At 73.4% G+C, this 56976-nt stretch carries 50 protein-coding genes and 1 pseudogene (2 of these 51 only partly in view); 35 read left to right on the forward strand and 16 right to left on the reverse strand.

The genetic code is table 11. The annotated features are described in order from the left end of the window. From D1J60_RS21065 to D1J60_RS21095, 6 genes are all read left to right on the forward strand, one after another. Positions 1 to 151 carry the 3' portion of a holo-ACP synthase gene (locus D1J60_RS21065; RefSeq protein WP_125604279.1) on the forward strand. 218 nt of this gene lie to the left of the window's left edge, so 151 of the gene's 369 nt are visible here — the last part of the coding sequence; its start codon lies beyond the left edge, outside the window; its stop codon occupies positions 149 to 151. A gap of 3 nt (positions 152 to 154) precedes the next feature. Further along, the gene (locus D1J60_RS21070) at positions 155 to 1591 is read left to right on the forward strand and encodes an NAD(P)H-hydrate dehydratase (RefSeq protein WP_125822128.1); all 1437 of its coding nucleotides are present in this window, start codon (positions 155 to 157) and stop codon (positions 1589 to 1591) included. Positions 1592 to 1836: 245 nt separating this feature from the next. Further along, entirely contained in the window at positions 1837 to 2973 is a 1137-nt protein-coding gene (gene alr, locus D1J60_RS21080; RefSeq protein ID WP_125822130.1) for an alanine racemase, read from the forward strand. A 38-nt stretch (positions 2974 to 3011) separates the two neighbouring features. Next, a complete protein-coding gene (locus tag D1J60_RS21085; RefSeq protein WP_206436551.1) occupies positions 3012 to 4187 on the forward strand; it encodes an alpha/beta hydrolase in 1176 nt (391 codons plus the stop codon). Further along, positions 4144 to 4698: a tRNA (adenosine(37)-N6)-threonylcarbamoyltransferase complex ATPase subunit type 1 TsaE gene (gene tsaE / locus D1J60_RS21090; protein WP_125603566.1), complete on the forward strand. Its 555-nt coding sequence runs from the start codon at positions 4144 to 4146 to the stop codon at positions 4696 to 4698. The genes D1J60_RS21085 and tsaE overlap by 44 nt, the downstream gene beginning before the upstream one ends. A 155-nt stretch (positions 4699 to 4853) precedes the next feature. Continuing rightward, a complete protein-coding gene (locus D1J60_RS21095; protein WP_125822132.1) occupies positions 4854 to 5093 on the forward strand; it encodes a hypothetical protein in 240 nt (79 codons plus the stop codon). A 66-nt stretch (positions 5094 to 5159) separates the two neighbouring features. On the opposite strand, the gene D1J60_RS21100 is transcribed toward D1J60_RS21095, so the two are convergent. Continuing rightward, entirely contained in the window at positions 5160 to 5717 is a 558-nt protein-coding gene (locus D1J60_RS21100; protein WP_125822133.1) for a hypothetical protein, read from the reverse strand. A 136-nt stretch (positions 5718 to 5853) separates the two neighbouring features. On the opposite strand from D1J60_RS21100, the gene tsaB reads away from it, so the two are divergent. The 5 genes from tsaB to D1J60_RS21125 all read left to right on the forward strand — a co-directional run bounded on the left by tsaB (position 5854) and on the right by D1J60_RS21125 (position 9171). Further along, positions 5854 to 6516, forward strand: coding sequence for a tRNA (adenosine(37)-N6)-threonylcarbamoyltransferase complex dimerization subunit type 1 TsaB (gene tsaB, locus D1J60_RS21105; protein ID WP_125603563.1), 663 nt, complete (start codon positions 5854 to 5856; stop codon positions 6514 to 6516). After that, positions 6513 to 7034 (forward strand): ribosomal protein S18-alanine N-acetyltransferase, encoded by a 522-nt coding sequence (gene rimI, locus D1J60_RS21110; protein WP_125603562.1) that lies wholly within the window; start codon positions 6513 to 6515, stop codon positions 7032 to 7034. Before tsaB ends, rimI begins: the two co-directional genes overlap by 4 nt. Next, the gene (gene tsaD, locus D1J60_RS21115) at positions 7027 to 8172 is read left to right on the forward strand and encodes a tRNA (adenosine(37)-N6)-threonylcarbamoyltransferase complex transferase subunit TsaD (RefSeq protein WP_125822134.1); all 1146 of its coding nucleotides are present in this window, start codon (positions 7027 to 7029) and stop codon (positions 8170 to 8172) included. Before rimI ends, tsaD begins: the two co-directional genes overlap by 8 nt. Beyond that, the gene (locus D1J60_RS21120) at positions 8169 to 8444 is read left to right on the forward strand and encodes a hypothetical protein (protein WP_185899691.1); all 276 of its coding nucleotides are present in this window, start codon (positions 8169 to 8171) and stop codon (positions 8442 to 8444) included. Before tsaD ends, D1J60_RS21120 begins: the two co-directional genes overlap by 4 nt. Positions 8445 to 8514: 70 nt before the next feature. Continuing rightward, complete coding sequence (locus D1J60_RS21125; RefSeq protein WP_241253345.1) at positions 8515 to 9171, forward strand: hypothetical protein; 657 nt, start codon at positions 8515 to 8517, stop codon at positions 9169 to 9171. A 58-nt stretch (positions 9172 to 9229) separates the two neighbouring features. On the opposite strand, the gene D1J60_RS21130 is transcribed toward D1J60_RS21125, so the two are convergent. Further along, complete coding sequence (locus tag D1J60_RS21130; protein WP_241253587.1) at positions 9230 to 10435, reverse strand: methyltransferase domain-containing protein; 1206 nt, start codon at positions 10433 to 10435, stop codon at positions 9230 to 9232. A gap of 150 nt (positions 10436 to 10585) precedes the next feature. On the opposite strand from D1J60_RS21130, the gene D1J60_RS21135 reads away from it, so the two are divergent. Beyond that, positions 10586 to 11455 (forward strand): polysaccharide deacetylase family protein, encoded by an 870-nt coding sequence (locus D1J60_RS21135; RefSeq protein ID WP_125822137.1) that lies wholly within the window; start codon positions 10586 to 10588, stop codon positions 11453 to 11455. 14 nt (positions 11456 to 11469) lie between these two features. Next, positions 11470 to 12339 carry a polysaccharide deacetylase family protein gene (locus D1J60_RS21140; protein ID WP_125824125.1) on the forward strand — a complete coding sequence of 290 codons (870 nt, stop codon included), beginning with the start codon at positions 11470 to 11472 and terminating at the stop codon, positions 12337 to 12339. A 1387-nt stretch (positions 12340 to 13726) separates the two neighbouring features. Here the strand turns inward: D1J60_RS21140 and D1J60_RS21145 are convergent. Continuing rightward, on the reverse strand, positions 13727 to 14623 hold the full coding sequence (locus D1J60_RS21145) for an RNA polymerase sigma-70 factor (protein ID WP_125822138.1): 897 nt from the start codon (positions 14621 to 14623) through the stop codon (positions 13727 to 13729). A 179-nt stretch (positions 14624 to 14802) separates the two neighbouring features. Between D1J60_RS21145 and D1J60_RS21150 the strand changes: the two genes are divergently transcribed. After that, positions 14803 to 15861: an FAD-dependent oxidoreductase gene (locus D1J60_RS21150; RefSeq protein WP_125822139.1), complete on the forward strand. Its 1059-nt coding sequence runs from the start codon at positions 14803 to 14805 to the stop codon at positions 15859 to 15861. Positions 15862 to 15921: 60 nt separating this feature from the next. Here D1J60_RS21150 and D1J60_RS21155 read toward each other — a convergent pair whose 3' ends face one another. Next, on the reverse strand, positions 15922 to 16236 hold the full coding sequence (locus D1J60_RS21155) for a helix-turn-helix domain-containing protein (RefSeq protein WP_125822140.1): 315 nt from the start codon (positions 16234 to 16236) through the stop codon (positions 15922 to 15924). Positions 16237 to 16341: 105 nt separating this feature from the next. Here D1J60_RS21155 and D1J60_RS21160 point away from each other — a divergent pair, with 105 nt between their 5' ends. Continuing rightward, positions 16342 to 16650, forward strand: a complete 309-nt coding sequence (locus D1J60_RS21160) for a putative quinol monooxygenase (protein ID WP_125822141.1) — start codon at positions 16342 to 16344, stop codon at positions 16648 to 16650. Positions 16651 to 16723: 73 nt separating this feature from the next. Here the strand turns inward: D1J60_RS21160 and D1J60_RS21165 are convergent, their stop codons facing one another. From D1J60_RS21165 to D1J60_RS21180, 4 genes are read right to left on the reverse strand one after another with little or no spacing between them, the layout of a single operon-like run. After that, positions 16724 to 18136, reverse strand: coding sequence for an FtsW/RodA/SpoVE family cell cycle protein (locus tag D1J60_RS21165; RefSeq protein WP_241253346.1), 1413 nt, complete (start codon positions 18134 to 18136; stop codon positions 16724 to 16726). Further along, positions 18124 to 19377: an LCP family protein gene (locus D1J60_RS21170; RefSeq protein WP_125822142.1), complete on the reverse strand. Its 1254-nt coding sequence runs from the start codon at positions 19375 to 19377 to the stop codon at positions 18124 to 18126. The genes D1J60_RS21165 and D1J60_RS21170 overlap by 13 nt, the downstream gene beginning before the upstream one ends. A 53-nt stretch (positions 19378 to 19430) precedes the next feature. Further along, the gene (locus tag D1J60_RS21175; RefSeq protein ID WP_164720935.1) at positions 19431 to 20828 is read right to left on the reverse strand and encodes a HAMP domain-containing sensor histidine kinase; all 1398 of its coding nucleotides are present in this window, start codon (positions 20826 to 20828) and stop codon (positions 19431 to 19433) included. Between the two features lie 52 nt (positions 20829 to 20880). Next, positions 20881 to 21561, reverse strand: coding sequence for a response regulator transcription factor (locus D1J60_RS21180; protein ID WP_125822144.1), 681 nt, complete (start codon positions 21559 to 21561; stop codon positions 20881 to 20883). Between the two features lie 298 nt (positions 21562 to 21859). On the opposite strand from D1J60_RS21180, the gene groES reads away from it, so the two are divergent. Both groES and groL read left to right on the forward strand, forming a co-directional pair. Beyond that, a complete protein-coding gene (gene groES / locus D1J60_RS21185; RefSeq protein WP_007265952.1) occupies positions 21860 to 22168 on the forward strand; it encodes a co-chaperone GroES in 309 nt (102 codons plus the stop codon). Between the two features lie 111 nt (positions 22169 to 22279). Then, positions 22280 to 23908: a chaperonin GroEL gene (groL, locus tag D1J60_RS21190; protein ID WP_125600861.1), complete on the forward strand. Its 1629-nt coding sequence runs from the start codon at positions 22280 to 22282 to the stop codon at positions 23906 to 23908. Positions 23909 to 24003: 95 nt separating this feature from the next. On the opposite strand, the gene D1J60_RS21195 is transcribed toward groL, so the two are convergent. Together D1J60_RS21195 and D1J60_RS21200 are read right to left on the reverse strand one after the other, a co-directional pair. Then, positions 24004 to 24696, reverse strand: a complete 693-nt coding sequence (locus D1J60_RS21195; protein ID WP_125822145.1) for an ester cyclase — start codon at positions 24694 to 24696, stop codon at positions 24004 to 24006. A 74-nt stretch (positions 24697 to 24770) separates the two neighbouring features. Continuing rightward, positions 24771 to 25544, reverse strand: coding sequence for an SDR family oxidoreductase (locus tag D1J60_RS21200; RefSeq protein ID WP_125600855.1), 774 nt, complete (start codon positions 25542 to 25544; stop codon positions 24771 to 24773). A gap of 175 nt (positions 25545 to 25719) precedes the next feature. Between D1J60_RS21200 and D1J60_RS21205 the strand changes: the two genes are divergently transcribed. Further along, positions 25720 to 26616, forward strand: a complete 897-nt coding sequence (locus D1J60_RS21205) for a LysR family transcriptional regulator (RefSeq protein ID WP_125600852.1) — start codon at positions 25720 to 25722, stop codon at positions 26614 to 26616. 12 nt (positions 26617 to 26628) lie between these two features. Here D1J60_RS21205 and D1J60_RS21210 read toward each other — a convergent pair whose 3' ends face one another. Further along, positions 26629 to 26955: a WhiB family transcriptional regulator gene (locus D1J60_RS21210; RefSeq protein WP_030298281.1), complete on the reverse strand. Its 327-nt coding sequence runs from the start codon at positions 26953 to 26955 to the stop codon at positions 26629 to 26631. A 379-nt stretch (positions 26956 to 27334) separates the two neighbouring features. Between D1J60_RS21210 and D1J60_RS21215 the strand changes: the two genes are divergently transcribed. The 4 genes from D1J60_RS21215 to D1J60_RS21230 all read left to right on the forward strand — a co-directional run bounded on the left by D1J60_RS21215 (position 27335) and on the right by D1J60_RS21230 (position 31848). After that, complete coding sequence (locus D1J60_RS21215) at positions 27335 to 27946, forward strand: response regulator transcription factor (protein ID WP_003948568.1); 612 nt, start codon at positions 27335 to 27337, stop codon at positions 27944 to 27946. A gap of 351 nt (positions 27947 to 28297) precedes the next feature. Then, positions 28298 to 28927, forward strand: a complete 630-nt coding sequence (locus tag D1J60_RS21220; protein WP_125600849.1) for a sigma-70 family RNA polymerase sigma factor — start codon at positions 28298 to 28300, stop codon at positions 28925 to 28927. Positions 28928 to 29075: 148 nt separating this feature from the next. Then, positions 29076 to 30575, forward strand: coding sequence for an IMP dehydrogenase (gene guaB, locus D1J60_RS21225; protein WP_125600846.1), 1500 nt, complete (start codon positions 29076 to 29078; stop codon positions 30573 to 30575). 148 nt (positions 30576 to 30723) lie between these two features. Continuing rightward, entirely contained in the window at positions 30724 to 31848 is a 1125-nt protein-coding gene (locus D1J60_RS21230; protein WP_125600843.1) for a GuaB3 family IMP dehydrogenase-related protein, read from the forward strand. Positions 31849 to 31924: 76 nt separating this feature from the next. Here D1J60_RS21230 and D1J60_RS21235 read toward each other — a convergent pair whose 3' ends face one another. Together D1J60_RS21235 and D1J60_RS21240 are read right to left on the reverse strand one after the other, a co-directional pair. Beyond that, positions 31925 to 32398 (reverse strand): hypothetical protein, encoded by a 474-nt coding sequence (locus D1J60_RS21235; protein ID WP_125822146.1) that lies wholly within the window; start codon positions 32396 to 32398, stop codon positions 31925 to 31927. Positions 32399 to 32559: 161 nt separating this feature from the next. Then, a complete protein-coding gene (locus D1J60_RS21240) occupies positions 32560 to 33789 on the reverse strand; it encodes a nucleotide sugar dehydrogenase (protein WP_125822147.1) in 1230 nt (409 codons plus the stop codon). Positions 33790 to 34043: 254 nt separating this feature from the next. Here D1J60_RS21240 and D1J60_RS21245 point away from each other — a divergent pair, with 254 nt between their 5' ends. From D1J60_RS21245 to D1J60_RS21275, 7 genes are all read left to right on the forward strand, one after another. Next, entirely contained in the window at positions 34044 to 35750 is a 1707-nt protein-coding gene (locus tag D1J60_RS21245) for a glycerol-3-phosphate dehydrogenase/oxidase (protein WP_125822148.1), read from the forward strand. Positions 35751 to 35900: 150 nt separating this feature from the next. Next, on the forward strand, positions 35901 to 38630 hold the full coding sequence (locus tag D1J60_RS21250; protein WP_241253347.1) for a serine/threonine-protein kinase: 2730 nt from the start codon (positions 35901 to 35903) through the stop codon (positions 38628 to 38630). A gap of 87 nt (positions 38631 to 38717) precedes the next feature. Continuing rightward, positions 38718 to 41357 (forward strand): protein kinase, encoded by a 2640-nt coding sequence (locus D1J60_RS21255; protein WP_125822149.1) that lies wholly within the window; start codon positions 38718 to 38720, stop codon positions 41355 to 41357. Positions 41358 to 41471: 114 nt separating this feature from the next. Continuing rightward, the gene (locus D1J60_RS21260) at positions 41472 to 43118 is read left to right on the forward strand and encodes a serine/threonine-protein kinase (RefSeq protein WP_125822150.1); all 1647 of its coding nucleotides are present in this window, start codon (positions 41472 to 41474) and stop codon (positions 43116 to 43118) included. A 103-nt stretch (positions 43119 to 43221) separates the two neighbouring features. Then, positions 43222 to 44853 (forward strand): succinic semialdehyde dehydrogenase, encoded by a 1632-nt coding sequence (locus tag D1J60_RS21265; RefSeq protein WP_125822151.1) that lies wholly within the window; start codon positions 43222 to 43224, stop codon positions 44851 to 44853. Positions 44854 to 44862: 9 nt separating this feature from the next. Beyond that, a complete protein-coding gene (locus D1J60_RS21270) occupies positions 44863 to 46662 on the forward strand; it encodes a GMC family oxidoreductase (RefSeq protein ID WP_125822152.1) in 1800 nt (599 codons plus the stop codon). 181 nt (positions 46663 to 46843) lie between these two features. Continuing rightward, the gene (locus tag D1J60_RS21275; RefSeq protein ID WP_125822153.1) at positions 46844 to 48460 is read left to right on the forward strand and encodes a hypothetical protein; all 1617 of its coding nucleotides are present in this window, start codon (positions 46844 to 46846) and stop codon (positions 48458 to 48460) included. A gap of 274 nt (positions 48461 to 48734) precedes the next feature. On the opposite strand, the pseudogene D1J60_RS21280 reads toward D1J60_RS21275, so the two are convergent. Further along, a pseudogene (locus tag D1J60_RS21280) lies at positions 48735 to 49001 on the reverse strand (chorismate mutase); the annotation flags it as partial. Between the two features lie 379 nt (positions 49002 to 49380). Here D1J60_RS21280 and guaA point away from each other — a divergent pair. The 4 genes from guaA to D1J60_RS21300 all read left to right on the forward strand — a co-directional run bounded on the left by guaA (position 49381) and on the right by D1J60_RS21300 (position 53751). Beyond that, positions 49381 to 50973, forward strand: a complete 1593-nt coding sequence (gene guaA / locus D1J60_RS21285; RefSeq protein ID WP_125595849.1) for a glutamine-hydrolyzing GMP synthase — start codon at positions 49381 to 49383, stop codon at positions 50971 to 50973. Between the two features lie 107 nt (positions 50974 to 51080). Further along, complete coding sequence (locus tag D1J60_RS21290; protein WP_125822155.1) at positions 51081 to 51881, forward strand: class II aldolase/adducin family protein; 801 nt, start codon at positions 51081 to 51083, stop codon at positions 51879 to 51881. 102 nt (positions 51882 to 51983) lie between these two features. Continuing rightward, entirely contained in the window at positions 51984 to 53240 is a 1257-nt protein-coding gene (locus tag D1J60_RS21295; protein WP_206436552.1) for a hypothetical protein, read from the forward strand. A 19-nt stretch (positions 53241 to 53259) separates the two neighbouring features. Continuing rightward, entirely contained in the window at positions 53260 to 53751 is a 492-nt protein-coding gene (locus D1J60_RS21300; protein ID WP_125595858.1) for a DoxX family protein, read from the forward strand. On the opposite strand, the gene D1J60_RS21305 is transcribed toward D1J60_RS21300, so the two are convergent. Beyond that, complete coding sequence (locus D1J60_RS21305; protein ID WP_125595861.1) at positions 53715 to 53939, reverse strand: hypothetical protein; 225 nt, start codon at positions 53937 to 53939, stop codon at positions 53715 to 53717. The genes D1J60_RS21300 and D1J60_RS21305 overlap by 37 nt on opposite strands. Beyond that, positions 53926 to 55221 carry a PspC domain-containing protein gene (locus D1J60_RS21310; RefSeq protein ID WP_125822157.1) on the reverse strand — a complete coding sequence of 432 codons (1296 nt, stop codon included), beginning with the start codon at positions 55219 to 55221 and terminating at the stop codon, positions 53926 to 53928. Before D1J60_RS21310 ends, D1J60_RS21305 begins: the two co-directional genes overlap by 14 nt. 131 nt (positions 55222 to 55352) lie before the next feature. Between D1J60_RS21310 and D1J60_RS21315 the strand changes: the two genes are divergently transcribed. Together D1J60_RS21315 and D1J60_RS21320 are read left to right on the forward strand one after the other, a co-directional pair. Further along, positions 55353 to 56645: an ATP-binding protein gene (locus D1J60_RS21315; protein WP_125595867.1), complete on the forward strand. Its 1293-nt coding sequence runs from the start codon at positions 55353 to 55355 to the stop codon at positions 56643 to 56645. Continuing rightward, positions 56642 to 56976 carry the beginning of a response regulator transcription factor gene (locus tag D1J60_RS21320; protein ID WP_125595870.1) on the forward strand. Its footprint extends 361 nt past the window's final position, so the window shows 335 of its 696 coding nt (coding positions 1-335); the start codon lies at positions 56642 to 56644; its stop codon lies beyond the right edge, outside the window. The genes D1J60_RS21315 and D1J60_RS21320 overlap by 4 nt, the downstream gene beginning before the upstream one ends.

Consider the following 56976-nt stretch of genomic DNA (forward strand, 5'->3'; position numbering starts at 1 on the left):
CGAGGTGTACGTCGAGGACACCGGACAGCCCCGGCTGCGGGTGTCCGGCACGGTCGAGGCACGGGCGCGGGCGCTCGGGGTGAAGTCCTGGCACATCTCCCTCAGCCACGACGCCGGCGTCGCGTCGGCGGTGGTGATCGCCGAAGGTTAGTGCATGCGTACTGCCTACAGCGTGGAGACCGTACGGGCCGCCGAGCGCGAGCTCATGGCACGGCTGCCGGAGGGCGCCCTGATGGCCCGGGCGGCGGCCGGACTGGCCGCCGTGTGCGCGCAGTTGCTGGCGCGGCGCCGGGGCCGGGTCTACGGGTCCCGGGTCGTGCTGCTCGCCGGCCCCGGGGACAACGGCGGCGACGCGCTGTACGCGGGTGCCCGGCTGGCGCGCCGCGGGGCAGCGGTGACGGCGGTGCCGATGGACCCGGCGCGGATCCACCCCGGCGGGCTGGCCGCGCTGCGGGCCGCCGGGGGACGCGTCGCGGAGGCGGTGCCCGCGCGGGCGGACCTCGTACTGGACGGGCTCACCGGGATCGGCGGCCGGGGCGGGCTGCGGCCGACGGCGGCCGCGCTGGCGGAGCGGATCCCGGCGGGGGCGCTCGTGGTCGCCGTGGACCTGCCGAGCGGCGTCGACGCGGACACCGGGGAGGTCGCCGGCCCGGCGGTGTCGGCCGACGTGACGGTCACCTTCGGCGCCTGCAAGCCCGGGCTGCTGATCGACCCCGGGGCCTCGCGGGCGGGCGCGGTGCGGCTCGTCCCGATCGGGCTGGAACTGCCGGACCGGGCGGAACTGGAGGCGCTCCAGCACGCCGACGTGGCGCGGCTGCTCCCGCTGCCGGGGGCGTCGAGCGACAAGTACCGGCGGGGCGTCGTCGGGGTCGTCGCCGGATCGGAGCAGTACCCGGGCGCGGCCGTGCTCGCCGTGGCGGGGGCGCTGCGGGGCGGCGCGGGCGCGGTGCGGTACGTGGGCCCGGCGGCGGACGCGGTGCTGGCCCGGTACCCGGAGGTGCTGGTCGGGCCGGGGCGGGTGCAGGCCTGGGTGGTCGGCCCCGGGCTGGGCTCAGGGCGGGCCGCCGAGGTCGAACGGGCCCTGGCGGACCGGGACGTACCGGTGCTGGTCGACGCGGACGGGCTGCGCGGGCTGGACCCGGAGGTGGTGCGCGCACGCCGGGCGGCGACCCTGCTGACCCCGCACGCGGGGGAGGCGGCGGCGCTGCTGGGGGTGGCGCGGGAGGAGGTCGAGGCGGGGCGGCTGGCCGCCGTGCGGGGGCTCGCGGGGCGGTACGGGGCGGCGGTGCTGCTGAAGGGGTCGACGACGCTGGTCGCCTCCGGCGGGGTGGTGAGGGTGAACCCGACGGGGACGCCCTGGCTGGCGACCGCCGGGAGCGGGGACGTGCTGTCCGGGCTGGCGGGGGCGCTGCTCGCCGGTGGGCTGTCGGGGGGTGACGCGGGGGCGGTGGCCGCGTATCTGCACGGGCTGGCGGGCCGGTTCGCCGCCGGGGCGCCGGCCGCTGGTGGGGCGGCCGGCCGGGGTGCGCCGGTGGTGGCGCAGGAGGTCGCCGCCGCGCTGCCGGAGGCGTGGCGGTCGGTGCGGGGCTGACCCGGCCGGGGGGCAGGCCCTGCGGGGCTGGTCCCCTACCCGCCCTTCGCCCGTTCCCCGGGGCTGCGCCCCGGACCCCCCGGGGGGCTCCGTCCCCGGACCCCCGCGCCTCAAACGCCGGCGGGGCTGGGGGTGGCCGACGGGGCTGGGAGTGGGCGGGTCGGGCCGATTGGGTGGTTCGGTCGTGAAGGGGGGCGCAGCATGCCCGATCATCGGTCCGTACGGGTTCTGAGAGACTGTGGGCGATGAACGAGACACCGATGCGCGTGTACGCCGAGATCGATCTTGACGCGGTACGGGACAACGTGCGCGCTCTGCGCGCGCGGGCGCCCCGGGCCGAGCTGATGGCCGTCGTCAAGTCGAATGCCTACGGGCACGGTGCCGTCCAGTGCGCCCGCGCAGCCCAGGAGGCCGGTGCCACCTGGCTCGGCACCGCCACCCCCGAGGAGGCGCTCGCCCTGCGCGAGGCCGGGATCCGGGGGCGGATCATGTGCTGGCTCTGGACCCCCGGCGGGCCCTGGCGGGAGGCCGTCGAGGCCGACCTCGACGTGTCCGTCAGCGGGATGTGGGCCCTGGACGAGGTCCGCGCCGCCGCCCGCGCGGCCGGCCGTCCCGCCCGCATCCAGCTCAAGGCCGACACCGGCCTCGGCCGCAACGGCTGCCAGCCCGCCGACTGGGCCGAGCTCGTCGGCGCGGCCGTCGCCGCGCAGGCCGAGGGCACCGTCCAGGTCACCGGCGTCTGGTCCCACTTCGCCTGCGCCGACGAGCCCGGCCACCCCTCCATCCGGCTCCAGCTCGACGCCTTCCGCGACATGCTGGCCTACGCCGAGAAGGAGGGCGTCGACCCCGAGGTCCGGCACATCGCCAACTCGCCCGCGACGCTGACCCTCCCCGAGACCCACTTCGACCTCGTCCGCACCGGGATCGCCGTCTACGGCGTCTCCCCCTCGCCCGAACTCGGCACCCCCGCCCAGCTCGGGCTGCGCCCCGCCATGACCCTCAAGGCCTCCCTCGCGCTGGTCAAGACGGTCCCCGCCGGGCACGGCGTCAGCTACGGCCACCACTACGTCACCGAGTCCGAGACGCACCTCGCCCTCGTCCCCGCCGGCTACGCCGACGGCATCCCGCGCAACGCCTCCGGCCGCGGCCCGGTGCTCGTGGCCGGCAAGGTCCGCCACGCCGCGGGCCGGATCGCCATGGACCAGTTCGTCGTGGACCTCGGCGAGGACCTGGCCGAAGCGGGCGACGAGGCCGTGGTCTTCGGCGACGCCGAGCGCGGCGAACCGACCGCCGAGGACTGGGCCCAGGCCGCCGGCACCATCGCGTATGAGATCGTCACCCGTATCGGAGGCAGGGTGCCGCGGGTCTACCTCGGCGGCTGAGCGGGCCGGACGGGCCCGGCGGGGAGGACGGCGACGCCGTGAGCGAGAACTGGCGCAAGGCCGGCTGGGCCGGCGCCGCCATCGGTGTGCTGGCGGCGGGCGCCGCGGCCGGTGTCGCGGTCGAACGGATCACCGTGGGGCGCGGCATCAGGATGAAGGCGCGCCTCGCCCTCGACGCCGCCGGGGACTTCGGCTCGCTGCGCGGGACCGAGGGCGGCTGCCGCGCCGAGGACGGCACCGAGCTCTACTACGAGGTCGACGAACCGCCCGCGGACGGCAAGAAGCGCCGCCTGCGGCGCAAGAACCCGGCGGAGGGCGCCACCGTCGTCTTCTGCCACGGCTACTGCCTCTCCCAGGACTCCTGGCACTTCCAGCGCGCCGCCCTGCGCGGCGTCGTCCGCTCCGTGTACTGGGACCAGCGCAGCCACGGCCGCAGCGCCCGGGGCCTGGCCCAGGCCGACGGCGTGCCGGTGACCATCGACCAGCTCGGCCGCGACCTGAAGGCCGTCATCGACGCGGCCGCGCCCGAGGGCCCGCTCGTCCTCGTCGGCCACTCCATGGGCGGCATGACCGTCATGGCGCTGGCCGAGCAGTTCCCGGAGCTGGTACGCGACCGGGTGCTGGGCGTGGCCTTCGTCGGCACCTCCGGCGGCCGGCTCGACGAGGTGACGTACGGGCTGCCGTCCATGGGGCTGGGTGCGGTGCGCCGCATCCTGCCCGGGGTGCTCAAGGCGCTCGGTTCCCAGGTCGAGCTGGTGGAGAAGGGCCGCCGGGCCACCGCCGACCTCTTCGCCGGCATGATCAAGATGTACTCGTTCGGCTCCCGCGACGTCGACCCCGGTGTCGCGCGCTTCGCCGAGCGGCTCATCGAGGCGACCCCGATCGACGTGGTCGCGGAGTTCTACCCGGCCTTCCAGACGCACGACAAGAGCGCCGCCCTCCAGCGGTTCGCGGACGTCCCCGTCACCGTCGTCGCCGGGGACCGGGACATGATCACCCCGGCCGAGCACAGCGTGGCCATCAAGGAGCAGCTCCCGGCCGCCGAGCTGGTGGTGCTGGAGGACACCGGGCACCTGATGATGCTGGAGCGCCCCGACCTCGTGACGGGGCTGCTGACCGGCCTGCTCGCGCGCACCGGAGCCGTCCCCGCAGCGGCTAACGTTGGGGGACATGGAAGAAGTACCGCGGGAAGCGCCACGCAGCCCGGCCGCTGAGGCCCTGGCCGAGGCCGCCGCAGAAACCCTGATCACCGTCGACTCGCCCGCCTCCATGCAGGACCTGGGCCGCAGGATCGCCGGCCTGCTCCGCCCCGGCGACCTGGTCCTGCTGACCGGCGAACTCGGCGCGGGCAAGACCACGCTGACCCGCGGGCTGGGCGAGGGCCTGGGCGTGCGGGGGGCCGTGACCTCGCCTACCTTCGTGATCGCCCGGGTGCACCCGTCGCTGGGCGACGGTCCGCCGCTGGTGCACGTGGACGCGTACCGCCTCGGCGGCGGGCTCGACGAGATGGAGGACCTGGACCTCGACGTCTCCCTGCCCGAGTCCGTGGTCGTCGTGGAGTGGGGCGACGGCAAGGTCGAGGAGCTCTCCGACGACCGGCTGCACGTGGTGATCGGCCGCGCCGTCGGGCACGAGGAGGTCCTGGACGACGTGCGCGAGGTCGCGCTGCGCGGCGTCGGCGAGCGCTGGGCCGGCGCGGAGCTGGCGGGGCTGGCGGCGCGGTAGCCCGCCGGGACGCCGTGGTTCCGGCCACCGCCGCGACAACGTACCGACAACTCGTCGGGAAAATATTGCGTTGGCGCGGGCTCGCGTGATGACATGGTACCGAGCGCTGGTTAGGTGTGCCTAAGTACGGCGTCCCGGGGTCTCAGGAGGCAGCCATGTCGGCAGCAGGAGCAGAGCGAGCGCCCGTCGTGTCCATGCGGGCCCTGCTCGCGGCGGGCGTGGCCGCCACGGCGGTCTCCACGCCGCCCGCGCGCGCCGGGGCCGGACCCGAGGCGGAACCCGGAGCGGAACCCGGAGCCGAGACCGGGCCGGGAGCGGGGGCCGGGGCCGGAACGGGGGCCGCCGGGACCGGGATCGACGCCGGACGGGCCGCCCCGGAGCCCGAGGCGGCCTGATACCCACGTTCGGGTGAACCGCGCCGCGCGTCCCCGCGCGGGGACGCCGGGGAGGGGGGCCGGCCGTCAGGCGACGACGACGACCTTCGTGTCGCGCGTCGCGAACGCCCACATCGCGTCGCCGTCCGCGCGCGCCATGCGGATCCCGCCCGTCTTCTTCGCCGCGTCCGGCTCCGGCATCGTGCCGTCCACGCGGGCGCTGAAGCCGATCGCGATCCCGTCGGTGGTGGTGAACCGCACGACGTGCTCGATCGGCACCCCGTCCGTGCCGGTGACCGTCGCCGAACGCGAGACGACCATGTAGCTGCCGGGCACCGGGTGCACCGTGCTCGGCATCACCGCGAACGTCTTCGGCTCCTTGCCGTCCTCCGGGACCAGCCACACCCGCTTCTGCGACACCGAGTACACCACCCGCGTGCCCGTACCCGACTCGGCCGGCAGCGCCGTCGGCTTCGCCGGCTCCTGCTTGGCCGGGGGCTGGTTCTGCGCCCCGGCCGGGGCCTGCCCGGCGGGCTTCGCGGGATGCGCCGGCGCGGTCGCGGAAGCCTGGTAGCCCAGGAAGCCGATCGCGGCGAGCGCCGCCGCGGTGAGCCCGGCCACGATTCCCGAGCTGCTGCGTGCCACCTTGCTCCACCTCTCCGCGCCTCGGGCCGTCGAACTGTCGGGCGACCCGCGTGTGTACCCGGTCGAAAGGTAGCAGCCGGGCCCCCGCACCGACCGGCCGCAAGGCCCGGGGGCCGGGGAGTCGTAGGCTGTTCGCGTGCTCTTGCTCGCCGTAGATACCGCCACGCCCGCCGTCACCGTCGCCCTGCACGACGGGGAATCCGTCCTCGCCGAGTCGAACCAGGTCGACGCCCGCCGCCACGGGGAGCTCCTGCTGCCCTCCGTCGACCAGGTCCTCGCCGAGGCCGGGGTCAAGCTCGAAGCCGTCACCGGCATCGTCGTCGGCGTCGGCCCCGGCCCCTACACCGGGCTCCGCGTCGGCCTCGTCACCGCCTCCACCTTCGCCGCCGTCCTCGGCGTCCCCGTGCACGGCCTGTGCACCCTCGACGGCCTCGCCCACGCGGCCGGCGCCGCCGGGATCGAGGGCCCCTTCACCGTCGCCACCGACGCGCGGCGCAAGGAGGTCTACTGGGCGCGCTACGAAGACCCGCGCACCCGCGTCGGCGAGCCCGCCGTCGACCGCCCGGCCGACATCGCCGAGCAGGTCGCCGGCCTCCCCGCCGTCGGGCAGGGCGCCACCCTCTACCCGGACGTCTTCCCGGACGCCCGCGGGCCCGTCCACCAGTCGGCCGCCTCCCTCGCCGCCCTCGCCGCCGAACGCCTCGCGGCGGGGGAGGCGTTCCTGCCCCCGACGCCGCTCTACCTGCGCCGCCCCGACGCGCAGGTGCCCAAGAACTACAAGGTGGTCACCCCGCAGTGACGGCCCCGACCGCGGTGCTCCGCGAGATGCGCTGGTGGGACATCGAGCCGGTGCTGGAGCTGGAACACGAGCTGTTCCCCGACGACGCCTGGTCGGCCGGGATGTTCTGGTCCGAGCTCGCCCACGCGCGGGGCCCGCAGGCCACCCGCCACTACGTCGTCGCCGAAGAGCCGGGCACCGGCCGCGTCGTCGGCTACGCCGGACTGGCCGCCGCCGGCGACCTGGGCGACGTACAGACCATCGCGGCCGCCAAGGACCAGTGGGGCACGGGCCTCGGCGCCCGGCTCCTCACCGACCTGCTGCGCGCCGCCACCGCCTTCGAGTGCGCCGAGGTGCTGCTGGAGGTACGGGTGGACAACACCCGCGCCCAGCGGCTCTACGAGCGGTTCGGCTTCGAGCCGATCGGCTTCCGGCGCGGCTACTACCAGCCCGGCAACGTCGACGCGCTCGTGATGCGCCTGACCGACCCGGCACAGACCCGAAACGAAAACCCTGAGAGCAGTGAGAGCAATGGCTGACGAACCGCTCGTCCTCGGCATCGAGACCTCCTGCGACGAGACCGGCGTCGGCGTCGTCCGCGGCACCACCCTGCTGGCCGACGCGGTCGCGTCGAGCGTCGACGAGCACGCCCGCTTCGGCGGGGTCGTGCCCGAAGTGGCCTCCCGCGCCCACCTGGAGGCGATGGTCCCCACCATCGAGCGCGCCCTGAAGGAAGCCGGGGTCAGCGCCCGCGACCTCGACGGCATCGCCGTCACGGCCGGCCCCGGCCTCGCGGGGGCGCTGCTGGTGGGCGTCTCGGCGGCGAAGGCGTACGCGTACGCGCTCGGCAAGCCGCTGTACGGGGTCAACCACCTCGCCTCCCACATCTGCGTCGACCAGCTGGAGCACGGGCCGCTGCCCGAGCCCACCATGGCGCTGCTGGTCTCCGGCGGGCACTCCTCGCTGCTCCTCGCCCCGGACATCACCAGCGACGTACGGCCGCTGGGCGCGACCATCGACGACGCGGCGGGCGAGGCCTTCGACAAGATCGCGCGCGTGCTGCAGCTCGGCTTTCCCGGCGGTCCCGTCATCGACCGGCTGGCGAAGGAGGGCGACCCGAAGGCCATCAGCTTCCCGCGCGGCCTGACGGGCCCGCGCGACCCGGCGTACGACTTCTCCTTCTCCGGCCTGAAGACGGCGGTCGCCCGCTGGATCGAGGCCAAGCGCAACGCGGGCGAGGAGGTGCCGGTGCGCGACGTGGCGGCGTCCTTCCAGGAGGCCGTGGTGGACGTGCTGACGCGCAAGGCGATCCGCGCCTGCAAGGACGAGGGCGTCGACCACCTGATGATCGGCGGCGGCGTGGCGGCCAACTCGCGGCTGCGCTCGCTCGCGCAGGAGCGCTGCGACGACGCGGGGATCATCCTGCGCGTGCCGCGGCCGAAGCTGTGCACCGACAACGGCGCGATGGTGGCGGCGCTGGGCGCGGAGATGGTCAAGCGCAACCGGCCGGCCTCCGACTGGGACCTGTCGGCGGACTCCTCGCTGCCGGTGACGGACCCGCACGTCCCGGGCACGTCGCACGGCGGCGACGGCGGCGACGGCCATGGCCACGGCGATGGCCACAGCCACTCCCACGACCACGTGCACGAACTCAGCAAGGACAACCTCTACTCGTGAGCACCGTCGCGCTGATGTGGGAGGCCCGGGCCGTCGACGGCCGGGGCAACGAACTCCTGGAGTGGGCCCGGGCGCAGGTACTGGCCCGGGAGCCGGTGCGCCGGGAGGTGCTGCGGGCCGCGCAGGAACGGGTGCTCGTGATCACCTGGTGGGAGGCCCCCGAGGGCCTGGCGGCGGACCTGCCCGAGCTGCCCGAGCCGGCCGCGGACCTGATCACCCGGGCGGTGCACCGCTGGCGGTTCGAGTCCGTGGAGGCCACGGGCGCCGGCTGAGCCCCTGGTCGGGGCGGTGGTCGAGGAGGGCTGCGGCGAAGCTCGAACGGCCGCCGTTAGGGTCATGCCCATGCCGAGACTTCCCGCGCGTGAGCTACCGCCCCCGCCGCCGCCCGCGCACCTGCGCGAGTGGCTGGACGAGGGCGCCGTACGGGCCGACCGCGCGCGCTTCCTCGCGGACCTGAGCCGGCGCAGCCTGGGCCTGGGGCGGCTGCTGTCGCTCTGGTGCGTCGCGGGGGCCTTCGCGCTGGGCTGGACCCTGGCCGGCCTGGCCGTGACGGCCTTCGCCGCGGGCGGCGGGCTCGGCGGTGTCGCGTGCTCCGCGGCGGCGGTGGCGGTCCTGCTGTACGCCGGGCTCTGCCTCGCGCGGGGCGCCCGGCAGGAGCGGCGGGTACGCCGGCTGCTGTGTGCCTGGGTCCTGGCGGGCCACGACCCCGAGGCCGACGCCCGCCTGCGCGCCCCGGCGCGCAGCGCGGTGTGGCTGACGGCCTCCCTGGCCCTGGGCGGCTTCGGCCTCTGGCTGGCGTTCGCGTCGGCCTCCGGAGCCAGGCCGGGCACGGACACGTACGGGGAGGTCGCCTACTTCACCGGCTTCGGCATGATCCTGTGGATCACCGCCCTCCTGGGCCTGGCCAAAGCCACGGCCTACCACCGCTGGACCCACACCCCCGCCCCACCCAACCCCGCGCGGCCCGTGACGGCCACATCCAGCCTCGCCGGCGTTTGAGGCGCGGGGGTCTGGGGGCGGAGCCCCCCAGGTAGCCCGGGCGCGGCACGGCCCCCCGTCACCCCCGGCCAGGGGCATCGGCAGGGTGACCGATCAGCATCGACGGCGCCCCCGCCACCCGCGTCAGGAACACCGTCGCCGAGTTCGGCCCCTGCGGCTTGACCTTCCTGCGCAGCTCCTCCGGCTCGATCGCGGACCCCCGCTTCTTCACCGTCAGGATCCCGACCCCCCGCTCCCGCAGCAGCGCCTTCAGCTTCTTCAGCCCGAACGGCAGCACGTCCGTGATCTCGTACGCCGTCGCGTACGGCGTCTCCCGCAGCTCGTCGGCCGTGACGTACGCGATGGTCGGGTCGATGAGCCGCCCGTCCAGCCGCGCCGCGACCTCCGCGACGAGGTGCGCCCGGATCACCGCCCCGTCGGGCTCGTACAGCCAGCGCCCCACCGGCCCCGCCTCCGGGTCCGGCAGCGGTTCGGCGGTCTCCAGCGCGGCCGGTCCCGGCAGCAGGGTGGCCCGTACCGTGCCGGGGGCGGTGCCGAACCACAGCACGGCCTCCTTCACGTCCCCGTGGTCGGAGATCCACTCGGCCTCGGCCTCCGCCGGCACCGCCTCGTGCGGGATACCGGGCGCGATCTTGATGGCGGCGAACTTCGCCGCCCGTGCCGCCCCCACCGCCCACGACAGCGGCGGCGAGTACGACTCGGGGTCGAAGATCCGCCCCCGGCCGCCGCGCCGGGCGGGGTCGAGGAAGACGGCGTCGTACGCGGACACGTCGACCGCCGTCACGTCCGCCTCCCGGACCTCGATCAGGTCCGCGAGCCCGAGCGCCTCGGCGTTGGCCCGCGCGACGGCCACCGTCAGCGGGTCGAGGTCCACCGCCAGCACCCGGATCCCGCGCCGCGCGAGCGCCAGCGCGTCCCCGCCGATCCCGCAGCACAGGTCCGCGACGCTCCGCACGCCCAGCCCGTGGAGCCGTTCCGCCCGGTACGCGGCGACCGACGCGCGGGTGGCCATCTCCCCGCCGCCGGGCGTGAAGTACATCCGGAAGGCGTCCTCGGCCCCGAACTTGGCCACCGCCCGCTGCCTCAGCCGGGCCTGCCCCAGCGCGGCCGACACCAGCCCGGCGGGGTGCTCGCGGCGCAGCCGGGTGGCCACGGCCAGCTCCTGTGCGGGGTCGTAGTCGCGGAGGGAGTCGAGGAGGGCGCGGCCCTCGGGGGTGAGGAGCGCGGCGAAGTCTTCGGGGGTCACCGGTTCATTGTGGGCCAGCCGGTGGAAGGCGGGCGTCCGGCCGTGGTGTCGCCCGGGACGCGGAGTCGTATGGTGAAAACATCCGCTGCTATGCAGCTTGTACGACAAAAGGGAAATAGTTCGCAGTTTGGTCACCGGCCCGCGCGCCACCCGCGCGGCCGGTACGGGGTGGCCCTGGCCGCACTGCTGGTCGCCGCCCTGGGTACGGGGTGCGGGACCACGGAGGCCGAGAAGCCGGCCAAGGGCAAGCCCGGCCAGGGGTCGGAGGCGGGCGGCGCGGCCGGCGCGCTCGCCAACTCCGCGGAGAAGCGCAAGGCCGCCCAGCAGGCCCGGATCGCGGCCGCGAAGAAGTGGCGGCTGGCCAAGACGCCGCTGTCGGCCCCCGCCGCGCCGAAGACGAAGCCCGAGATCACCACGCGCGAGGGCTTCGAGGTCGAGGACCAGGAGGAACTGCCCCCGGTCTTCACCACCATCCCGACCGAGGACAAGGTCGTCTTCCTGACGGTGGACGACGGGGCCGAGAAGGACCCCGAGTTCATCAGGATGATGAGCGAGCTGAAGATCCCCTACACGGCGTTCCTCAGCGACTACCTCGTGCGCGACAACTACCCCTACTTCAAGGAGATGCAGGCCGCGGGCGTCACCCTGAACAACCACACCCTCAACCACCGCTACATGCCCGGCCTCTCCTACGAGCAGCAGCGCGAGGAGATCTGCGGCCAGCAGGACACCATCCAGAAGCAGTTCGGCAAGCGGCCCACGCTCTTCCGGCCGCCCTACGGCAACTACAACCAGGACACGCTGAAGGCCGCCAAGTCCTGCGGCATCAAGGCGGTTCCGCTGTGGAACGCCGAGGCGTTCGTGAACCGGATGGACTACCGCGAATGGGACCGCGACCTCCACCCCGGTGACATCATCCTCACGCACTTCCGGGGCCGGGAGGACTGGAAGGGCACGATGCCTGACATGATCCGTCATGTCATGAAGACCGTCACGGACAAGGGGTACGCCGTGGCCCGCCTGGAGGACTACTTGTGAGGTACGCGCGCCGGCTGGTGGCCGGGACGCTGACGGCCGGCGCGCTCGCGCTGTCCCTGACGGGATGCGGGAACAGCGTGGATCCCATCGAACGGCTGGGCCGCAAGACCGCGCCGGACAGCGCGTCCCCTTCGGCCTCCCCGTCCGCGCCGGCCCCCGCGGCGAGCTCCGCGCAGGCCGGTGCGGCGGGGGACGAGGCGTACCGGAAGTGGGGCCTCAAGGCCCCCCTCCAGTACGCCCCCAAGCCGGCGCAGAAGCCCCAACTCCCCAAGGCCGCCCCGGGCAAGGCGGCCGTGCTGGACCGAATACCCGTCGCGCCGACGGAGAAGGTCGTCTTCCTGACCTTCGACGACGGTGCGGAGAAGGACCCCGAGTTCCTGAAGATGGCGGCCGACCTGAAGCTGCCGATCAGCATGTTCCTGACGGACAACGTGGCCTCCTCGGACTACGGCCACTTCGAGAAGCTCCGCGACAACGGCTCCGGCAGCACGGTCAACAACCACACCCTGACCCACCCGAACCTCCGCACCCTGCCCTTCGCGGCGCAGAAGAAGGAGATATGCGGGCAGCAGGACCACCTGGAGAAGCGCTTCGGCAAGCGGCCGCCGCTCTTCCGCCCGCCGTTCGGGAACTACAACGACGACACCCTCAAGGCCGCCGCCGAATGCGGCGTCCAGACGGTGGTCCTGTGGCGGGCGTCGATGCAGATAAACGACTTCCAGTACGCGGAGGGCTCCGCCCTCAAGCCGGGCGACATCATCCTGGCCCACTTCCGCGGCCCGTCGGAGCTCAAGGGCTCGACGGAAACCCAGATGACGACCCGCATGCTCCAGCGCATACAGGACCAGGGCTACAGGATCGCCCGCCTGGAGGACTACCTGTAGGGGCCCGCTATCTCCCCCTCGAGGGGTGGGGGTCGGGCGGTGTTTGCCCACCCGCCTCCCCGTCAGCGGGCCGGTGGGCCGGACGGGCGGTAGCCCCTCGGACGGCCTCAGGGAGGGTTGGGGGTTTCCCGTCAGTCCCATCGTCCTTCCGGTTCGGGCCGGTCCCTCAAGGGCGCTCCCTTCGGTCGCGTCGCTACGCGATGGCCTTCGGCCACCCTTGACCGACCGACCCGAACCGGAAAGCCGAAAGACTGCCGGGAAACCCCCAAAGAAACGGGACGGTTCAGAGGAGGGCGGACGGGTCTCTCAGGGATGTGGCGAGGGGCCGGGCGCCGGCCCGCCCGACATCCGGCCCCCACACCCGCGATCCGGACCAGGGGCGCGACTACCCGCACCAAAGGTCGATCCGGGCGACCTGGGAAGCCCCAGACGCGACAGATCGCTACGCGCTCCTCCCGTCTCAGCGTCCGACGACCGCCTTGGGCTGATACCCGCACGAGAAGCCGATCAGAGCGGCTCATGGGGCACCCAGGCGCGTCAGTTCGCTACGCGCTTCTCTGATCTCGGCGGCCGGCCGCCGTCTTGAGCCGGTCGTCGGCCATACAGAAGACTCACGCGCCCCTTTTGACCCCGTATGGGGGCCTGTTGTGGGGTCGGATGGCTCTCTGTCGGAGTCTGCGGGTGAAAAGGACATCCGCAGACTCCGGCAAGCCGCCAAAGGCCCTGCGAGAGGGCGGATTCGACCTCCAAAGGGCTTCGTCCGCCCCTCTCGCGGCCCATCCCAGCCCCAGACGGCCGCCGGACGCCAAGCCGGGAGGAGCGCGTAGCGATCTCTCGCGCCCGTCCGCTGCCTGGGCTGACCTGGTCGTCCTCTGGCGCGGGTATCAGCCACAGGCGGTCGTCGGACGCTGAGAAACGGGGAGCGCGTAGCGATCTGTCGCGCCTGTCGGCTCCCTGGGCTGCTCTGGTCGTCTTCTCGTGCGGGTGGTCGCGCCCCTGGCCCGGGATCACGGACGTGGGGGGCGGATGTCGGGCGGGCCGGCGCCCGGCCCCTCGCCTGGTCCCTGAGGGACCCGCCCCTCCAAGGATCGTCCGTGCCGTTTCTTTGGGGGTTTCCCGGCAGTCTTTCGGCTTTCCGGGGCGGGTCGGCCTGTCAAGGGTGGCCGAAGGCCATCGCGTAGCGACGCGACGAAGGAGCGCCCTTGACAGGCCGGCACGACACGGAAGGACGATGGGACTGACGGGAAACCCCCAGACTTCTCTGGTCCGGTCCAGGGGGCTACCGCCCCCGAACCACCGCCCGCACCCGGGGAGGCGGGTGGGCAAACACCGCCCGACCCCACGGGGTCGAGGGGGAGATAGCGGGCCCGCGCCCCGCCCCCCAGGGTCAGCGCCCCAGCGCCGTTTCGTGTTCCATGCGGGTCAGTTTCTGGGGGTTGCGGACGGTGTAGAGGCCGGTGATGAGGCCGTCGTCGATGCGCAGCGCCACGACCATGTCGACCTCGCCGTCCATCCGGATGAGGAGTGCCGGGTGGCCGTTCACGCGGGTCGGCTCCGTGGTCACCAGCCGGCCGAAGACGACGACGCCGGCCGCCAGGGCACGGGCCACCTTGTCCGCGCCGATCACGGGTCGGGGCATGGCCCGCTTGATGCCGCCGCCGTCGCCCAGGGCCACGACGTCCGGGGCGAGGAGGTCGAGCAGGCCCTGGAGGTCGCCCGTCTCCAGGGCCCGCCGGAAGGCGTCGAGGGCGGCCCGGGTCTCGGTCGCGGAGACGACCCCGCGCGGCCGGCGCGCGGCGACGTGCGAGCGGGCCCGGTGCGCGATCTGGCGGACCGCCGCCGGGCTCTTCTCGACGGCCTCCGCGATCTCCTCGTACCCCAGGTCGAACACCTCGCGCAGGACGAACACCGCACGCTCGGTCGGCGCCAGCGTCTCCAGCACCAGCATCATCGCCATCGAGACGCTGTCGGCCAGCTCGACGTCCTCGGCCACGTCCGGCGCGGTCAGCAGCGGCTCCGGAAGCCAGGGGCCGACGTACGTCTCCTTGCGGCGGCTCAGTGCGCGCAGCCGGCCGAGGGCCTGCCGGGTGGCGATCCGGACCAGGTACGCGCGCGGCTCCCGCACCGTTTCGAGGTCGACGCCCGACCAGCGCAGCCAGGTCTCCTGGAGGACGTCCTCCGCGTCCGCGGCCGAGCCGAGCATCTCGTAGGCGGCCGTGAACAGCAGCTTGCGGTGCCTGACGAACGCCTCGGTGGCGGGGTCGGGACGGTCGTCCTCGCTCATGTGCGGGTCTCCTCTGCCTCCGTACGTGACCGGTCGCCCATACGACGCCGGACCCCGGTGCTTTGTGACAGGCCGGACGGCCCCGCGGTCCGTGACGCGCGTCACAGCGGTCCACCTGTCACGGGCGCCGTCCGGCCGGCATCTCATGTCCGACCAGTCGCGTTGACGAGGAGGACGACATGAAGGTCGTGGTGGTGGGCGCCGGCTACGCGGGGATGCTCGCGGCGAACCGGATCGCCAAGAAGGTCAGGGGCGCCGAGATCACGGTGGTCAACCCGCGCGCCGAGTTCGTGGAACGCGTACGGCTCCACCAGCAGGTCGCCGGGACCGCTGCCGTGGCGACGCCCCTCACCTCGATGCTGCGCCCCGGGATCACCGTCCGCGTCGCCACCGTGGAGGAGGTGGGCGACGGCCGCGTCACCCTCGCGGGCGGGGAGACCCTCGACTTCGACCACGCGTTCCTGGCGGTCGGCAGCACGGTCCGGGCCATGGAGGGAACGGTCCCGGTCGGGACCTGGGAGGGCGCCGAACGGGCCCGGGCGCAGCTCGACGCCCTGCCCGCGGGCAGCACGGTCACCGTGGTCGGCGGCGGCGCGACCGGGATCGAGACGGCGGCCGAGATCGCCGAGGCCCGGCCCGGCCTGCGCGTGCGCATCATCGGCCCGTCGGTCGCCGACGGCTTCTCCGACCGGGCGCGGACCAAGGCGCGCGCCGGACTGGAGCGTCTGGGGGTCGAGGTGGTGGACGACACCGTCACGGGCGTCGTCGACGGCACGGTGCGCCTGGGTTCCGGGGTGGAGGCGGTCTCCGACCTGACCCTGTGGGCGATCGTGTCCGACGTACCCGACCTGGCCGCGCGCAGCGGTCTGACGGTCGACGCGCGCGGCCGGGCGCTCGTGGACGAGTGCCTGCGCAGCGTCGACGACGGACGGATCTTCGTCGTGGGCGACTGCGCGGCGGTGCCCGGTGCCCGCTTCGCCTGCGCCCTCGCCACGCCGCAGGCCGCCCACGCCGCCGACACCCTGGTCCGCCTGATCGGCGGCCGCGAGCCCGAACCGTACGCACTCCGTTACGTGGCCCGGGCCGTCACGCTCGGGCGCAAGGGCGCGGTGGCCCAGTTCACCCACCGCGATGACACCCTGCGCCGCGCCTGCCTCACCGGGCGCACCGCCGTGGTGCTCAAGGAACTGGCCGCCCGGGGAGGCAGGTACGGCGCCCGCACGGGCGTCGGGGGCTGAACGCCCCGGCGCGTACGGGCCCGGCGCACCGCGCCCCACACCCTCCGCCGGTTCGGGCCGCTACGCGGTCTCGGCCTCCAGGATGGCCAGGAGTCCGGGGAAGCGTGCCTCGATGTCGGCTCGACGCAGGCCCGCCATCCGGCTGTTGCCCCGGTCGACCTGGTGGATCAGGCCGGCTTCCCGCAGGGTGCGGAAGTGGTGGGTGACCGTCGCTTTGGAGACCGGCAGCGAGAAGGAGGCGCAGGTGCGCGCGGTGCCTTCCGGGGCAAGGGCCAGCTCGCGCACCACACGGCGGCGCAGAGGATCGGCGAGCGCGGAAAGCACTCTGCCGAGCTCGATCTCCTCGACGGTCGGGTGACCCTCGTCGTCGGGCATGGTGGCGATCTCCCCCCTCAGGTAAGGATTGGATCTTACCTCTGGCGACTGCTAGCGTCCCACAGGTACGAACTCAGTCGTACCTATCTGTGGGGGAGAACCCTGATGGACCAGCTCGTCTCACTCGTCGGCATAGCCCGCTCCAAGCCGGAACGCGCCCAGGAGCTCATGGAGCTCCTGCTCTCCTTCGTCGAGCCCACCCGGCAGGAGCCGGGCTGCCTGGAGTACCACTTCCACGAGGACGGCGAGGAGCCCGGTGTCTTCGTGTTCTACGAGGTGTGGCGCAGCCAGGCCGACCTGGACGCCCATCTGGCGCTCCCGCACCTGCGGGACTTCTGGGAGCGTCGGATGGACTACCTGACCACGGACGTGGAGCTCCGCTTCGTGAACATGCGAAGCCCTTACGGCCACTAGGCCACCAGGCCGCGAGGCCACTGGGCCGCCAGGGTCTGTCGCGCCCGGCGGCTCCCGGGGGCGGGGCGAGGGGCTACCGCAGCCCCGCCCCCGCCCCCGCCACCACCGGGGTGATCGTCGTTTCCGCCGGGCCCATGGCGTCGGCTTCGCGCTGGCGTTCCGCGCTGTCGCTGATGCGCAGCAGCAGGGCGATCATGATCCAGTTGGCCAGCAGTGACGAGCCGCCCTTCGCCAGGAAGGGGAGGGCCTTGCCGGTCAGGGGGATCAGGCCCGTCACGCCGCCGGCGACCACGAAGACCTGGAGCGCCAGCGCCGCCGCCAGGCCCACCGCCAGCAGCTTGCCGAACGGGTCCCGCGCGGCCAGCGCCATGCGCAGGCCCCGCTGTACGAGCAGGGCGTAGATGATCAGTACGGCCATCACCCCGGCCAGGCCGAGCTCCTCGCCCACCGTCGTCAGGATGAAGTCGCTGCGCCCCGCGAACTTGATCAGCTCGGGGTGTCCCATCCCGAGACCGGTGCCCGAGACGCCGCCGGTGCCGAAGCTGAACAGCGCCTGCGCGGACTGCTCGGAGTTGAGGCCCTGCGGGGGGTTCGGGGAGTAGATGGCCAGGGGGTTCAGCCAGGCGGCGACGCGGGCCTTGACGTGGGGTTCCGTCGAGCCGACCACGAACGCGCCCACGGCGGCCATCAGCAGGCCGCAGACGATCCAGCTGGTGCGCTCGGTGGCCACGTACAGCATCACCACGAAGACGCCGAAGAAGATCAGGGACGTGCCGAGGTCGCGCTCGAAGACGAGGACGAGCAGCGAGATGATCCACACCGTGATGATCGGCCCGAGCTGCCGCATCGGCGGCAGCCGCATGCCCAGGAACCTGCGCCCCGTCAGGGCCAGCGAATCGCGGTGGATGACCAGGTAGCCCGCGAAGAAGATCGCGATCATGATCTTCACGAACTCGCCGGGCTGGAGCGAGAAGCCGAACAGGATGATCCAGCGCTTGGCGCCGTACGTGTCCGCACCGAAGAACGCCGGCGCGATCAGCAGCACCAGCGCGACGGCCATCGTGATGTAGATGAAGCGCTGGAGCAGCCGGTGGTCGCGCAGCAGCGCCACGACCAGGATGCAGGCGGCGACCCCGACCACCGTCCACATCAGCTGGTCGGGCGCGTTGGCCGTGGAGTTCCACCGCTCGATGTAGCCCTGGTCGAGCCGGTGGATGAGCACTAGCCCCAGCCCGGTGAGCAGCATCGCGAGCGGGAAGATCAACGGGTCCGCGTACGCAGCGAACCGGCGGATGCCCAGGTGACCCACCAGGGACAGCAGCGTCATGCTGATGACGAAGCTGGTGAGGTGCTGCGGCAGCTCGCCGTTCATGGCCAGCCCGGCGCTGACGTGGCCGAAGACGGCGATGCCGATGACCAGGAGCAGCAGCAGCGCTTCGGTGCGACGGCGGGCGCCCGCCATCGTCAGGGGCCTCAGTCCACGCACGGGATGCCGCCGCCGTCGATCTCACCCTTCTCCGGCCGGGGCGGCGGGGGAGCGGATGACGGGGGTGACGCGGGTGACGCGGGGGAAGAAGGAGAGGGAGAAGAGGGCGGCGCGACGGCCGGCGCGCTCGGGGTCGTCGCAGTGGTCGACCGGGGACCGATCTGCTCGGCAATGAGGCGCTTTATCTTCATATCATCTACGACGTTGATGTCCTCCCCATGGTTCCTTCCGAAGCCCTCTACGGGGAGTGTCGTGAACCGCACTCTGCCCCCGGACAGGTTCTTCGCCTGCTTCACGAACGACAGCAGGTCCCATCCCTCGTCCGTCACGACGTCCTCCTTCGCCGTGTCGATCAGCTTGAGGAGCTTCACCGGGTCCGTGAAGGTCCCGGCCGAGTTCAGTTTCTGCGTCGCCCCCGCGAGGAAGGCCTGCTGCCGCTTCGTCCGGTCCAGGTCGCCCATCGCCAGCCCGTGCCGCTGCCGTACGAAGGCCAGGGACTGCCGGCCGTTCAGGGTCTGCCGGCCCGCCGGGAAGTCGGCGCCCGAGTACGGGTCCTTCACCGGCTTCTTCAGGCACACCGGTACGCCGCCCAGCGCGTCCGCGAGGTGGTGGAAGCCGGCCAGGCTGAGCTCGGCGAAGTGGTCGACCGGGACGCCCAGGAAGTCGCGCACCGTCTCGATCTGCGCCCGGCGACCCGCCTCGCGCCCCTCCCGCTCCAGGCGGCGCCGGTCCCGCACGCCGGCCCGGGAGAGCTGTTCCTCCCTGGCGGCCTTCGCCAGGCCGTACGCCTTCTTGATCTTGTCCTTGCGGCCCTGCCCCTGCCCCGCCCCCTGCCCGGCGATCTCCACGAAGTCGTCGCGCGGTATCGAGAAGGCCTTCGCCTCGCCGCCGTCGCCCGGGACGTGCAGCAGGATGAGGGTGTTCGCGTTGTAGCCGCCGATGTCCGAGCTTCCCGCGTGCAGCGCGTCGAGGATCTCGGCGGGCAGCGGGTCGCCGTTTCGGTCGCGCCGGCTGTCCAGGCCCATGAGCAGGATGTTCACATCACCGTGCGCCGACCTCTCGGCGCCGTCCAGGGCCTTCGAGCCGGCGATGCCGGAGGCGAGGTCGCGGTAGAGGTACCAGGCGCCGCCGCCCGCCGTCACCGTCAGCACGCAGCCCGTGATCAGCAGCGTGCGCGCGAGCCTCCGGCGCCGTGAGGGCCTGCGGTGGCCGGTCTTGGTCCGTGTCCGTGCAGCGCTCATGCCGCTCGATCCTGGCGCAGGGGCGCTGAAGGAATCCTGAGGAGGCGGCCCCCTCAGCGCTCGCCCCGCCCCGACGGAACCCACAGTTCCAGCCGCGCGCCCCGGCCGCCCGGCGCGCCGAGCGCGCGTACCTCGCCCCCGTGGGCCCGCGCGATCTCCCGGGCGATGGCCAGGCCCAGGCCGGTGCCGCCGCCGGCCCGGCCGCGGTCCGCGTCGAGGCGTACGAACCGCTCGAAGACGCGGTCGCGGTCCGCCTCCGGGATCCCCGGACCGTCGTCGGCCACTTCCAGCACCGCCCGCCCGTCCCGCGCGGCGGCCCGCACCACGACCCCGGCGTCCGCGTACCGCAGGGCGTTGTCCACCAGGTTGGCCAGGGCCCGCTCCAGCCGCGCCGGGTCCCCGTACGCCGGCACCGGCGCGGGCGCCTCCAGCCGCAGCGGCACCCGGGGCGCGGGCCGCCGCGCCGCGTCCTCGGCGGCCAGCAGCGCGAGGTCCACCGGCTCGGGGCGGGGCGCGGGCCCGCCGTCCAGGCGGGCCAGGAGCAGCAGGTCGGCGGCGATCCGCTGGAGCCGCCCGGTGTCGGCCAGCGCGGCGGCCACCGACGCCCGGTCGGGCCGCTCCATGGCCAGGGCCACCTCCAGCCGCGAGCGGACTGCGGCGAGCGGGTTGCGCAGCTCGTGCGAGGCGTCGGCGGTGAACTGGCGCTGGCGGGCGTCGGAGCGCTCCAGCCGGTCGAGGGTGTCGTTGACGGTCCGGGCCAGCTGGGCGATCTCGTCGCCGCCGCCGGGGTCGGGGACGCGCCGGTCGAGCTCGCTCGCGGTGACGGCGGCGAGCGAGGTGCGGATGGCGGTGACGGGGCGCAGCGCGCGGCCGGTGGCCCACCAGGCCAGGGCCGCCGCGAAGGCGGTCAGCGGGGGAGCGCCGGCGAGGAGGCCGGTGGCGATGGCGCGGGTGGCGTCGTCGACGTCGCCGAGCACGGTCACCGCGTACACGGTGTGCGGATCGTGCGCGCCGGGCGGGCCGGGGGCCTCGACCGCGACGACCACGCGCCGCTGCGCGCCGGGGCGGGCGGGCGGCAGTACGGCCGAGCGGGAGTCCTGGCCGGGGCCGGGGCGCAGTGCGTCGAGGCGCGGGGGGTCCTTGGGCGCTCCGGCGGCGGTGCTGGCGACGTCGCGGCCGTGGGCGTCGCGTACGAGGACCAGGTCGACCCCGCCGTCGGGCGCGGGCAGCCGGCCGCCGGGCGGGAGGGTCCGGGTGTCGAGCTGGGCGGCGACCTTGCGCGCGGCGAGCTCGGTGCGGCCGGTGGTGTTGTCGAGGAGGTTGCTGCGCATGAGGCTGTGGAGCCAGAGCCCGCCGGTGGTGAGGACCGCGGCCATCGCGAGGGCGGCGGCGAGGGCGGTCCGCGCGCGCAGGTTGCCCACGAGGCGGATCCGCGGACGCAGGTCGCCCACGAGGCGGCCGCGCGGTCTCCTGCCCTCCGGCCCCGCCCCCGGCCCCGCGCCCTCACCCACCGTCGGGAGCCATGCGGTAGCCGGTGCCGTGGACGGTGAGGATCGAGCGGCGGCCGAAGGGGGCGTCGATCTTCTTGCGCAGGGAGGAGACGTAGACCTCGACGATGTTCGGGTCGATGCCGTGCGGGGCGTCCCAGACCTCGTCGAGGACGTCCTGCTTGGCGACGGCCCGGCCGGGGCGCCGCATCAGGCAGGCGAGGACGCCGACTTCGCGGGCGGTGAGTTCGATGTCGTGGCTCCCGCGGCGGCAGCGGCGGTCGAGCGGGTCGAGGCAGAGGTCCCCGGCCCGGAGCTCGGCGGGTTCGGGGGCGGCGGCGCGGCGGGCGAGGGCGCGCAGCCGGGCGGCCAGCACCAGGAAGGAGAAGGGCTTGGTGAGGTAGTCGTCGGCGCCGGCGTCGAGCCCCTCGGCCTCGTCGTGCTCGCCGTCCCTGGCGGTCAGCATCAGGACGGGCGTGGGATCGCCGTGCGCCCGCATCCGGGCGCAGATCTCGGCGCCGCCGGGGCCGGGGAGCATCAGGTCGAGCAGGACGGCGTCGTACGGTCCGCCGGTGAGGGCCAGTTCGAGGCCGCGGTGGCCGTCGTGGGCGACCTCGACGCGGTGGCCTTCGGCGGACAGGCCCTGGCGGAGGGATTCGGCCAGGTTCTCTTCGTCTTCGACCACGAGGATGCGCACGCCCCAAGCCTCACATACCGGGCAGCGGCTCCTCGGGCCCCGGGGCGCCCCGGTCCGGTTCCCGAGGGGTCGGGGTTCAGCCGAACGGGGTGTTCGGCGGCCGGAATACGTGGAACCAGCGGACCGTGTTGGCACTCCGCTTGACCGAGTGCTAATCGCCGGAATAGTGTCACACCTGGCACTCGCCCCCGGTGAGTGCCAACACAGCGACAGGCTGGTCCGGCACCCGCGACGACGGATCGACCTGGTCGCCACCTCAGACAGTTAACCCCGGATCTCCGAAGGGGGAGGTCGGATCGTGACGACCGCCAGCTCCAAGGTTGCCATCAAGCCGCTTGAGGACCGCATCGTGGTCCAGCCGCTCGACGCCGAGCAGACCACGGCCTCCGGCCTGGTCATCCCGGACACCGCGAAGGAGAAGCCCCAGGAGGGCGTCGTCCTCGCGGTCGGCCCGGGCCGCTTCGAGGACGGCCAGCGTCTCCCGCTGGACGTCAACGTCGGCGACATCGTGCTGTACAGCAAGTACGGCGGCACCGAAGTGAAGTACAGCGGCGAGGAGTACCTCGTCCTCTCGGCCCGCGACGTGCTCGCGATCGTCGAGAAGTAATTCGCTTCAAGAAGTTTGCTTGAGCTGCGCCCCTGGTCACCCCGCTGATTGCCGGGCGGCGAGGGGCGCGGTTCGTTAAACCCGAGTTTTCGAGAGGGCTGAACCGCTCCCATGGCGAAGATCCTGAAGTTCGACGAGGACGCCCGTCGCGCCCTCGAGCGCGGCGTCAACAAGCTTGCCGACACGGTGAAGGTGACGATCGGCCCCAAGGGCCGCAACGTCGTCATCGACAAGAAGTTCGGCGCCCCCACCATCACCAACGACGGTGTCACCATCGCCCGCGAGGTCGAGCTGGACGACCCGTACGAGAACCTCGGCGCGCAGCTGGTGAAGGAGGTGGCGACCAAGACCAACGACATCGCGGGTGACGGCACCACCACCGCCACCGTGCTGGCCCAGGCGCTCGTCCGCGAGGGCCTGCGCAACGTCGCCGCCGGCGCCTCCCCGGCCGCCCTGAAGAAGGGCATCGACGCCGCGGTCAAGGCCGTGTCCGAGGACCTCCTCGCGACCGCCCGCCCGATCGAGGACAAGTCGGACATCGCCGCCGTGGCCGCGCTCTCCGCGCAGGACGCCCAGGTCGGCGAGCTCATCGCCGAGGCGATGGACAAGGTCGGCAAGGACGGTGTCATCACCGTCGAGGAGTCCAACGCCTTCGGCCTGGAGCTCGAGTTCACCGAGGGCATGGCCTTCGACAAGGGCTACCTGTCCCCCTACATGGTCACCGACCAGGAGCGTATGGAGGCCGTCCTCGACGACCCGTACATCCTGATCAACCAGGGCAAGATCTCCTCCATCCAGGACCTCCTGCCGCTGCTGGAGAAGGTCATCCAGGCGGGTGGCTCCAAGCCGCTGCTGATCATCGCCGAGGACGTCGAGGGCGAGGCCCTCTCCACCCTCGTCGTCAACAAGATCCGCGGCACCTTCAACGCGGTGGCCGTCAAGGCCCCGGGCTTCGGCGACCGCCGCAAGGCGATGCTCCAGGACATGGCCACCCTCACCGGTGCCACCGTCATCGCCGAGGAGGTCGGCCTCAAGCTCGACCAGGCCGGTCTGGACGTCCTCGGTTCCGCGCGCCGCGTGACCATCTCCAAGGACGACACGACCATCGTCGACGGTGGCGGCAACGCCGCTGACGTCGCGGGCCGCGTCAACCAGATCAAGGCCGAGATCGAGGCCACGGACTCCGACTGGGACCGCGAGAAGCTGCAGGAGCGCCTGGCGAAGCTCGCCGGCGGCGTCTGCGTCATCAAGGTCGGCGCCGCCACCGAGGTGGAGCTCAAGGAGAAGAAGCACCGTCTCGAGGACGCCATCTCCGCGACCCGCGCCGCGGTCGAGGAGGGCATCGTCTCCGGCGGTGGCTCCGCGCTCGTCCACGCCGTCAAGGTCCTGGAGGGCAACCTCGGCCTGACCGGCGACGAGGGCACCGGCGTCTCCGTCGTCCGCCGCGCCGCCGTCGAGCCGCTGCGCTGGATCGCCGAGAACGCGGGCCTCGAGGGCTACGTCATCACCTCGAAGGTCTCCGAGCTCGACAAGGGCCAGGGCTTCAACGCCGCCACCGGCGAGTACGGCGACCTGGTCAAGGCCGGCGTCATCGACCCGGTCAAGGTCACCCGCTCCGCCCTGGAGAACGCCGCCTCCATCGCCTCCCTGCTGCTCACGACCGAGACCCTGGTCGTCGAGAAGCCGGCGGAGGAGGAGGCCGAGGCCGGTCACGGCCACGGTCACGGCCACAGCCACTGACGCGACGCGTCCGCGCGCTTCACGGGAAGGCCCCCGTCCCGCCGTTCACACGGTGGGACGGGGGCCTTCCCGTTCTCCGGGGCGGACCGCGGGCGTCACTCCATCATGCCGAGCTGCCGCATCAGGCCCATGGCGTCGTAGTGCCACCAGCCTTCCTTGATCTTGCCGTCCTGGCACCGGAAGACCGTGGTGCCGGTCATCGTGCAGGTCTTGCCGGTGGGGGCGACGCCCATGAACTCGCCCTTGTGCGTGCCGGTCCAGGTCCACAGCGTGGTGACGTAGTCGTCCTGCGCCGTCTGGGCGTCAATGGTGAAGGAGAAGTCGAAGGCGGCGCGCCACATCTCGACGTCGTCCCTGATCGCGGAGTAGCCGTGCTTGTCCTCGGGGTTGGAGATGTCGTGGTCGTGGTAGTCCGGGGCGAAGACCTCCTCGATGGCGGCCATGTCGCCCTTCACCGCGATGTCGTCGAACATCCGGTTCGCCATCATGGTGTTGAGGTGCTCGTCGCGGACCGTGTCGAGGTTGGTGAAGGTCGGCATGCCGTCGCACAGGGCCGTCATCTCGTGGAACATCCGGTCCGTCTCGGGGAGGTTGGAGTTCTTCATGGCCTCCTCGTACGAAGGGAACTCGACGAAGTTCACGTAGTGGTCCGTCTGGTCGCGGTCCTTGCCCACCACGCTGTGGGTGACCGTGCGCTTGCCCTGGCTCTGGGCGACGTACTTGTCCAGCAGGTCGTTCATCGCGTCGGGCTGGTGGGTCCTGTAGTCAACCAGTTGTACGAATGTCATGGTGGGCTCCCGTGCTGGAGGGGACGTGTCCAGTTTAGGGAGGATTCACCCGTTCAGCCCGGTCTACCGGCGGGTTACTGAGGCCCGTACTTGCGGCCCGTACGGGAGGAGACACCGCCGAGCAGCCCGCGCGGCGTCAGCTTCACCACACCCATCAGCGCCTTGTAGCGCGGGTCCGGGATCGACACGGTCTTGCCGCGCGCCAGGTCGGCGAGCGCGGCGGCCACCAGCTTGTCCGCGTCGAGCCACAGCCAGCCCGGGATGTTGTCCGTGCCCATGCCGGCCCGCTCGTGGAACTCGGTCCGCACGAAGCCGGGGCACAGGGCCATCAGGCGGACGCCGGAGCCGGCGAGGTCCCGCGCCGCGCCCTGGGTGAACTGCACGACCCAGGCCTTGCTGGCGCCGTACGTGCCGCGCGGCACGAAGGCGGCGACCGAGGCCACGTTGACCACCCCGCCGCGGCCGCGCGAGCGCATCGACTCCGTCGCCGCCGAGGTCAGCCGCAGCACCGCCTCGACGTGCACCTTCAGCATCGTCAGCTCGTCGGCCATGGAGACTTCCAGGTAGCGGCCCTTGTTGCCGAAGCCCGCGTTGTTGACGAGCAGGTCCACCGGGTGCGTACGGTCGCCGAGGCGGGTCTCGACGGCCTTGATGCCCTCCTCGGTGGAGAGGTCGGCGGCCAGCACCTCGGCCTCGATGCCGTGCCGGTCGTGCAGCTCGGTCGCCTGTTCGGCGAGTCGCTTGGTGTCGCGGGCCACCAGTACGAGGTTGTGGCCCTGGGAGGCCAGCCGCCGGGCGAAGGCGGCGCCGATGCCCGCCGTGGATCCAGTGATCAGCGCAGTCGTCATGTGCGCAAAATAGCCGCCCGCGGCCGACCGGCGGGCCTCCGCGCGCACGTGCGTGCGATCCCGTGATCTCCGGGGCCCGTGGAACGCCCCGCGCGGGCTGTCCGTCGGGGCCCTCCTCCCAAAGGGGCGGCTGGGGGATTGGCGCCGCGGTCAAAGCCGGTCTTATGCTCGGAGGGTGATCGAGGCACGCCACCTCCGGATCCTGCGCGCCGTCGCCGGGACCGGTTCCTTCTCCGCCGCCGCCCGCGAGCTCGGCTGCACCCAGCCCGCCGTCTCCCAGCAGATGAAGGCCCTGGAACAGTCGGCCGGGACCCCGTTGCTGGTGCGCGCCGGCCGCGAGATGCGCCTGACCCAGGCCGGCGAGGCCCTGGTGCGGCACGCCGCCGGGATCCTGGCCGGGCTGACGGCCGCCGAGGAGGAGGTCGCGGCCATCGCCGGGCTGCGCGCGGGCCGGGTCCGGCTCGTCTCCTTCCCCAGCGGCAGCTCCACGCTAGTGCCCACCGCGCTCGCGGCGATGCGCGCGGAGCATCCGGGCACGCGCATCTCCCTGGTCGAGGCGGAGCCGCCGCGGTCGGTGGAGATGCTGCGCGAGGGCGACTGCGACGTGGCGCTGGCCTTCCGTTACGCGGGGGCCTCGGCGGTGGCCGAGTGGGACGACCTGGTGGTGACCCCGCTGCTGACCGACCGGCTCGTCGGGCTGGTGCCCGAGGGGCACCGGCTGGCCGGGGCCGGGCGGGTGGGCATGGCGGAGCTGGCCGACGAGCCCTGGATCGCGGGCTGTCCGCGCTGCCGCCGCCATCTGGTGGAGGTGTGCGAGGGTGCGGGCTTCACCCCGCGCATCGACTTCGCCACCGACGACTACCCGGCCGTGGTCGGCCTGGTGGGCGCCGGGCTGGGCGTGGCGGTGCTGCCCGAGCTGGCGGTGGAGTCCGTACGGGCGAAGGGCGTGAGCGCCCTGGCCGTGGAGCCGGCGGTGGAGCGGGAGGTCGTGGCGCTGACGCTGCCCGACCTGGCGCGCGTGCCGGCGGTGGCGGCGACCCTGGGTGAGCTGGTGCGGGCCGCCGCCCGTTGACCTGCGCGTGCGTCAGTGCGGCGGGACGGGGCCGATCGTGCTGGAGGCGGGGATCAGCCGGTGCCGTGCGCGGCCCATGAGTTCCTCGCGTTCGTCCTCGGTGAGGCCCCCCCACACCCCGTAGGGCTCTCGGACGGCGAGCGCGTGCGCGGCGCATTCCGAACGCACCGGGCAGCGCATGCAGACCTCTTTAGCCGAGGCCTCGCGCGCACTCCTGGCCGCGCCCCGCTCGCCTTCCGGGTGGAAGAAGAGGGAGCTGTCGACTCCGCGGCAGGCGGCCAGCAGCTGCCAGTCCCACAGGTCGGCGTTCGGTCCGGGGAGGCGGGAGAAATCTGCCATTGGTAGTCCTCTTGGTGCCGGGTACTACGCGGATACGGTCCATGTCTCCACACCTACTGTCGTAGTAGATGTAAATATGACTCATTGGGACCCTAGCCTCAGACACATGGCAAACGGAAGGAAAGCCGCCAAATAGGGCATAGCTCCAGATGGAGGACAGTTGGCTCGCGCCTCCGGCGTGGTGATCGCTTCCTCACGTAGAGTGCCGAAGGTGTTCGTCCGACCCGTAACTCTTTCGAGTGACCATCGTTGAGAGAGCGAGTGCGGTTGAAACGAGAGGTTCCCGGACAGGTGTCCGAGGGCATCGACCGCACAGGTGACGATACGTACCAGCCTGGAGGCTCAAGGTGACGCGCATCAGCAGCTGCGGAGGGCGGTCATGACATCCGTCCTCGTCTGCGACGACTCCCCGCTTGCCCGAGAGGCGCTCCGGCGCGCGGTTGCCACCGTGCCCGGCGTCGAGCGTGTGACGACGGCTGCCAACGGCGAGGAAGTCCTCCGCCGCTGGGGCGCCGACCGCTCCGACCTGATTCTGATGGATGTACGGATGCCCGGCCTCGGCGGCGTCGAGACGGTCCGCCGGCTCCTGTCCGCGGACCCGGGCGCCCGCATCATCATGCTGACGGTCGCCGAGGACCTGGACGGGGTGGCCCTCGCGGTCGCCGCCGGCGCCCGCGGCTACCTGCACAAGGACGCCTCGCGCGCCGAACTGCGGGCCACGGTCACCCAGGCGCTCGCCGACCCCACCTGGCGGCTGGCCCCGCGCCGGCTCCGCTCGGCCGAGATGGGGGCCGCCCCCACCCTGACCGCGCGCGAGATCCAGGTGCTGGAGGGCATGAGCCACGGCCGGTCCAACGCGGAGATCGGGCGCGAGCTCTTCCTCTCCGAGGACACGGTCAAGACGCACGCCCGCAGGCTGTTCAAGAAGCTCGGTGCCTCGGACCGGGCGCACGCCGTGGCACTCGGCTTCCGCTGGGGTCTCGTCCGCTGACCGCGACACCGTCGGCCGGCGGCGGCCGCGGTCCCGTCCGCCGACGGCGGGCGGGGCGGCAGGTGTCCGCCGGCGCCGCCGGGGCGGAAAGCCGCGGAAGTCCCGCCGCGCCCGGTGTCACACCGGGGATTGGCGGGGCACAATCCGGGGGACGTGTCGCTTCGGGCGCGATGCCGCATCCTTGATGGTGTGCCGCATTCTTGGAGAGATCGAGTCCCGCGGGACGACGATTCGGGCCGAGCGGAGGGGAGGGCGCAGATGATGAGTTCCGGCGCACCCGCTCATAACGCTTCGATGCACAACACGGACCGCGATGCCGCGAACGCTCCCGCGCCAAGGCACCATGGATTGATGCGCGACGACGAGGCCCTGGGGTCACCCGCGGCCACAGGCCCCACCGGCGCCGCCAGAGGCGGCAACGCCGGGCCCGTCGGCGCGCTCGTACGCCGTGCCGTCGAGGGGGACGAGCAGGCCACGCACGACCTCCTGGCCTTCGTGCACCCCCTCGCCCTGCGCTACTGCCGCACCCGTCTGTCGCGGCTCCCGGGTGACGCCCGTCACTTCGTGGAGGACCTCGCGCAGGAGGTCTGCGTCGCCGTGCTGATGGCGCTGCCCCGCTACCGGGACACCGGCAGGCCCTTCGAGGCCTTCGTCTTCGCCATCGCCGCGCACAAGGTCGCCGACCTCCAGCGGGCCGCCATGCGGCACCCGGGGAGTACGGCCGTGCCCTCCGACGAGATGCCCGAGCGGCCGGACGACTCCCTCGGCCCCGAGGAGCGGGCGCTGCTCAGCAGCGACGCGGCCTGGGCCAAGAAGCTCCTCGCGAACCTGCCGGAGAACCAGCGCGAGCTGCTCGTCCTGCGGGTGGCCGTCGGGCTGACCGCGGAGGAGACCGGCCAGATGCTCGGCATGTCCCCCGGAGCCGTGCGCGTCGCCCAGCACCGCGCCCTCAGCAGGCTGCGGGCGCTCGCCGAGCAGTGACCTTCGCCGGAGGCGCAGGTTCCCTTTCGCGGCGGTTTCTGTCGTAGGAAACGACGAAAATCGCGGTTGACCTTGGTCGTGGAATGAGACGCCCCGGGATCCCGTTAGCATGGACATCCGCGCTGAGCAAGACCATTTGGAAGGTGTCATGACCGCCGACGGAGTACCCGACAAATTCGCCACGCTCGGACTGACCTACGACGACGTGCTGCTGCTGCCGGGCGCGTCGGACATGTCTCCGGACGCGATCGACACCTCTTCCCTCATCTCGCGCAACGTCCGGGTGAACGTTCCGCTGCTGTCCGCCGCCATGGACAAGGTCACCGAGTCCCGCATGGCCATCGCGATGGCCCGCCAGGGCGGCGTCGGCGTCCTGCACCGCAACCTCTCCATCGCCGACCAGGCCAACCAGGTCGACCTGGTCAAGCGCTCCGAGTCCGGCATGGTCACCGACCCGATCACGGTGCACCCGGACGCGACGCTGCGCGAGGCCGACGAGCTCTGCGCCAAGTTCCGCATCTCCGGCGTCCCGGTCACCGACCCGGCGGGCAAGCTGCTCGGCATCGTCACCAACCGCGACATGGCCTTCGAGTCGGACCGCAGCCGCCAGGTGCGCGAGGTCATGACCCCGATGCCGCTGGTCACCGGCAAGGTCGGCATCTCCGGCGTGGACGCCATGGAGCTGCTGCGCCGCCACAAGATCGAGAAGCTTCCGCTGGTCGACGAGGCCGGCATCCTCAAGGGCCTCATCACGGTCAAGGACTTCGTCAAGGCCGAGAAGTACCCGAACGCCGCCAAGGACAAGGACGGCCGCCTGCTGGTCGGCGCCGCCGTCGGCGTCGCCGGCGACGCGTACGAGCGCGCCCAGGCCCTGATCGAGGCGGGCGCCGACTTCATCGTCGTCGACACCGCCCACGGCCACTCCCGCCTGGTCGGCGACATGGTCGCCAAGATCAAGTCGAACTCGTCCGTCGACGTCATCGGCGGCAACGTCGCCACCCGCGACGGCGCCCAGGCGCTCGTCGACGCCGGCTGCGACGGCATCAAGGTCGGCGTCGGCCCCGGCTCCATCTGCACCACCCGCGTCGTCGCCGGCATCGGCGTCCCGCAGGTCACCGCGATCTACGAGGCCGCCCTCGCCGCCAAGGCCGCGGGCGTCCCCGTCATCGGCGACGGCGGCCTCCAGTACTCCGGCGACATCGCCAAGGCCCTCGTCGCGGGCGCCGACACCGTGATGCTCGGCTCGCTGCTCGCGGGCTGCGAGGAGTCCCCGGGCGAGCTGCTCTTCATCAACGGCAAGCAGTTCAAGTCGTACCGCGGCATGGGCTCGCTCGGCGCGATGCAGTCCCGCGGCGACCGCAAGTCCTTCTCCAAGGACCGCTACTTCCAGGAGGGCGTGGGCGGCGACGACAAGCTCATCCCCGAGGGCATCGAGGGCCAGGTGCCGTACCGCGGCCCGCTCTCCGCGGTCGTCCACCAGCTGGTCGGCGGCCTGCGCCAGTCGATGTTCTACGTCGGTGGCCGCACCGTCCCCGAGCTCCAGGACCGGGGCCGCTTCGTCCGGATCACCTCGGCGGGCCTCAAGGAGAGCCACCCGCACGACATCCAGATGACGGTGGAAGCGCCGAACTACTCCCGTAAGGGCTAGCAGGGTCGACGCGGGGGCGGGTCCGGGTTTCCGGGCCCGCCCCTCGCCGTTTCCGGGGGATCCGCCGTCCGTACCGCGGTCACCGGAACGCGGGTCCCCGGGGTTCGGGGATACTGGACGGGCAGACCCAGAGGAAAGGCCACCACACGTGACTGAGATCGAGATCGGGCGCGGCAAGCGCGGCCGCCGGGCGTACGCCTTCGACGACATCGCCATCGTCCCCAGCCGGCGTACGCGGGACCCGAAGGAGGTCTCGATCGCCTGGCAGATCGACGCGTACCGCTTCGAGCTCCCCTTCCTGGCCGCCCCCATGGACTCGGTGGTCTCCCCGCAGACCGCGATCCGCATCGGCGAGCTCGGCGGCCTCGGCGTGCTGAACCTCGAAGGCCTGTGGACCCGCTACGAGGACCCGCAGCCGCTGCTCGACGAGATCGCGGAGCTGGACGAGGCCAGGGCCACCCGCCGCCTCCAGGAGATCTACGCCGCGCCGATCCAGGCCGACCTGATCCGGCAGCGCATCAAGGAGGTGCGCGACTCGGGCGTCGTCACCGCCGCCGCGCTCTCCCCGCAGCGCACCGCCGAGTTCTCCAAGGCGGTCGTGGACGCGGGCGTGGACATCTTCGTGATCCGCGGCACCACCGTGTCCGCGGAGCACGTCTCCGGCGCCGCCGAGCCGCTGAACCTCAAGCAGTTCATCTACGAGCTCGACGTCCCGGTCATCGTCGGCGGCTGCGCCACCTACACGGCGGCCCTGCACCTGATGCGCACCGGCGCGGCGGGCGTCCTCGTCGGCTTCGGCGGCGGCGCCGCGCACACCACGCGCAACGTGCTCGGCATCCAGGTCCCGATGGCCACCGCCGTCGCGGACGTGGCCGCGGCCCGCCGCGACTACATGGACGAGTCCGGCGGCCGCTACGTCCACGTCATCGCCGACGGCGGCGTGGGCTGGTCCGGCGACATCCCGAAGGCCGTGGCCTGCGGCGCCGACGCCGTCATGATGGGCTCCCCGCTGGCCCGCGCCACCGACGCCCCGGGCAAGGGCAACCACTGGGGCATGGAGGCCGTCCACGAGGACGTGCCGCGCGGCAAGAAGGTCGACCTCGGCACCGTCGGCACCACCGAGGAGATCCTCACGGGCCCGTCGCACACCCCGGACGGCTCGATGAACTTCTTCGGCGCGCTCCGCCGCTCGATGGCCACCACCGGCTACAGCGAGCTCAAGGAGTTCCAGCGCGTCGAGGTCACGGTCGCGGACTCGCAGCACAGCCGCTGACCCCTCACCGCGAGCACGCCGGAGGGCCGGCACCCCGTCAGGGGTGCCGGCCCTCCGGCGCGTGCGGGGCGTGTGCTCAGTCGCTCGCCTTCTTGGCGGAGCCGAAGGCGACGAAGGCGGCGAGGCCGAAGAAGAGGAAGGAGATGGGGTCCAGGCTCTCCTTCCAGACCGCGTTCAGGCCGGAGACGCCGACCTTGTCGATGACGTCCATGACCCCGCTGTTGCCGATCTTGGTGGCCACGAGGACGACGAAGAACAGCTGGCCGAGGTAGACGGCGCCGAGGGACAGCACGGCGGCGACCACGGGCAGGACCGGGTTGCGCCCGCCGATCTTGCCGGCGGCCAGGCCCACGAGGAGGCCGACGCCAGCGGCCGCGTAACCGATCTCGCGGTCGATGGCGTTCATGATGCCGCCGTACGCGGCGGCCGCGACCAGTGCCGCCACGACGCCGGCGGCGATGCCGAGGCCGACGTTGCCGCCGCGCGCCGGGGCGGGGGCGGGGGCCTCGGTGTAGGAGGCGGGCGCCGGCGGCTGGAAGTTCTGGCTCATGGTGGAAATCCCCCCCAGGGATTCGGACGCACGGCCGCCCGGAGGGCGTAAGTGCGGGATAAGTGACGCCGCAGGCTAACAGGGGACGGTCGAATTCCACCGGGGGATTTCGGTCGGGTGACCGGACCGGGATCCGGTCGTGACCTGGGGCGGGTCCGCCGTCAGAGGCGGTGGGCCGCGCCGGCCGGGCTGGCGCCGCGGGTGTCGAGGAGGAGCTGTGCCTTCACCGCCAGGCCCTGCATGTCGTAGGTGCGGTGGTGCTGGAGCAGGATCGTCAGGTCGGCGTTGGCGGCGGCCTCGTAGAGGGAGTCGGCGCGCGGCACGGGCTGGTCGCGGACCCGCCAGCCCGCGATGTACGGGTCGTGGTAGCTGATCTGCGCGCCCAGGTCGAGGAGTCGGCTGGCGATCTCGCGGGCCGGGGAGCCCTCCTGGTCGGCGAGGTCGGGCTTGTAGGTGACGCCCAGGAGGAGGACGCGGGCGCCGCGCGCGGACTTGCCGTGCTCGTTCAGCAGGGTGGCGCAGCGCTGGATGACGTACTGCGGCATCCGGTTGTTGATCTCCTGGGCCAGTCCGACCATGCGCAGGGGGTGGCCGGGGGTGCGGGTGGTGTGGGGGAGGTAGTTGGGGTCGAGGGGGACGCCGTGGCCGCCGACCCCGGGGCCGGGGCGGAAGGCCTGGAAGCCGTACGGCTTGGTCTCGGCGCAGCGGATGACGTCCCACAGGTCGACGCCGAGGTCGTGGCAGAGGACGGCCATCTCGTTCATCAGGGCGATGTTGACGTGCCGGTAGTTGGTCTCCAGGAGCTGTACGGTCTCGGCCTCGCGCAGGCCGCGGGCGCGTACGACCTTCTCGGTGAGGCGGGCGTAGAAGGCGTGCGCGGACTCGGTGCAGGCGGGGGTGAGGCCGCCGATGACCCTGGGGGTGTTGGAGATGGTGTGGGTCCGGTTGCCGGGGTCGAGGCGGCTGGGGGAGTAGGCCAGGTGGAAGTCCCGGCCGGCCCGCAGGCCGGAGCCCTCTTCGAGGATGGGCCGCAGGTAGTCCTCGGTGACGCCGGGGTGGGCGGCGGATTCCAGGATCACGGTGGTGTGCGGGCGCAGCCGGGCGGCGAGGGTGCGGCCCGCCTCGCCGACGGCCCCGAGGTCGAGCGCACGGTCGGCGCCGAGCTGGGTAGGGGCGCAGATGACGGCGGTGCGGACCCGGCCGAGTTCGGCGGGGTTCGTGGTGACGCGGAAGCCGGCCGCCGACATGCGGCGGATCTCGGCGGCGGTGAGGGTGCTGTCCGTGGCGGGGCCGCTGTCGTAGCCGACGGTCTCGATTCCGGCGGCTACGGCCGCCTGGGCGAGGGGGAGGCCGAGGTGGCCGAGTCCGATGACGGCGAGATCTGCGGGCATGGGGGGCCGTCCCTTCCCTTCCCTGGCATGCATGAGGAGGCGGTGCGCGCAAGTCCTGTGGACGAGTGGAGCTGGCGCAATGTCAGACTAGGCGTATATATGACAGATATGTCGCATTGTGGGGTGGTGGTCGCCGTTGTGTTGTCCACAGGCGGTGGCTGATGTGGGTGCGGCCGGTCAGAATCGACAAGCGGGCGATGTGAGCGGGATCACCCGCACCGAGCGGGTACGGCCCGCACCAACGGGAGGCAGCCGTGAGGACAGCGACACTGGGACCGGTACAGCGCGCGGAGGCGCTCGCCCGGATGGCCGAGCGGGAAGTGGACGTTCTGGTCGTCGGCGCGGGCGTGGTCGGCGCGGGCACCGCGCTGGACGCCGTGACCAGAGGCCTGTCCACGGGCCTGGTGGAGGCCCGTGACTGGGCGTCCGGGACGTCGAGCCGGTCGAGCAAACTGATCCACGGCGGCCTGCGGTACCTGGAGATGCTCGACTTCGCCCTCGTACGGGAGGCGCTCAAGGAGCGCGGGCTGCTGCTGGAGCGCCTCGCCCCGCACCTGGTGAAGCCGGTGCCCTTCCTGTACCCCCTCCAGCACAAGGGCTGGGAGCGCTTCTACGCCGGCTCGGGCGTGGCCCTGTACGACGCGATGTCCGTCTCCAGCGGACACGGCCGCGGCCTGCCCACCCACCGGCACCTGACGCGCAAGCGGGCCCTGCGCATCGCGCCGGCCCTGCGCAAGGACGCCCTGGTGGGCGCCCTGCAGTACTACGACGCCCAGATGGACGACGCGCGCTACGTCGCCACGCTGGTCCGGACGGCCGCGGCGTACGGGGCGCACTGCGCCAATAGGGCGAGGGTGGTCGGCTTCCTGCGCGAGGGCGAGCGGGTCGTCGGGGCCACGGTGCGTGATGTGGAGGGCGGTGGCGAGTACGAGATCCGCGCGAAGCAGGTCGTGAACGCGACCGGGGTGTGGACCGACGACACCCAGGCGCTGATCGGCGAGCGCGGACAGTTCCACGTACGGGCGTCGAAGGGGATCCACCTGGTCGTCCCGAAGGACCGGATCCACTCCAGCACCGGGCTGATCCTGCGGACCGAGAAGTCGGTGCTGTTCGTGATCCCGTGGGGCCGGCACTGGATCGTGGGTACCACGGACACGGACTGGGACCTGGACAAGGCGCACCCGGCGGCGTCGAGCGCGGACATCGACTACCTGCTGGAGCACGTGAACTCGGTGCTGGCGGTGCCGCTCACGCGGGACGACGTCCAGGGCGTGTACGCGGGCCTGCGGCCGCTGCTGGCGGGGGAGTCGGACGCCACGAGCAAGCTCTCCCGCGAGCACACGGTGGCCCATCCGGTGCCGGGCCTGGTGGTGGTGGCGGGCGGCAAGTACACGACGTACCGGGTGATGGCGAAGGACGCGGTCGACGAGGCGGTGCACGGGCTGGACCAGCGGGTCGCGGAGTGCGTGACGGAGGACGTGCCGCTGGTGGGGGCGGAGGGCTACCGGGCCCTGTGGAACGGCCGCGCCCGCATGGCCGCGCGGACGGGGCTCCATGTGGTGCGGGTGGAACACCTGTTGAACCGCTACGGGTCCCTGACGGAGGAACTGCTCGGGCTGATCGAGGCCGATCCGGGGCTGGCCGAGCCGCTGACCGGTGCGGAGGACTACCTGCGGGCGGAAATCGTCTACGCCGCCTCGCACGAGGGCGCCCGGCACCTGGACGACGTGCTGACCCGGCGGACCCGGATCTCCATCGAGACCTTCGACCGGGGGACCCGATCGGCGCGCGAATGTGCGGAATTGATGGCTCCGGTGCTGGGCTGGGACAAGCAGCAGATCGAGAAGGAGGTCGAGCACTACGAGAAGCGGGTGCAGGCGGAGCGGGAATCACAGCGCCAGCCGGACGACCAGACGGCGGACGCGGCACGGTTGGGGGCGCCCGACATCGTCCCGTTGTAACTCCGAGATACACGAGGGGGAACCGGCGGACCCGGGGCTCCCGTCGGATGCGGAGTGAGCAACAATGAGGTTTCTGCCGGGGTGGATTACCGTGCCCCCCGGCGGCTGCCGAGGCAGCCGGGGCAGGCTGCACGATCGCAGAGGGGACGCATGTCGAAGCCGGAGCACACCGAGTCGTCTGCCGGGGCGCCTGTGGCGAAGCTGGATGACGGGGCCGGGCCCGCCGGTTCCGCCGCCGCCCTCCCCCGGCCGCGCGGCTCCGCTTCCGCTGCGAAGCCCGGTCCGGCCGGGGCCGTTGAGCCCCCCGAACCGGCCGAGCCCGCCAAGGACGCTCCCGCGAAGGGCGCGTCCGTCGGGGCGGCTCCGGCGGAGGGTGCTGCCGCGAAGGCGGACCTGAAGAAGGACGAGGCGGCCACGGCAGTCCCGGCCGAGGACGAGCCCGACAATGGTGCCCCCGCGAAGGTGGCGTCCGCCAAGGCGGCTTCGGAGAAGGGCGAGTCCTCGGGCGACGCCCCTGCGAAGGACGCTCCGGCGAAGGGTGCGTCCGTGGGCCTGAAGAAGGACGGGGCCGCCACGGCAGTTCCGGCCGGGGACGAGCCCGCCCAGGACGCTCCCGCGAAGGTGGCGTCCGCCAAGGCGGCTTCGGAGAAGGGCGAGTCCTCGGGCGACGCCCCTGCGAAGGACGCTCCCGCCAAGGGCGCGTCCGTCGGGGCGGCTCCGGTGGAGGGTGCTGCCGCGAAGACGGACCTGAAGAAGGACGGGGCCGTCACGGCAGTCCCGGCCGGGGACGAGCCCGCCCAGGACGCTCCCGCGAAGGCGGCGTCCGCCAAGGCGGCTTCGGAGAAGGGCGAGTCCTCGGGCGACGCCCCTGCGAAGGGCGCTCCCGCCAAGGGTGCCGAGGCCAAGGGGGTGGGTGCGGATGCGGGGGCTGGGAAGCGGAGTCGCGTCGAGGACGCCCTTGCCCAGGCGGACGAGGGCGACGTCGAAGAGGCGCGGCGCGAGGGGCGGTTGCTGGCCGGGCGGTACCGGTTGGGTGCCGTGCTCGGCAAGGGCGGCATGGGTACCGTCTGGCGCGCCGAGGACGAGGTCCTCGGCCGGACCGTCGCCGTCAAGGAGCTCCGCTTCGGCAACGGCGTCGACGAGGACGAGAAGCGCCGGCTCATCACCCGGACCCTCCGCGAGGCCAAGGCCATCGCCCGGATCCGCAACGAAGGGGCCGTCACCGTCTACGACGTCGTCGACGAGGACGCCCGCCCCTGGATCGTCATGGAGCTCATCGAGGGCCCCTCGCTCGCCGAGTTCGTCCGGGAGAACGGCCCGCTGACCCCGCACCGCGCGGCCGAGGTCGGCCTCGCCGTGCTCGACGTGCTCCGCGCCGCGCACCGCCAGGGGATCCTGCACCGCGACGTGAAGCCGTCCAACGTGCTCATCGCCGCCTCCGGCCGCGTCGTGCTCACCGACTTCGGCATCGCCCAGGTGGAGGGCGACCCCTCCATCACCTCCACCGGCATGCTGGTCGGAGCCCCCTCGTACATCTCCCCGGAGCGCGCCCGCGGCCAGAAGCCCGGACCGCCCGCGGACATGTGGTCCCTCGGCGGGCTGCTGTACGCGGCCGTCGAGGGCGTGCCCCCGTACGACAAGGGCAACGCGCTCGCCACGCTCACCGCGGTGATGACCGAGCCCGTCGACCCGCCGCAGAACGCCGGCGGCCCGCTCACCGAGGTCATCTACGGGCTGCTGGTCAAGGACCCGGCCATGCGCCTCGGCGAGGACCAGGCGCGGACGATGCTCACGGCCGTGATCAACGCCCCCGAGCCGGCCGCCGCCCCGGAGCCGCAGCCCCTCCCGCCGGTCGAGGAGACCCGCCCGATCTCCCTCACCAAGGCCGACGCGGCTGCCGAGAAGGCCGCCAAGAAGGAACGCGAGCGCCGTGAGCGCGAGCAGCGCGAGCGGACCCGCGCCGCCCTGAAGGCCGCCCGCAAGGCGGCCGCCGCCGAGGCCGCCGCCGCGGCGGAGGCGCCCCCGGCCAGGCCCGCGCAGCCCGGTCCCTCCCTCACCGACGTGGTGTCGCGCCGCACCATCGTGCTGGCCATAGCCGCGGTGGTCGTCGTCCTCGCGGTCGTCGGCTCGCTCATCGCGTACATGATCAAGGGCGACGGCAAGGACGGCGGCCGCAAGAACGAGGGCAAGGGCGGCCCGGTCGCCTCCGGCACCCCCTCGCCCGGCCCCTCCGCGGGCAACGGCCCCTCCGCGTCGGCCGGTTCCTCGCCGAGCGCGAACCCCAGCGGCACCCCGGGCGCTCCGGCGCCCAGCGGCACCCCCGGCGGCGCCGACCAGGGACAGGGCCAGGGGCAGAACCCGGCGCAGGGCCAGAGCCAGGGCCAGGGCCAGGGCGCCAGCCCCGGCGGCCCGGCCGGCGGACTCCCGGCGGGCTTCGCCACCGTGACGGACCTCGGGTTCCACTTCTCGATGGCGATGCCCGAGGGCTTCCGCCAGACCGGCACCGCCGGCGAGGACTCCGGCGCGATATACAGCCGCGACGGCGGCTTCCCGAGGATCCAGGTCGACTACACCGGCAGCCCGGGCAACGACGCCCGCCTCGCCTGGGCCAAGCTCGCCCCCGCCGTCGCGGGCAGCAGCAAGAACTACCGCCTGATCCGCCTGGACACGGTGAGCTACCGCAACTACCCGACCGTCGCGGACTGGGAGTTCGAGCGGGAGCAGCAGGGCACGCGGGTGCGCGTCCTCAACCGCGGCTTCAAGGCCGACGCCACGCACGGTTACGCCATCATGATCACCTGTGCCGCCGACCAGTGGGACGGCCCCGAGTGCACGCAGCTGCGGGACACCGCCTTCCAGACCTTCCAGCCGTTGGGCTGACGGGCCTTCCAAGCCCGGGACGCGGGCGGCCCCGGCGACGTATCGTGTCCAGCGGGGCCATGGGGGACCGCACTCGGGGGAGGCGATGTGGAGGACTACGCCGGCCGGATCCTGTCCGACCGCTACCGTCTGCCGATTCCGCCGTCCGACGAGTACGAGCTGACGGAGACCCGCGCCTTCGACACGCGCAGCGGGCAGGAGGTCCTCGTCCGGCAGGTGCCGCTGCCCGAGGTGGTGGACGCCGAACTCCTCGACGGATCCGGGGCGCAGGCGGTGGCCGCCGGGGAGCCGCCCGCCGTCCGGCGGGCCATCGCCGCCGCCCAGGCGGCCGCCTCCGTACCGGACCATCCCCGCCTCGACCAGGTCTTCGACGTGTTCGCGGAGGACGGCTCGCTGTGGATAGTGAGCGAACTCGTCCCCGCCAGGCCGCTGGCCGCGCTGATCGCCGACGAGCCACTGAGCCCCTACCGGGCGGCCGAGGTCGCCTCCGACGTGCTGACCGCGCTGCGCGTGCTGCACGCGCACGGCTGGACGCACCGCAACATCACGGCCCGGACCGTGCTGATATGCGAGGACGGACGGGTCGTCCTGACGGGGCTGGCGGCGGGCGCCGCCGAGGAGGCCCTGTGCGGGTACGACCCGGTGCCGCCGCCGGACACCGGTGAGCCGGGCGGGGACGCGGGCGCGGACGCCGCCTGGGGGACCCCGCCGCCCCAGGCGCCCCCGCCGGACCCCGGGCCGGAGCCGCCGCCGGCCGGAGCCCGGGACGAGGGGCCCCGGTACGCGCCGCTGGTGGCGCCCGGGTACGACACCGGCCCCCGCTACACGGACCACATCACCCCCGAACGGGAGCGGGAACCGCGGCCGCAGCCGGCCCGCCCCGCTCCGCCCGGGCAGGACCGGGCCGCGGCCGAGGCGGCCGCCCGCGCCGGGACCGTCGCCGCGTACCGGGCCGGGACCCGGGCGGCCTCCGCCGAGGTGGCGCGGCAGCGCGGCGGGCGGGGCCCCGTGGTGGTGCCGGTGCTGCCGCCGACCGGGGCCAACCTGCCCCAGGAGTACGCGTACCCGTACGGGGGGCCCGACACCGCCGCCGGCACGCCCTGGCACGGGGTGGCCCCCCGCCGCCCGGCCGACCCGCAGCGGCCGCCGGAGCCGGAGCCGGAGCGGCCGGAGCAGCCGGAGCCCCGGCTCCAGCAGCCCGAGCGGCCCCAGCTCCAGCAGTCCGAGCGGCCGGAGCCCCAGCAGCCCCAGCTCCAGCAGCCCTGGCAGCCGGAGCCCCGGCAGGCCCAGCTCCAGCAGCCCGCCCCGCCCCAGCCCGAGCCCGCCCCGGTCCGGCCCGTGCTCCCCGCCCAGCTGGCCCTCCCGCAGGGCTACCGCCAGGCCGAGCCCCCGGCGCCCGCAGCGCCCCCGGCGCCCCCCGCGCCGACGGGGCAACCCCCACGACCGCAGGCCCCGCGCCCCCTCACGGCCCCCGCCCCCGCCCAAGGCGGCCGGGCGGACGCCGGCGCGGCCCGGGGCGGCCCCCGCACCGGCCTCGACGCCGAGCGGGCCCGGCAGACCAGGATGGCCGTCGTCGGCCCCCTCACCGAGCGCTGGGCGCCCGAACAGGCCGCCGGCCCCGTCCACGGCAACTGGCAGCTGGCCCCACCCGTCGGCCCCGCCACCGACCTCTGGGCGCTCGGGGCCCTGCTGTACCGCGCCGTCCAGGGGCACGCCCCGTACCCCGAGGACAGCGTCGCGGAACTCGTCGAGATGGTCTGTGCCGAGCCGCCCGCCTTCGCCGAGGACTGCGGCCCGCTGCGCCCGGTCGTGGAGTCCCTGCTGCGCCAGGACCCGGCCGAGCGGCCCGACTTCGAGGAGCTGCGCGGCTGGCTCCGTTCGCTGGTCCGCTCCGCCCCCGAGCCCGACGGGGACTTCGCCGGGCTGCCGATGCCCGAGCCGGACCCCGCCCGCCTGCCCGTCGTACGCCGCCGCGGCGATCTGCACGGCCGCCACCGCAACCCCGCCGTCTCCCGCCGGCCGCGCTCCCTCGGCCGGCTCCTGCTGGTCGGCGTCCTGGTCCTGCTCACGGGCGGGGTGGCGTACGCGGTGGTGTTCCTGCCCCGCGCGGCGGACTCCGGACAGCAGCCCACGGCCGCCCGCAGCCCGGCCGCGTCCGCCCCCGGCCCGGGCGGCTCCCAGCAGGGCCCGGCGTCCAAGCCGGCGCAGACCCCCGGGCGCACCCCCGGCGGAACCCCGGAGTCCAAGCCGGCCCCGCAGGGCGACGCGCCCGCGCCGGAGGGCTACACCGTCCAGCAGGACCCGGCGCACTTCGTCATCGCCGTGCCGAACGGCTGGGAGCGGCAGTCCATCAACGAGGCCGGGCAGGTGCGCTACACCCAGGGCCAGTTCACCCTGATCGTCGTACCGGGCCGGGACCGGGTCGAGGGCGCCGATCCCGATCCGCTGGGCTACCAGAAGGACAAGGAGCCCGAGCTGGCCCCCTACCGCAACTCCACCTGGGCGTCCGGCGGGGACGTGAAGTCCACGAGGGTCGGGCAGCAGTTGCGGGTCACGGGCCGCTACACCTGGATCGACGCGGCGGGCCGGTCCCTGTTCGCCCGCAATTTCGTCGTCGCGCTCGGCGGGGCGTACCACGTCGTGATGGTCACGGGTCCGGAGGACAACCAGGACAAGGTCACCGACGTCTTCGAGAAGGCGACGGCGAGTTACAAAGCGGGCGGCTGACGGGCGGTCAGTACGGCGATTGCGTCACAGTGCTGTCCTATGGGCCCCGCCTTGTTCCGGCAGCGCCCGCAGGCTCCGTAATCTGGCGTGGAGTGCACAGAGCGGCGGGAATTCGTGGAACAGCAGACAGGCGCGGGTGCGGTGCTCGCAGGCCGGTACCGGCTCGTGGAGCCCATCGGCAGCGGGGGCATGGGGAAGGTGTGGCGCGCGCATGACGAGCTGCTGCACAGAACGGTCGCGGTCAAGGAACTGACGGCGGGGCTCTACGTGTCCCAGGCCGACCGGGAGGTCATGCACGCCCGCACGCAGAAGGAGGCGCGGGCGGCGGCCCGGATCCAGCATCCGGCGGTGGTGACCGTCCACGACGTGCTGGAGCACGACGACCGGCCCTGGATCGTCATGGAGCACATCGACGGTCCGTCCCTCGCCGAGGCGGCCAAGGCCGCCGGCCGGATCGAGCCCCGCGAGGCGGCCCGGATCGGGCTGCACGTGCTGGGCGCGCTGCGTGCGGCGCACGCGGTCGGGGTGATGCACCGGGACGTGAAGCCGGGCAACGTGCTGCTGGCCAAGGACGGCCGGGTGCTGCTGACCGACTTCGGGATCGCCGCGATCGAGGGCGACTCGTCGATCACGCGAACGGGTGAACTCGTCGGTTCCATCGACTACCTGGCCCCGGAGCGGGTCACTGGCGGTGCCCCCGATCCGTCCTCCGACCTGTGGTCGCTGGGCGCCACCCTGTACACGGCCGTCGAGGCCCGCTCGCCCTTCCGCCGGACCTCGCCGATCTCCAGCCTCCAGGCCGTCGTGAACGACGAGCCGCCCGTGCCCCGCCAGTCCGGTGCCCTGGGCCCGGTCATCACGGCGCTGCTGCGCAAGGACCCGGCCGAGCGGCCGTCGGCCGCGGAGGCCGAGCGGATGCTGCTGGAGGCGATGGAGGGCCGTGAGCCGAAGGCCGCCCAGGCGTACGTGCCCACGCGCGCGGTGACCGACGAGGAGCGGGCCTCCGCGCAGGCCGCCCCGGCCCAGGCCCCCGTCCAGGTCCCGGCGCCGGAGCCCGCGCCCGTCCAGGCCGCCACCACCGCCCTGCCCGAGCGGCCCGCGGCCCCCGCGGGGCGCCCGCCGGGCCGGCTGCGGCGGGTCGCCGCGGTGGCCCTGGTGGCGGCGCTGCTCGGCGGCGGCGCCGTCTTCGGGCTGCTGAAGTACACCGGCGACGACGGGGACGCGGACAAGGGCGGCGGCTCCGACAAGAACACGAGCGCCACGGGCGGCCAGTCCGGCGAGACCGGCCAGAAGGCCGCCGCCCCGCCGGCCGGGTGGGAGAAGATCACCGACCCGAAGGGCTTCACCCTGTTCGTCCCGAAGGGCTGGAAGCGCCAGGTGTTCGGCGACCAGATCGACTACACCGGGGACGACGGCAAGCACTACATCCGGATCGCGGCCGACCCCACCCCGGACTACAAGGACCCGTACGCGCACCTGCTCGACCTGGAGAAGCAGGTGGCGAAGCGGACGGACTACAAGCGGCAGAAGCTGGCCCCGAACACCTTCAGGGAGAGCACCGATGCCGTGCTGTGGGACTTCACGTGGACCGAGAAGGGGGTGCACGCCGGGCCGCGCCGGGCCATCGAGCAGATGTACTACGCCCCGGACGGCACCGAGTACGCGATCTACATGACGGGCCCCGTGGCCGACTGGGCCACGACCCGCCAGCAGTTCGACACCGTGCTCAGCGGCTGGGAGCCGGCCGGGAAGGCGGGCTGAAGCCGCCACCCCCGGCCATCCTGCCAGCGATCACTGGCAGATTTGGCAAAATCCGGTTACCCACGGGTACCCAAAGGCCCGCCCGCCCAATACGCTCACGGCCATGACGGACTCGCAGGCCCCCGCCGCCACCCTCCGCTCCGCACCGCAGCCCACCAACCCGGTCGCCCCGGCCCCCGCAGGCGCCCGCACCGCCGCCGACGTGGTGACCCCCGCCCTGGTCACCCGGCTCACCCGCGGAGTGATCGGCTCCGGCCGGACCGCCAACCACACCCCCTTCACCGGGGCCGAGCTGGCCGACCTGCCCGAGGCCACCCCCGAGGACGTGGCCACCGCCTTCGCGAAGGCCCGCGCCGCCCAGCCCGCCTGGGCCGCCGTCCCCGTACGCAGGCGGGCCGCCGTCCTGCTGCGCTTCCACGACCTCGTCCTCGCCCGCCAGTCCGAGGTCCTCGACCTCATCCAGCTGGAGACCGGCAAGGCCCGCCTGCACGCCCACGAAGAGGTCCAGGCCGTCGCCGTCGCCGCCCGCCACTACGGCCGCAAGGCCCCCTCGTACCTGCGGCCCAAGGGCCACACCGGCGCCATACCGACCCTCACCAAGGTCACCGAGCTGCGCCAGCCGCGCGGGGTCGTCGGCCAGATCGCCCCCTGGAACTACCCCCTCGAGCTCTCCGTCGGCGACGCCCTGCCCGCCTTCGTCTCCGGCAACGCCGTCGTCATGAAGCCCGACACCGAGACCGCGCTGACCGCCCTGTGGGCCCGCGACCTGCTCATCGAGGCCGGACTGCCCGCCGAGGTCTTCCAGGTCGTCCTCGGCGACGGCCCCGTCGTCGGCCCCGAGGTGGTCCGGCACGCCGACTACGTCTCCTTCACCGGCTCCACCCGCACCGGCCGCGAGGTCGCCCAGGGCGCGGCCGCCCGCCTGGTGGGCGTCTCCCTCGAACTCGGCGGCAAGAACGCGATGCTCGTCCTGCACGACGCCGACGTCGAGAAGGCGGCCGCCGGAGCCGTCCGCGCCTGCTTCTCCTCCGCCGGCCAGCTCTGCATCTCCATCGAGCGGCTCTACGTCCACGCCTCCATCGCCGACGCCTTCGTCGAGCGCTTCGCCGCCCGCACCAGGGCCATGCGGCTCGGCGCCTCCCTCGCCTACGGCGCCGACATGGGCTCCCTCGTCGGCGAACGCCAGCTGGAGACCGTGCGGCGGCACGTGGACGAGGCCGTCGCCAAGGGCGCCACCCTCGTCGCCGGCGGCACCGCCCGCCCCGACATCGGCCCGCTCTTCTACGAGCCCACCATCCTCGACGGGGTCGAGGCCCCCATGTCCGTCTGCTCCGAGGAGACCTTCGGTCCGGTCGTCTCGATCTACCGGTTCACCGACGAGGACGAGGCCGTCGCCCAGGCCAACGCCACCCCCTACGGCCTCAACTCCAGCGTCTGGACCAAGGACGCCCGGCGCGGCCACGCCGTCGCCGCCCGCCTGCGCACCGGCACCGTCAACATCAACGACGGCTACGCCCCCGCCTACGGCAGCGCCCAGGCCCCCATGGGCGGCATGAAGGAATCCGGCCTCGGCCGCCGCCACGGCTCCGAGGGCATCCTCAAGTACACCGAGGCCCAGACCGTCGCCCACCAGCGGCTGCTCCCGATGGCCCCCTCGCTCGGCATGGACGACGAGCAGTACGCCCGCTTCATGACGAGCAGCCTCAAGGTCCTCAAGGCCCTCCGACTGCGCTAAGGGGAACCCGTGCCGCACGACAGCGACTCTGCGTACGACTACGACGTCATCGTCATCGGATCGGGCTTCGGCGGGTCGGTCTCGGCGCTGCGCCTGACCGAGAAGGGCTACCGGGTCGGCGTCCTGGAGGCAGGACGCCGCTTCACCCGCCAGGACCTGCCCCGCAACAGCTGGGACCTGCGCAACTACCTGTGGGCGCCCGCCCTCGGGCTGTACGGCATCCAGCGCATCCACCTGCTCGGCAACGTGATGGTGTTGGCCGGCGCCGGCGTCGGCGGCGGCTCGCTCAACTACGCCAACACCCTGTACGTGCCGCCCGCCGCGTTCTTCGAGGACCGCCAGTGGGCCTCCATCACCGACTGGCGCGCGGAACTCGCCCCCTACTACGAGCAGGCCCAGCGGATGCTCGGCGTCCGGCTCAACCCGACGCTCACCCCCTCCGACGTCCACCTGAAGGCCGTCGCCGAGAAGATGGGCGTCGGCGACTCCTTCCACATGGCCCCGGTCGGCGTCTTCTTCGGCGACGGCCAGGACGCCGCGGGACAGCCGGAGGTCCGCCCGGGCCAGGAGGTACCCGACCCCTACTTCGGCGGCGCCGGACCCGCCCGCAGGGCCTGCACCGAATGCGGCGAGTGCATGACCGGCTGCCGGCACGGCGCGAAGAACACCCTGGGCGAGAACTACCTGTACCTCGCCGAGAAGGCCGGCGCCGAGATCCGCCCCATGACCACCGTCACCGCCCTCTCCGAGCACCCCGACGGCGGCCACCGGGTCCGCGTCGTCCCCACCTCCGACCGCCGCAGGGGCCGGGCGCAGGTGCTGCGCGCCCGGTACGTGGTCGTCGCCGCGGGCACGTACGGCACCCAGACGCTGCTGCACACCATGAAGGACCTCGGCGAGCTCCCCCGGATCTCGGCCCGGCTCGGCGACCTCACCCGGACCAACTCCGAGGGCCTGGTCGGCGCCCAGACCGACGACCGCCGCTACCGCAGGAGGCACGGCCCCGGGGCCCGGGCGGACTTCACCCGCGGCGTGGCCATCACCTCCTCCGTGCACCCCAACGCCGACACCCACATCGAGCCCGTCCGCTACGGCAAGGGCTCGAACGCCATGGGGTTCATGACGATCCTCCAGGTGCCCCACGCCAGGCACCGGGTCCGGGCCTGGTTCGCCCGCACCGCCACCCACCCGGTGCAGCTGCTGCGCTCCCTGTCGAACCGCCGCTGGTCGGAGCGGACCATCATCGGCCTGGTCATGCAGTCCCTGGACAACTCCCTGACCACGTACCGCAAACCCGGCGGGCTGGGCAAGGGCCTGCTGACGGCCCGCCAGGGCCACGGGGCGCCCAACCCGGTGCAGATCGCCGAGGCCACCGAGGCCGCGACGCTGCTCGCCGAGGAGATCAACGGATTCCCCGGCAGCAACGTCGGCGAGCTGATGGGCACCCCGCTGACCGCGCACTTCCTCGGCGGCTGCCCCATCGGCGCCTCCCCGGAGGAGGGCGTGGTGGACCCGTACCACCGGCTGTACGGGCACCCGGGCATCTCGGTGGTCGACGGCTCGGCGGTCTCCGCCAACCTCGGCGTCAACCCGTCGCTGACCATCACCGCGCAGGCCGAGCGGGCCATGTCGTACTGGCCCAACAAGGGCGAGGCGGACCGGCGGCCCGCGCAGGGGGAGGCGTACCGGCGGCTGGAGGCGGTGGAGCCGGTCAGTCCGGCCGTGCCCAAGGAGGCGTTCGGCGCGCTGCGGCTGCCGTTCCTCGCGGTCCCCGAAATCCCGCCCAGGCAACCGGAACCGGAGCGCTGACCCCGGGAAGACAGCCGCGGCGGGTACCGCGCTCCCCCTCCGAGCGCGGTACCCGCCGCAGCACAAGAGTGGACAGGCGGTTGCCGAAAAAGGTTGTACCGGAATCCTTTGCGGCAAGCTGTGGTGTCGGTCACACGGGGAACAGTGCAACCGGGGCGGCGGTCCGGGGGTCAAGGGGGGCATGAGACAGCGCATCTCCCTGCTGGCCGCGTGCGGCCTGGTGGCCGTGGGGCTGGCCACCCCCACCGCGATGGCCGCCGAATCGGCGGACCCCGTTTTCCGACTGGGCGGCCCGGCCGCCCTCGCCCTTCGGCAGGGCGGCCCGCAGCCGGTGGCCCTGCACTTCGGACTGCTCGACGCCGACACCTTCGCCGGCGAGTCCACTCTCACCGTCGACCTGACCAAGCTCGTCGGCATCGCGTCCGTGAAGGAGGCGGCGGGTGCCAAGAAGTGCGAGGACAAGGGCACCACGCTCGTCTGCAAGGACAAAGGTCCGCACGCGGGCGTGGACCTGGAGGCCGTCGCGGTGAAGGACGCCAAGGACGGCGTCTCGGGCGTGCTGACGGTGACCGGCACGGCCGCCGGGGCCACCATCACCCCCGCCGCGACCGTCGTGTCGGTCGGCGGACCCGACCTGGTCATGCGGGACCTGGGCCTCAAGAAGGACCCGAAGCCCGGCGAGAGCCAGGCCCTGCCCCTCGCGTTCCGCAACGAGGGCACGCAGTCGGCGAAGGGCGTCATCCTCGAACTGGAGGCCACGCACGGCCTGGAGCTCCCGGAGCGCTACGACAACTGCGCCTACCGCACCACCCGCGCCTCGACCACCGTCGTCTGCACCGTCGAGGGGGAGTTCGAGGCCAAGGCCACCTACGAGCTGGCCGGCGACAGCCCCCTGCACCTCAAGGCCGGCGCGAACGCCCTCAACGAGCGGTTCGGCTACGGCATCTACCCGCTCGGTGAGCCGCAGAAGGCGGCTGACGCCAAGCGGCCCGGCGCGGCCGACACCGCGGCCGCCGCGGGACGGAAGCTGACCGCCCGCAAGAAGGCCGAGGCCGCCCCCGCCCCGCTGCGCGCCCCCGACCTGAACCCGGTCGACAACAAGCGCACGGCCGACCTCACGGTGAAGAACACCGCCGACTTCGCGGCCGACCCCCTCACCGTCAAGGGCGCCGCGGGGGCGACGGTCAAGGCCGTCGTCGCCGCACGCAACAACGGTCCCGCCTGGGTCACCGGCACCGGCCCCGCGGCCCTGGTCGACGTGGTGCTCCCGACGGGCGTCAAGGTCCTCACGGCCCCGGCGGCCTGCCGCGCCGTCCAGCCGACGCAGTACCGCTGCGCCACCGGGACGTCCGTGCTGGAGAAGGAGAAGCTGGAGTTCCCCTTCGAGCTGAAGATCGAGAAGGCGGTCAAGGACGCCAAGGGCGCCATCACCGTCGGCACCCTCGACGCCAAGGGCGAGCTCACCCGGCACGCCTTCGACGAGGTGCTGACCAACAACCAGGCCGCCTTCACGGCGAACCCGACGGTCACCCCGACCAAGTCGCCGAGCCCCTCCGGCTCCGGCAGCGCCTCGCCGAGCGCGTCCAAGAGCGCCTCGCCCTCCGCGGGGAGCAGCACCGGTTCCACCACGGGCAACAACGCCTCGGCGGCCGCGGGCGGCCGCAGCGGCGGCGGCCCGCTGGCCTCCACCGGCAGCACGGCCGGACTGGTCGGCCTCGCCGGTGCCGGGCTGTTCGCCGTCGGCGCCGCGCTGTACCTGTCCTTCCGCCGCCGGAGCAGCGGCGGGGCGCACGCGTAGGCCTGCGGGAGACGGAACGACGAACGGCCGGCCCGGGGCGTCCCCCGGGCCGGCCGTCCTCATGGGGTGACCGGGCTGCTGTCCCCTGCCGTCCGGTCACGCGAGGGGAGCGAGGTCCCACGACGCGCGCCGTCGGGCGTCGCGTCTCATCGCTCCCGTGGAGCCACGCGTGGTGCTGCCGCGTCCCGCGCCTGGCTGGCACGGACACCCCGACCAACGAAGGGCTCCCGGCCCGGTCACGGTCCGGACGGGTGACGAACGGGCGCCCGTGCGGTCAGACGCGGCCCCGGCACAGCTCCAGCAGGGTCATCGCGAGGGCGGTCCCGGGCTTGCCGAGGGCATCGCTCCAATGGGAGAGCACCTCCATCTCGCGCGACAGGTGCACCCGCCGGCCGCCCGCGCCGATCCGGGCCTCCTGGATGACGGCCGACACGGCCATCCGCTCCTGGATCAGCCCGATGATCCGGTCGTCGAGGGCGTCGATGCGCTCGCGGGAGCCGGCGATCAGCTGCTCGGGGGTGGTGGTGACAGTGGTCATGGCGTTTCTCCTGTGGTGGGTGGTGGGCGGTGGAGTGGCCCGACAGGAGCGGAAACGCCAGAGCGCCCCGGTCCTGTCGGACCGGGGCGCTCTGGGAAGTCAGCGGCTCAGGCGAGCATCACGCGGACCCATGGCGACCGGACCGGCCGGTGCCATAGGTAAAGAGGAAGCTCAGCTGCTTGCGCATGGTGTGGATTATGGCCCCCGGCCCGCGCCCCGGCCAACCCGGCCCGGATGCTGAGACGCCCCGGCGGTGGGACGGGCCCCGGACGCCGGAGCGCCCCGGGCGTGACGTGGGCCTCGGATGGTGCGACAAACCGGCGGTCGGCGCCACCGGTAGAATCGACAAAACAGCCACCTCTTTCCGCCGGAAGGCCGTCCCGTGCCAGAAGCACCCTCCGCCGCCCACGACAGCGCCCCGGACACGGTCCTCGTCGTCGACTTCGGCGCGCAGTACGCCCAGCTCATCGCCCGCCGCGTCCGCGAGGCCCGCGTCTACAGCGAGATCGTGCCCAGCACGATGCCCGTGGCCGAGATGCTCGCCAAGGACCCCAAGGCGATCATCCTCTCCGGCGGCCCGTCCTCCGTGTACGAGGAGGGCGCCCCGCGCCTGGACGACGCCGAGGCCCTCTTCGGCTCCGGCGTCCCCGTCTTCGGCATGTGCTACGGCTTCCAGCTGATGGCGACGACCCTCGGCGGCACCGTCGACAACACCGGTGCGCGCGAGTACGGCCGCACCCCGCTGTCCGTCAGCAAGCCCGGCTCGACGCTGTTCGAGGGCACCCCCGAGCACCAGTCGGTGTGGATGTCCCACGGCGACGCCTGCTCCGCCGCCCCCGAGGGCTTCACCGTCACCGCGTCGACGAACGTCGTCCCGGTCGCGGCCTTCGAGAACGACGAGCAGAAGCTGTACGGCGTGCAGTACCACCCCGAGGTGATGCACTCCACGCACGGCCAGCAGGTCCTGGAGCACTTCCTCTACCGGGGCGCGGGCCTGAAGCCCACCTGGACCACCGGCAACATCGTCGAGGAGCAGATCGCGGCGATCAAGGCGCAGGTCGGCGACAAGCGCGCCATCTGCGGCCTGTCCGGCGGCGTGGACTCCGCGGTCGCCGCGGCCCTCGTCCAGAAGGCCATCGGCTCCCAGCTGACCTGCGTGTACGTCGACCACGGCCTGATGCGCAAGGGCGAGACCGAGCAGGTCGAGAAGGACTTCGTCGCGGCCACCGGCGTGCAGCTGAAGGTCGTCGACGCGCAGGAGCGCTTCCTGACCGCGCTGGCCGGCGTCTCCGACCCGGAGACCAAGCGCAAGATCATCGGCCGCGAGTTCATCCGCGTCTTCGAGCAGGCCCAGCTGGAGATCCTCCAGGAGGACGGCCCGGCGGTCGCGTTCCTGGTCCAGGGCACCCTGTACCCGGACGTCGTGGAGTCCGGCGGCGGCACCGGCACCGCCAACATCAAGTCCCACCACAACGTGGGCGGCCTCCCCGACGACATCGAGTTCGAGCTCGTCGAGCCGCTGCGCCAGCTGTTCAAGGACGAGGTCCGGATGGTCGGCCAGGAGCTCGGCCTGCCCGAGGAGATCGTCCAGCGCCAGCCCTTCCCCGGCCCCGGCCTGGGCATCCGCATCGTCGGCGAGGTCACCAAGGAGCGCCTGGACCTGCTGCGCGAGGCCGACGCCATCGCCCGCCACGAGCTCACCGCCGCCGGTCTCGACCGCGAGATCTGGCAGTGCCCGGTCGTCCTCCTCGCGGACGTCCGCAGCGTGGGCGTGCAGGGCGACGGCCGCACCTACGGCCACCCGATCGTGCTGCGCCCCGTCTCCTCCGAGGACGCGATGACCGCGGACTGGACGCGCATGCCGTACGAGGTGCTCGCCCGGATCTCGACCCGCATCACCAACGAGGTGCCGGACGTGAACCGCGTGGTCCTGGACTGCACGAGCAAGCCCCCGGGCACCATCGAGTGGGAGTAGTCCCCGCCCGCGTTGCCTGACGCAGCCGCCGCTCCCCTTCACGGGGGCGGCGGCTTCGCCGTTCCTATGGCCTGTTGGCGGACGCGCCGGTACCTTGCGCCGCGACCGTGATCCAGCAGGAGGGGACAGCCATGCCGGACCAGCCCGTACCCGTGCCGGTGGACCGGCTGGCCTTCGAGATGCCCCCGGTGTTCGGGGACCCGGCCCGGGAGCGCGCCCACCGCAAGGAGCGGCTCGCCGGGGCGCTGCGGCTGCTGGGGCGCCTCGGGTACGAGGACGGGGTCTCGGGGCACGTCACCGCGCGGGACCCCGAGTTCGGGGACTGCTACTGGGTGAACCCCTTCGGCCGGGCCTTCGCGGGGCTGCGGCCGGGGGACCTGCTGCTGGCCGACGGGGACGGGCGGGTGCTGGAGGGCGGCCGGCGGCTCAACGAGCTGGCCTTCGCCGTGCACGCCGCCGTGCACCGGGCCCGGCCCGACGCGGTCGCCGTGGTCCGCGCGCAGGCCCCGTACGGCAGGGCGCTGGCCTGCCTCGGCGAGCTGCTGGCCCCCGTCACCCAGGAGGCCTGCGCCTTCTACGAGGACCACGCGCTGATGGACGAGTACCCCGGCGGCGGCGTCGCCGACCCGTCGCGGGTCGCCCGCGCCCTCGGCCCCTACAAGGCGCTGATCCTGCGCAACCAGGGGCTGCTGACGGTCGGCGGCTCGGTGGACGCGGCCGCCTGGTGGTTCATCGCGGCGGAGCGGGCCGCGCAGGTGCAGCTGATCGCGCGGGCGGCCGGGAAACCGGTGCCCGTCGACCACCGTGCGGCCGTGGCCACCCGGGAGCGGTTCGGCGGCGATCTCGCCGCGTGGGTGAGCTACCAGCCGCTGTGGCAGACCGTCGAGGACCTGGCGTCAACATCATGAACCGTTAATCACCTGCTCTGACATCGTGCGCAATCCGGAGCACTGCCGCAGTGGTGCACAATTCGCTGGCATCGCACCGTAGTTCAGAGAGGCGGCACGCGCGTGGCTGTCCAAGAGATGTCCCGGAGTACCCATACCGCCGTCTGCGCCTGCGACGACTGCGCACGGGAGGGGCACCGCAGAGCGGTCGCCGCGTTCCTGGAGAAACGGGACGAGTTCGCCGCCGGGCAAGGGGTGCCGGCCGCGGTGGCCCACTCCCTCGGCGCCTCCCGCCAGTGGGTCTCCGACGAGCTGACCCTGTCCGCCCGCACGGTCGCCGACCGGGGCCGGGAGGCCGGGAACTCCTGGCTGTACCTGTTCTCCCGGCGGGCCGTCCTCACCCTGTGGATCGCCGCCGGGATACTGCTGCTGGTGCAGGTCGGCACCGCGCTCGGCACGGGCTGGTCCACCGCCCGCACCGCCGGGCTGCTGGCCGCGCTGGCGCTCGCCGGGCTGCTCACCGTCGCCGCCCGCGCCCAGTCGCTGCGCGGCGGGCTGCTGGCGCCGGTCGTGGGGGAGGACAACCGGCTGTCGACGTCGAAGGCGGTGCCGAGCGCCTGGCTGGTGCTGACGGCGTTCGCCGCGCTGCTGCCCGCGCTGCGGCTGGCCGCCTCCTCGCCCGGCCCCGAGCGCGAGGCCCTGTACCAGGGGTTCGCGCTGGAGCGGGCGCTGCCGCTGCTGTCGGTGGTCGCGCTGACCTCGGCGGTGGCGGTGCTGGTGCGGCGGGTGGTCTCCGTACGGATCATGGGGCAGCGGCTGCAGAAGCTGCCGGCGGACCGGCCGCGCGGGGTGGACCTGCTGACGGACGACGACGGCCGCGGCAGCTTCCCCGACGCGCAGTACGTGCTCGTCTCCACCGTGGTGCTGGCCTACGCGGCGGTGTCGCTGGCCCGCTTCCCCGACCGGCTGCCGCAGCTGCCGTGGGCGCTGGCCCTGCTGGTGGCGCTGTCGGCGGCGGTGTACCTGGCCGCGAAGTACGCCGAGGGCAGCCGGCCGCTGGTGCTGTCGGTGGTGCGCAGGCGCGAACCCGGTGACATCGACGCGGCCGTCCGGCCCGGCGACGACATCGAGATCCGCGGCGTCGGCTTCGTGCCGCCCGGCGCGCGGACCCCGGAGATGCTGGCCCGGCTGGTCGTACGGGTCGGGGCGGTCCACGTGCACGTGCCGCTGGTCCCGGTGGCGGGCGGGTTCACCAACCCCTCGGACGCGGTGCTCACCGTCCCGGTGCCCGCGGAGGTCGAGCCGGGCCGGGTCGAGGTCCAGGTGGTCACGGCGGCGGGGGTGGAATCCAACCGCTGCGTCATCGACGTGGCCGAGTGAAGGGGGTAGACATGGGGGCGTGACCCGAACTGACGCCCCATCCGGGCAGCGGACGACCACCCCGCTCAAGGAGCTGGCCACCCGCTACGCGCTCTTCCCGCTGCGGATCTTCCTCGGCGTGACCTTCGTCTACGCAGGCATCGACAAGCTGACGGCCGCGGGCTTCCTCGCGGAGACCGGCAGCGGCTCGATCGGCGAGATGATGCGCGGGGTGCGCGACACCTCCGCGATCCCCGCCCTGGTGGACCTGGCGCTGAAGGCCCCCGTCGGCTTCGGCGTGGCCATCGCCATCGGGGAGCTCCTCGTCGGTCTCGGCGTGCTCGCCGGGGTGCTGACCCGGCTCGCCGCCGCCGGCGGACTGCTGATCTCGCTCAGCCTGTGGCTCACCGTCTCCTGGGCGGTGACCCCGTACTACTACGGCAACGACCTGGCGTACCTGATGGCCTGGACCCCGCTGGTCCTCGCGGGGGCGCCCTACTGGTCCTTCGACTCGATGATCCGGTCGCGCTGATCCCGGCGCACGGCGTACGTGACCATCCCGACCAGGGCGGACAGCACCAGCCCGCCCACCGCGAACGGGACCACCAGGAACCAGGGCACGTCCGTCTCGCCCGCCGCGTCGAGCAGGTAGAGCACGCCCGCGGCGGTCAGGACCAGCCCCGCCAGCAGCCGTCCCGGCTGGAACTCATGACGCCGCACGGGCCACCTCCACCTGTCCCACGCCCGCCTCCAGGCGCAGCTCGATCGTCCCGCCGGCCTCGGTGCCGGCGGCCGGGGGCAGGGTCGCCCGCCGGTCCTCCCCGTCGTTCCTGATCCGGATGCCGGGGCCGCCGTCCCCGGGCAGCTCGATGTCGCCGAGCCGGATCGACACGTGGGCCTTCGCGGTGACCTCCCGGGGGAGGACCACCTTCAGCCGGCCCGCGTCGATGGAGGCGCGGACGGCCACGGTCGCGCCCTTGGGCACGTCCAGGCGGCTCAGGTCCAAGGTCGCCAGCCCCGTCCCCGCCTCGTACGCGGGACGTACGTCGGCCACCGCCGCCGGGCGCCAGGCCACGTCCCGCCAGTCGGTGCCGATCTCGCGCGGCATGGCCACCGCACCCGCGAGCAGCACGGCGGTGAGCAGGCCGAGCAGCACCGTGCCGAAACCGGTGCGGCCCTTGACGGAGCTGACGGCCAGACCCAGCCCGAAGACCGCGAGCGCGGACGCGAGCCCCACCTGCAGGGCGTGCCCGAGGGTGCTGCCCTCCCACACCGAAGCGGTACCGATGCCCCCCGCCAGCAGGGCCAGTACGAACACCCGGCCGCCGATCCCGCCGCGCGGCCGCACGGGCGCCCCGCGCCGGGGCTCCCGCGGGGCGGTGCCCGGCCGCTCCGGGCCCGAGTCGCCGTCGTCGGGGCCCCAGAGGTAGCCGGCCGAGCCGACCGGGCCCGTGGTGCCGTCCTTGACCAGCGGGTCCCGCCACCAGGAGGGGCTGCCCGGCACCGGCGGCGCCTGCGTCTCCGGCGGCGCCGGGCGGTGCGCGGCCGGGGCCCGCACCTCGGGGGCGGCGGCGGTGCGGTGGCGCCGGGACCAGTAGGAGGCGCCGCCGACCGCCAGGATCACCAGGACCGAGAAGGCCCCCATCACCCCGTTGTCCAGCATCGACAGGAACAGCGCGCACCCCACCAGGGCGCTGAACACGGCGGTGAGGGTGGCGCCCTCGACCCGGCCCGTCAGCAGCCGCTTGCCCTCGCTGTCCTCCTCGCCCTCCAGGGGCAGCAGCAGCCACGCGAAGCCGTAGAAGATCAGGCCGACGCCGCCGGTGACGGCGAGCACCCCGAGCACGATCCGGAAGACCACCGGGTCCAGGTCGAAGTACCGGCCGAGGCCGCCGCACACGCCCGCGAGGACCTTGTCGCGCTTGCTGCGGCGCAGCGGGGGCCGCTCGGCGGGGGCCGGCGCCCCGGGATCCCCGGGCGGGGCGTCTTGTACGTCGGTCATGGGTCCATGGTGACGGGCGGTGCGGCCCCCCGGCACCGGGCCCTACCCTGGCGCAACCCTGATATCCCCCCTGTGGAACTGGGGGGATGCCCTGATGCCCGGCCGCGCCCGGGCGTGTGACCCTTGGTGGCATGCCCGTTGCCGCCGCTCCACGTACACCGCACGCACCCGACCCGGAGGACGTCCCGCAGCGCAGGCTCTACCGCAGCGCCGACGGCCGGATGCTCGGCGGGGTCGCGCGCGGCCTCGCAGGCCACCTGGGCCTGCCCGTGATCTGGGTCCGGCTCGCCTTCCTCGGCATGTTCATGTTCGGAGACGGGCTCGGTGTGCTGCTCTACGCGGCCTTCTGGGTCTTCGTACCGCTCGGCCAGGGCGGCAAGACCGGGCACCACTCCTTCTTCGAGACCCTCGCCGACGGCACCCGCCGGGTGCGCAAGCCCGACAAGGGGGCGGTCTCCGGCCTGATCGCCCTGGCCGTGGGCGCGGGCATCTTCTTCTCCCAGCTGCGCTTCGGCGGCGAGAACGGCCGCTACATCTGGCCCACCCTGCTCGTCGGGGCCGGCGTCGTCCTCGTCTGGCGGCAGGCCGACAACGCCCGCCGCGCCCACTGGAGCGCCGCCGACGACCGCCAGAAGCGGCTGTTCCAGGCGGGTCGGGCACTCGCCGGCGTCGTCCTCGTCGGCGTCGGCCTGACCGTGTTCATCGTCGTACGGGGCTCCGCGGCCCAGCTCGGCAACCTCCTCACCGCCGTCCTCGCCGTCCTCGTCGGCATAGCCCTGCTCGCCGGGCCCTGGCTGATCCGGATGACCCAGGACCTGTCCGAGGAGCGCCTGATGCGCATCCGCGCCCAGGAACGCGCCGAGGTCGCCGCCCACGTCCACGACTCGGTGCTGCACACCCTCACCCTGATCCAGCGCAACGCCGAGGACGTCGGCGAGGTCCGCCGCCTCGCCCGCGCCCAGGAGCGGGAGCTGCGCAACTGGCTCTACAAGCCCGAGGGCACCGGCAAGGACGAGGCCGAGGAGCCCGCCACCCTCGCCGAGGCCGTGAAGAAGACCGCCGCCGACGTGGAGGACCACCACGGAGTCCCGATCGAGGTGGTCGTCGTCGGCGACTGCCCGCTCGACGAGAAGCTCGGCGCCCAGATCCAGGCCGCGCGCGAGGCGATGGTCAACGCCGCCAAGTACGGTGGCGAGGGGCCCGTCCAGGTGTACGCGGAGGTCGAGGGACAGACGGTCTTCGTGTCCGTACGGGACCGCGGACCGGGCTTCGACATGGAAGCGGTACCGGACGACCGCATGGGCGTACGAGAATCGATCATCGGCCGGATGCAGCGCAACGGGGGGACCGCCATGCTGCGGTCCGCGCCCGACGGCGGCACGGTAGTCGAGCTGGAGATGGAGAGGGCGGCGAAGACAGCATGACCGAGGACAACGCGACCACGGACGGAGCGGGCAGGAGGGTCCGGGTGGTCCTCGTCGACGACCACCGGATGTTCCGCACCGGGGTGCAGGCCGAGATCGGCGAGACCGCCCGGACCGGCGTCGAGGTCGTCGGCGAGGCCGCCGACGTGGACCAGGCCGTCACCGTCATCACCGCCACCCGCCCCGAGGTGGTCCTCCTCGACGTGCACCTGCCCGGTGGCGGCGGCGTCGAGGTGCTGCGCCGCTGCGCCCCGCTGATGGCGGCCGCCGAGAACCCGGTGCGGTTCCTGGCGCTGTCGGTGTCGGACGCCGCAGAGGACGTCATCGGCGT

This window comes from Streptomyces sp. W1SF4 (genome assembly GCF_003950035.1).
Taxonomy (GTDB): Bacteria; Actinomycetota; Actinomycetes; order Streptomycetales; family Streptomycetaceae; genus Streptomyces; species Streptomyces racemochromogenes.

What these genes read in the sequence shown, in the direction of transcription:
- D1J60_RS21240 (WP_125822147.1), bottom strand. Translation starts at nt 33,789, where the DNA reads ATGCCCGCAGATCTCGCCGTCATCGGACTCGGCCACCTCGGCCTCCCC.
- D1J60_RS21215 (WP_003948568.1), top strand. Translation starts at nt 27,335, where the DNA reads ATGACATCCGTCCTCGTCTGCGACGACTCCCCGCTTGCCCGAGAGGCG.
- D1J60_RS21170 (WP_125822142.1), bottom strand. Translation starts at nt 19,377, where the DNA reads ATGAGCGCTGCACGGACACGGACCAAGACCGGCCACCGCAGGCCCTCA.
- D1J60_RS21310 (WP_125822157.1), bottom strand. Translation starts at nt 55,221, where the DNA reads ATGACCGACGTACAAGACGCCCCGCCCGGGGATCCCGGGGCGCCGGCC.
- D1J60_RS21155 (WP_125822140.1), bottom strand. Translation starts at nt 16,236, where the DNA reads ATGCCCGACGACGAGGGTCACCCGACCGTCGAGGAGATCGAGCTCGGC.
- guaB (WP_125600846.1), top strand. Translation starts at nt 29,076, where the DNA reads ATGACCGCCGACGGAGTACCCGACAAATTCGCCACGCTCGGACTGACC.
- D1J60_RS21220 (WP_125600849.1), top strand. Translation starts at nt 28,298, where the DNA reads ATGCGCGACGACGAGGCCCTGGGGTCACCCGCGGCCACAGGCCCCACC.
- D1J60_RS21160 (WP_125822141.1), top strand. Translation starts at nt 16,342, where the DNA reads ATGGACCAGCTCGTCTCACTCGTCGGCATAGCCCGCTCCAAGCCGGAA.
- D1J60_RS21195 (WP_125822145.1), bottom strand. Translation starts at nt 24,696, where the DNA reads ATGACATTCGTACAACTGGTTGACTACAGGACCCACCAGCCCGACGCG.
- tsaE (WP_125603566.1), top strand. Translation starts at nt 4,144, where the DNA reads ATGGAAGAAGTACCGCGGGAAGCGCCACGCAGCCCGGCCGCTGAGGCC.
- D1J60_RS21125 (WP_241253345.1), top strand. Translation starts at nt 8,515, where the DNA reads ATGCCGAGACTTCCCGCGCGTGAGCTACCGCCCCCGCCGCCGCCCGCG.
- D1J60_RS21095 (WP_125822132.1), top strand. Translation starts at nt 4,854, where the DNA reads ATGTCGGCAGCAGGAGCAGAGCGAGCGCCCGTCGTGTCCATGCGGGCC.
- D1J60_RS21070 (WP_125822128.1), top strand. Translation starts at nt 155, where the DNA reads ATGCGTACTGCCTACAGCGTGGAGACCGTACGGGCCGCCGAGCGCGAG.
- D1J60_RS21265 (WP_125822151.1), top strand. Translation starts at nt 43,222, where the DNA reads ATGACGGACTCGCAGGCCCCCGCCGCCACCCTCCGCTCCGCACCGCAG.
- tsaD (WP_125822134.1), top strand. Translation starts at nt 7,027, where the DNA reads ATGGCTGACGAACCGCTCGTCCTCGGCATCGAGACCTCCTGCGACGAG.
- alr (WP_125822130.1), top strand. Translation starts at nt 1,837, where the DNA reads ATGAACGAGACACCGATGCGCGTGTACGCCGAGATCGATCTTGACGCG.
- D1J60_RS21145 (WP_125822138.1), bottom strand. Translation starts at nt 14,623, where the DNA reads ATGAGCGAGGACGACCGTCCCGACCCCGCCACCGAGGCGTTCGTCAGG.
- D1J60_RS21275 (WP_125822153.1), top strand. Translation starts at nt 46,844, where the DNA reads ATGAGACAGCGCATCTCCCTGCTGGCCGCGTGCGGCCTGGTGGCCGTG.
- D1J60_RS21250 (WP_241253347.1), top strand. Translation starts at nt 35,901, where the DNA reads ATGTCGAAGCCGGAGCACACCGAGTCGTCTGCCGGGGCGCCTGTGGCG.
- D1J60_RS21235 (WP_125822146.1), bottom strand. Translation starts at nt 32,398, where the DNA reads ATGAGCCAGAACTTCCAGCCGCCGGCGCCCGCCTCCTACACCGAGGCC.
- D1J60_RS21315 (WP_125595867.1), top strand. Translation starts at nt 55,353, where the DNA reads ATGCCCGTTGCCGCCGCTCCACGTACACCGCACGCACCCGACCCGGAG.
- groL (WP_125600861.1), top strand. Translation starts at nt 22,280, where the DNA reads ATGGCGAAGATCCTGAAGTTCGACGAGGACGCCCGTCGCGCCCTCGAG.
- D1J60_RS21150 (WP_125822139.1), top strand. Translation starts at nt 14,803, where the DNA reads ATGAAGGTCGTGGTGGTGGGCGCCGGCTACGCGGGGATGCTCGCGGCG.
- D1J60_RS21210 (WP_030298281.1), bottom strand. Translation starts at nt 26,955, where the DNA reads ATGGCAGATTTCTCCCGCCTCCCCGGACCGAACGCCGACCTGTGGGAC.
- D1J60_RS21200 (WP_125600855.1), bottom strand. Translation starts at nt 25,544, where the DNA reads ATGACGACTGCGCTGATCACTGGATCCACGGCGGGCATCGGCGCCGCC.